General features: G+C 60.8%; 52 protein-coding genes and 1 pseudogene (1 of these 53 running past the window's edge). 30 read left to right on the forward strand and 23 right to left on the reverse strand.

Annotated features, from left to right (window positions below):
- Positions 1 to 1358: formimidoylglutamate deiminase (locus HU727_RS11605; RefSeq protein ID WP_217847130.1), on the reverse strand; the 1358-nt coding region annotated here is incomplete at its 3' end.
- A gap of 146 nt (positions 1359 to 1504) precedes the next feature.
- On the opposite strand from HU727_RS11605, the gene hutC reads away from it, so the two are divergent.
- From hutC to HU727_RS11695, 18 genes are all read left to right on the forward strand, one after another.
- On the forward strand, positions 1505 to 2215 hold the full coding sequence (gene hutC, locus HU727_RS11610; protein WP_163013658.1) for a histidine utilization transcriptional repressor HutC: 711 nt from the start codon (positions 1505 to 1507) through the stop codon (positions 2213 to 2215).
- Between the two features lie 9 nt (positions 2216 to 2224).
- The gene (locus HU727_RS11615) at positions 2225 to 2794 is read left to right on the forward strand and encodes a HutD/Ves family protein (RefSeq protein WP_186531949.1); all 570 of its coding nucleotides are present in this window, start codon (positions 2225 to 2227) and stop codon (positions 2792 to 2794) included.
- Between the two features lie 478 nt (positions 2795 to 3272).
- The gene (hutU, locus tag HU727_RS11620; protein ID WP_186531948.1) at positions 3273 to 4970 is read left to right on the forward strand and encodes a urocanate hydratase; all 1698 of its coding nucleotides are present in this window, start codon (positions 3273 to 3275) and stop codon (positions 4968 to 4970) included.
- 166 nt (positions 4971 to 5136) lie between these two features.
- Positions 5137 to 6609: a purine-cytosine permease family protein gene (locus HU727_RS11625; RefSeq protein ID WP_186531947.1), complete on the forward strand. Its 1473-nt coding sequence runs from the start codon at positions 5137 to 5139 to the stop codon at positions 6607 to 6609.
- Positions 6610 to 6680: 71 nt separating this feature from the next.
- The gene (locus HU727_RS11630) at positions 6681 to 7649 is read left to right on the forward strand and encodes an ABC transporter substrate-binding protein (RefSeq protein ID WP_186531946.1); all 969 of its coding nucleotides are present in this window, start codon (positions 6681 to 6683) and stop codon (positions 7647 to 7649) included.
- Between the two features lie 70 nt (positions 7650 to 7719).
- Positions 7720 to 8571 carry an ABC transporter permease gene (locus tag HU727_RS11635; RefSeq protein WP_158956696.1) on the forward strand — a complete coding sequence of 284 codons (852 nt, stop codon included), beginning with the start codon at positions 7720 to 7722 and terminating at the stop codon, positions 8569 to 8571.
- Positions 8568 to 9398, forward strand: coding sequence for a quaternary amine ABC transporter ATP-binding protein (locus tag HU727_RS11640; RefSeq protein ID WP_186531945.1), 831 nt, complete (start codon positions 8568 to 8570; stop codon positions 9396 to 9398). The genes HU727_RS11635 and HU727_RS11640 overlap by 4 nt, the downstream gene beginning before the upstream one ends.
- Positions 9399 to 9540: 142 nt before the next feature.
- Positions 9541 to 11064: an HAL/PAL/TAL family ammonia-lyase gene (locus HU727_RS11645; protein WP_186531944.1), complete on the forward strand. Its 1524-nt coding sequence runs from the start codon at positions 9541 to 9543 to the stop codon at positions 11062 to 11064.
- Between the two features lie 117 nt (positions 11065 to 11181).
- A complete protein-coding gene (gene hutH, locus HU727_RS11650; protein ID WP_186531942.1) occupies positions 11182 to 12714 on the forward strand; it encodes a histidine ammonia-lyase in 1533 nt (510 codons plus the stop codon).
- Between the two features lie 100 nt (positions 12715 to 12814).
- On the forward strand, positions 12815 to 14020 hold the full coding sequence (gene hutI / locus HU727_RS11655; RefSeq protein WP_186531940.1) for an imidazolonepropionase: 1206 nt from the start codon (positions 12815 to 12817) through the stop codon (positions 14018 to 14020).
- Between the two features lie 10 nt (positions 14021 to 14030).
- The gene (gene hutG / locus HU727_RS11660) at positions 14031 to 14834 is read left to right on the forward strand and encodes an N-formylglutamate deformylase (RefSeq protein ID WP_186531938.1); all 804 of its coding nucleotides are present in this window, start codon (positions 14031 to 14033) and stop codon (positions 14832 to 14834) included.
- A gap of 241 nt (positions 14835 to 15075) precedes the next feature.
- Positions 15076 to 16047, forward strand: coding sequence for a prolyl aminopeptidase (gene pip, locus HU727_RS11665; RefSeq protein ID WP_186531937.1), 972 nt, complete (start codon positions 15076 to 15078; stop codon positions 16045 to 16047).
- A complete protein-coding gene (dtd, locus tag HU727_RS11670; RefSeq protein ID WP_186531936.1) occupies positions 16044 to 16481 on the forward strand; it encodes a D-aminoacyl-tRNA deacylase in 438 nt (145 codons plus the stop codon). The genes pip and dtd overlap by 4 nt, the downstream gene beginning before the upstream one ends.
- 351 nt (positions 16482 to 16832) lie before the next feature.
- On the forward strand, positions 16833 to 18617 hold the full coding sequence (locus tag HU727_RS11675) for a glucan biosynthesis protein G (RefSeq protein ID WP_186531935.1): 1785 nt from the start codon (positions 16833 to 16835) through the stop codon (positions 18615 to 18617).
- Positions 18610 to 21180, forward strand: coding sequence for a glucans biosynthesis glucosyltransferase MdoH (gene mdoH, locus HU727_RS11680; protein ID WP_186531934.1), 2571 nt, complete (start codon positions 18610 to 18612; stop codon positions 21178 to 21180). Before HU727_RS11675 ends, mdoH begins: the two co-directional genes overlap by 8 nt.
- A 190-nt stretch (positions 21181 to 21370) precedes the next feature.
- On the forward strand, positions 21371 to 22168 hold the full coding sequence (locus HU727_RS11685) for a transporter substrate-binding domain-containing protein (RefSeq protein WP_186531933.1): 798 nt from the start codon (positions 21371 to 21373) through the stop codon (positions 22166 to 22168).
- 51 nt (positions 22169 to 22219) lie between these two features.
- Positions 22220 to 23179, forward strand: a complete 960-nt coding sequence (locus HU727_RS11690) for an amino acid ABC transporter permease (protein WP_186531932.1) — start codon at positions 22220 to 22222, stop codon at positions 23177 to 23179.
- Entirely contained in the window at positions 23172 to 23906 is a 735-nt protein-coding gene (locus HU727_RS11695; protein WP_186531931.1) for an amino acid ABC transporter ATP-binding protein, read from the forward strand. Before HU727_RS11690 ends, HU727_RS11695 begins: the two co-directional genes overlap by 8 nt.
- Positions 23907 to 23967: 61 nt before the next feature.
- Here HU727_RS11695 and HU727_RS26085 read toward each other — a convergent pair whose 3' ends face one another.
- The 11 genes and pseudogenes from HU727_RS26085 to ubiE form a co-directional block, all read right to left on the reverse strand.
- Entirely contained in the window at positions 23968 to 24840 is an 873-nt protein-coding gene (locus HU727_RS26085) for a methyl-accepting chemotaxis protein (RefSeq protein ID WP_437180407.1), read from the reverse strand.
- Positions 24823 to 26052: pseudogene (locus HU727_RS26090) on the reverse strand (methyl-accepting chemotaxis protein); the annotation flags it as partial. The pseudogene HU727_RS26090 and the gene HU727_RS26085, both read right to left, overlap by 18 nt.
- 67 nt (positions 26053 to 26119) lie before the next feature.
- On the reverse strand, positions 26120 to 26827 hold the full coding sequence (locus HU727_RS11705; protein ID WP_186531928.1) for a 16S rRNA (uracil(1498)-N(3))-methyltransferase: 708 nt from the start codon (positions 26825 to 26827) through the stop codon (positions 26120 to 26122).
- Positions 26824 to 27615: a twin-arginine translocase subunit TatC gene (gene tatC / locus HU727_RS11710; protein WP_186531927.1), complete on the reverse strand. Its 792-nt coding sequence runs from the start codon at positions 27613 to 27615 to the stop codon at positions 26824 to 26826. The genes HU727_RS11705 and tatC overlap by 4 nt, the downstream gene beginning before the upstream one ends.
- Positions 27612 to 28058 carry a Sec-independent protein translocase protein TatB gene (gene tatB / locus HU727_RS11715; RefSeq protein WP_186531926.1) on the reverse strand — a complete coding sequence of 149 codons (447 nt, stop codon included), beginning with the start codon at positions 28056 to 28058 and terminating at the stop codon, positions 27612 to 27614. The genes tatC and tatB overlap by 4 nt, the downstream gene beginning before the upstream one ends.
- A 10-nt stretch (positions 28059 to 28068) precedes the next feature.
- Entirely contained in the window at positions 28069 to 28350 is a 282-nt protein-coding gene (locus HU727_RS11720) for a twin-arginine translocase TatA/TatE family subunit (RefSeq protein WP_186531925.1), read from the reverse strand.
- Between the two features lie 25 nt (positions 28351 to 28375).
- Entirely contained in the window at positions 28376 to 28708 is a 333-nt protein-coding gene (locus HU727_RS11725; protein WP_003220849.1) for a phosphoribosyl-ATP diphosphatase, read from the reverse strand.
- Complete coding sequence (gene hisI / locus HU727_RS11730; protein WP_007899278.1) at positions 28701 to 29102, reverse strand: phosphoribosyl-AMP cyclohydrolase; 402 nt, start codon at positions 29100 to 29102, stop codon at positions 28701 to 28703. Before hisI ends, HU727_RS11725 begins: the two co-directional genes overlap by 8 nt.
- A gap of 138 nt (positions 29103 to 29240) precedes the next feature.
- Positions 29241 to 30845, reverse strand: a complete 1605-nt coding sequence (gene ubiB / locus HU727_RS11735; RefSeq protein ID WP_186531924.1) for a ubiquinone biosynthesis regulatory protein kinase UbiB — start codon at positions 30843 to 30845, stop codon at positions 29241 to 29243.
- Positions 30842 to 31465, reverse strand: coding sequence for a ubiquinone biosynthesis accessory factor UbiJ (locus HU727_RS11740; protein ID WP_186531923.1), 624 nt, complete (start codon positions 31463 to 31465; stop codon positions 30842 to 30844). The genes ubiB and HU727_RS11740 overlap by 4 nt, the downstream gene beginning before the upstream one ends.
- Positions 31465 to 32235 (reverse strand): bifunctional demethylmenaquinone methyltransferase/2-methoxy-6-polyprenyl-1,4-benzoquinol methylase UbiE, encoded by a 771-nt coding sequence (ubiE, locus tag HU727_RS11745; RefSeq protein ID WP_186531921.1) that lies wholly within the window; start codon positions 32233 to 32235, stop codon positions 31465 to 31467. Before ubiE ends, HU727_RS11740 begins: the two co-directional genes overlap by 1 nt.
- Before the next feature lie 154 nt (positions 32236 to 32389).
- Here ubiE and HU727_RS11750 point away from each other — a divergent pair, with 154 nt between their 5' ends.
- From HU727_RS11750 to HU727_RS11760, 3 genes are all read left to right on the forward strand, one after another.
- On the forward strand, positions 32390 to 32665 hold the full coding sequence (locus HU727_RS11750) for a polyhydroxyalkanoic acid system family protein (protein WP_186531920.1): 276 nt from the start codon (positions 32390 to 32392) through the stop codon (positions 32663 to 32665).
- Between the two features lie 235 nt (positions 32666 to 32900).
- The gene (locus HU727_RS11755; protein WP_186531919.1) at positions 32901 to 33323 is read left to right on the forward strand and encodes a phasin family protein; all 423 of its coding nucleotides are present in this window, start codon (positions 32901 to 32903) and stop codon (positions 33321 to 33323) included.
- Between the two features lie 10 nt (positions 33324 to 33333).
- Positions 33334 to 34227, forward strand: a complete 894-nt coding sequence (locus HU727_RS11760) for a phasin family protein (protein WP_186531918.1) — start codon at positions 33334 to 33336, stop codon at positions 34225 to 34227.
- Between the two features lie 68 nt (positions 34228 to 34295).
- Here the strand turns inward: HU727_RS11760 and HU727_RS11765 are convergent, their stop codons facing one another.
- The 9 genes from HU727_RS11765 to argS form a co-directional block, all read right to left on the reverse strand.
- Positions 34296 to 34916, reverse strand: a complete 621-nt coding sequence (locus HU727_RS11765) for a TetR/AcrR family transcriptional regulator (RefSeq protein WP_186531917.1) — start codon at positions 34914 to 34916, stop codon at positions 34296 to 34298.
- A 30-nt stretch (positions 34917 to 34946) separates the two neighbouring features.
- Positions 34947 to 36629 (reverse strand): class II poly(R)-hydroxyalkanoic acid synthase, encoded by a 1683-nt coding sequence (phaC, locus tag HU727_RS11770; RefSeq protein ID WP_186531916.1) that lies wholly within the window; start codon positions 36627 to 36629, stop codon positions 34947 to 34949.
- Between the two features lie 140 nt (positions 36630 to 36769).
- Positions 36770 to 37624 carry a poly(3-hydroxyalkanoate) depolymerase gene (gene phaZ / locus HU727_RS11775; RefSeq protein ID WP_186531915.1) on the reverse strand — a complete coding sequence of 285 codons (855 nt, stop codon included), beginning with the start codon at positions 37622 to 37624 and terminating at the stop codon, positions 36770 to 36772.
- Between the two features lie 144 nt (positions 37625 to 37768).
- Positions 37769 to 39448, reverse strand: coding sequence for a class II poly(R)-hydroxyalkanoic acid synthase (gene phaC, locus HU727_RS11780; protein ID WP_186531913.1), 1680 nt, complete (start codon positions 39446 to 39448; stop codon positions 37769 to 37771).
- Between the two features lie 257 nt (positions 39449 to 39705).
- Complete coding sequence (locus HU727_RS11785) at positions 39706 to 40083, reverse strand: gamma-butyrobetaine hydroxylase family protein (RefSeq protein ID WP_186531912.1); 378 nt, start codon at positions 40081 to 40083, stop codon at positions 39706 to 39708.
- 153 nt (positions 40084 to 40236) lie between these two features.
- The gene (gene hslU, locus HU727_RS11790; protein ID WP_186531911.1) at positions 40237 to 41574 is read right to left on the reverse strand and encodes an ATP-dependent protease ATPase subunit HslU; all 1338 of its coding nucleotides are present in this window, start codon (positions 41572 to 41574) and stop codon (positions 40237 to 40239) included.
- Between the two features lie 55 nt (positions 41575 to 41629).
- The gene (gene hslV, locus HU727_RS11795; protein ID WP_003186641.1) at positions 41630 to 42160 is read right to left on the reverse strand and encodes an ATP-dependent protease subunit HslV; all 531 of its coding nucleotides are present in this window, start codon (positions 42158 to 42160) and stop codon (positions 41630 to 41632) included.
- 264 nt (positions 42161 to 42424) lie between these two features.
- Positions 42425 to 43135, reverse strand: a complete 711-nt coding sequence (locus tag HU727_RS11800) for an SPOR domain-containing protein (protein WP_186531910.1) — start codon at positions 43133 to 43135, stop codon at positions 42425 to 42427.
- Between the two features lies 1 nt (position 43136).
- Complete coding sequence (gene argS / locus HU727_RS11805; protein ID WP_186531909.1) at positions 43137 to 44873, reverse strand: arginine--tRNA ligase; 1737 nt, start codon at positions 44871 to 44873, stop codon at positions 43137 to 43139.
- Here argS and HU727_RS25865 point away from each other — a divergent pair.
- Complete coding sequence (locus HU727_RS25865; RefSeq protein ID WP_264081982.1) at positions 44872 to 44994, forward strand: hypothetical protein; 123 nt, start codon at positions 44872 to 44874, stop codon at positions 44992 to 44994. The two genes, argS and HU727_RS25865, sit on opposite strands and share 2 nt — an antisense overlap.
- A gap of 94 nt (positions 44995 to 45088) precedes the next feature.
- Here the strand turns inward: HU727_RS25865 and HU727_RS11810 are convergent, their stop codons facing one another.
- On the reverse strand, positions 45089 to 47308 hold the full coding sequence (locus tag HU727_RS11810) for a primosomal protein N' (RefSeq protein WP_186531908.1): 2220 nt from the start codon (positions 47306 to 47308) through the stop codon (positions 45089 to 45091).
- A gap of 288 nt (positions 47309 to 47596) precedes the next feature.
- Between HU727_RS11810 and rpmE the strand changes: the two genes are divergently transcribed.
- The 3 genes from rpmE (at position 47597) to HU727_RS11825 (ending at position 50094) form a co-directional block, all read left to right on the forward strand.
- Positions 47597 to 47827: a 50S ribosomal protein L31 gene (rpmE, locus tag HU727_RS11815; protein ID WP_186531907.1), complete on the forward strand. Its 231-nt coding sequence runs from the start codon at positions 47597 to 47599 to the stop codon at positions 47825 to 47827.
- Between the two features lie 14 nt (positions 47828 to 47841).
- Positions 47842 to 48642: a thermonuclease family protein gene (locus HU727_RS11820; protein WP_186531905.1), complete on the forward strand. Its 801-nt coding sequence runs from the start codon at positions 47842 to 47844 to the stop codon at positions 48640 to 48642.
- Between the two features lie 183 nt (positions 48643 to 48825).
- Complete coding sequence (locus tag HU727_RS11825; RefSeq protein WP_186531903.1) at positions 48826 to 50094, forward strand: malic enzyme-like NAD(P)-binding protein; 1269 nt, start codon at positions 48826 to 48828, stop codon at positions 50092 to 50094.
- 220 nt (positions 50095 to 50314) lie between these two features.
- On the opposite strand, the gene HU727_RS11830 is transcribed toward HU727_RS11825, so the two are convergent.
- Positions 50315 to 52759, reverse strand: a complete 2445-nt coding sequence (locus tag HU727_RS11830; RefSeq protein ID WP_437180408.1) for a penicillin-binding protein 1A — start codon at positions 52757 to 52759, stop codon at positions 50315 to 50317.
- Between the two features lie 219 nt (positions 52760 to 52978).
- Between HU727_RS11830 and HU727_RS11835 the strand changes: the two genes are divergently transcribed.
- The 5 genes in view from HU727_RS11835 to HU727_RS11855 are tightly spaced (at most 13 nt apart) and all read left to right on the forward strand, a layout consistent with a single transcriptional unit that may run on beyond the window.
- Positions 52979 to 54043, forward strand: a complete 1065-nt coding sequence (locus tag HU727_RS11835; RefSeq protein ID WP_186531899.1) for a pilus assembly protein PilM — start codon at positions 52979 to 52981, stop codon at positions 54041 to 54043.
- Positions 54043 to 54609, forward strand: a complete 567-nt coding sequence (locus HU727_RS11840) for a PilN domain-containing protein (protein WP_186531897.1) — start codon at positions 54043 to 54045, stop codon at positions 54607 to 54609. Before HU727_RS11835 ends, HU727_RS11840 begins: the two co-directional genes overlap by 1 nt.
- Positions 54606 to 55229 carry a type 4a pilus biogenesis protein PilO gene (gene pilO, locus HU727_RS11845; RefSeq protein ID WP_186531895.1) on the forward strand — a complete coding sequence of 208 codons (624 nt, stop codon included), beginning with the start codon at positions 54606 to 54608 and terminating at the stop codon, positions 55227 to 55229. Before HU727_RS11840 ends, pilO begins: the two co-directional genes overlap by 4 nt.
- Complete coding sequence (locus HU727_RS11850; protein WP_186531893.1) at positions 55226 to 55750, forward strand: pilus assembly protein PilP; 525 nt, start codon at positions 55226 to 55228, stop codon at positions 55748 to 55750. The genes pilO and HU727_RS11850 overlap by 4 nt, the downstream gene beginning before the upstream one ends.
- Positions 55751 to 55763: 13 nt before the next feature.
- A protein-coding gene (locus HU727_RS11855; RefSeq protein ID WP_186531891.1) for a type IV pilus secretin PilQ crosses the window boundary here: on the forward strand, positions 55764 to 57671 show its 5' portion. The gene runs 171 nt beyond the window's last position; the window shows 1908 of its 2079 coding nt (coding positions 1-1908); it begins with the start codon at positions 55764 to 55766; its stop codon lies beyond the right edge, outside the window.

Below are 57671 nucleotides of genomic sequence, written 5' to 3' on the forward strand. Positions count from 1 at the left end.
AAAAGATCGCGCAGAACCTGGGTGAAGGCCCGTGCGCTTTCTCCTTCCGCTGCATGGCGCCGCTCACGCACTACCCACTGACCGTTCACCATCACATCGCGTACCTGCCGATCCCCGCCGGCAAACAACCAGCGATTCAGAATCCCGTCACCGCTGGCCGTCGCCAGATACGGATCGGTGCCATCGAGCACAATCCAGTCCGCGCGCTTGCCGACCTCCAACGCACCAATCGGCTGCCCCAGCGCCTGCGCGCCGCCGTCCAGCGCGGCGTCATACAGCGTGCGCCCGACCATCGGCTGATCCGCGCCATACAACCGATTTCGCCGCTGATCACGCAGGCGCTGACCGTATTCCAGCCAACGCAATTCTTCCACCACGCTCAGCGATACATGGCTGTCCGAGCCGATGCCCATGCGCCCGCCCTGAGCGAGAAAATCCACCGCCGGAAAAATCCCGTCGCCCAGATTTGCTTCAGTGGTCAGACACAGCCCGGCGATGGCGCGACTCTTGGCCATCAGCGTGACTTCTTCCGGGTTGGCGTGGGTGGCGTGCACCAGGCACCAGCGCTGGTCGACTTCAACGTGTTCGTAAAGCCATTGCAATGGACGGCGACCGCTCCAGCTCAGGCAGTCGTCGACCTCTTTCTGCTGTTCAGCGATGTGAATGTGCACCGGGCATTGCTTGTCGCTGGCAGCCAGGACGTCACTGATCTGCTGCGGCGTGACCGCGCGCAACGAGTGGAAGCACAGACCCAGCGACTGCGCTTTGTGCTGCGCCAGAAATGGCTGCAGGCGTGATTGCAGATTCAGGTAGTTTTCAGTGCTGTTGATGAACCGGCGCTGGCCATCGTTGGGCGTCTGACCACCGAAACCGGAATGGCTATAAAGCACAGGCAGCAGGGTCAGGCCGATGCCGCTCTCGCTGGCGGCCTGGCTGATACGCAACGCCAACTCGGCGGGGTCGGCGTAGGGCTGACCATCGGGGTCGTGGTGCACGTAGTGGAATTCGGCCAATGAGGTGTAACCGGCCTTGAGCATTTCGATGTACAGCTGTCGGGCGATGATGCCGAGCTGCTCGGGGCTGATTTTTCCGACGAGCCGGTACATCAGATCGCGCCAGGTCCAGAAACTGTCATTGGGATTGCCGGCCACTTCGGCCAACCCGGCCATCGCGCGCTGGAACGCGTGCGAGTGCAGATTCGGCATCCCCGGCAGCAACGGGCCGCTTAACCGCTCGGCACCATCTGCAATGGAATCGGCCTGGATCCGGGTCAGCACGCCCTCGGCGCTGACCTCGAGACGTACATTGTTGGCCCATCCGTTAGGCAGCAGCGCGCGTTCGGCAAAGAAGGCGGACATGGTTCAGCACCCCATCGTGTGTTATTTGTATATACATATACAGACGTTTGCCTGCCCGGTAAACTCCGGCAAGCTAGTCACTTTCATCCAATGAACAGGGATCAACCGTGCCGACTCCGCCTCCAGTCTCTCCGTTGGCCGCGAACATGGGCGACAGTCCGGCGCCCTTGTACGCCCGCGTCAAACAGATGATCACCCAGCAGATCGACAGCGGTAACTGGCCGCCGCACTACCGCGTGCCGTCCGAGAGCGAACTGGTCAACCAGCTCGGCTTCAGCCGCATGACCATCAACCGCGCGTTGCGCGAAATGACCGCCGACGGTTTGCTGGTGCGCATGCAGGGCGTCGGCACGTTTGTCGCCGAACCGAAGAGCCAGTCCGCGCTGTTCGAAGTGCACAACATCGCTGATGAAATCGCCTCCCGTGGCCATCGCCACACTTGCCAGGTCATCACCCTCGAAGAAGAGGCCGCCGGCTCCGAGCGCGCGCTGGCGCTGGACATGCGCGAAGGGCAGAAAGTCTTCCACTCGTTGATCGTGCATTACGAAAACGACATTCCGGTGCAAATCGAAGACCGTTTCGTCAATGCACTGGTCGCTCCGGAATACCTCAAGCAGGACTTCACCCTGCAAACGCCATACGCGTATCTGAACCAGGTCGCGCCGCTGACCGAAGGTGAGCACGTAGTCGAGGCGATTCTGGCCGAGCCGTCCGAGTGCAAGTTGCTGCAGATTGAAAAAGGCGAGCCGTGCCTGCTGATCCGTCGCCGCACCTGGTCGGGGCGCCAGCCTGTGACCGCTGCGCGCTTGATCCATCCGGGCTCGCGCCATCGTCTGGAAGGGCGTTTCCATAAGTAGAGAACATAAATGAATGGCTTGAAGGTTTTACGCGCCAGAGATTACCCGCGCATGCCATGGAAAAATGGCGGTGGCAGCACTGAAGAAATCACTCGCGATGCAGGCGTCGGGCTGGAGGGCTTTGGCTGGCGCCTGTCGATCGCCGACATCGCTGAATCCGGCGGTTTTTCGACATTTGCTGGTTACCAACGAGTGATTACCGTGTTGCAGGGTGATGGCATGACCCTGTGCGTGGACGGTGACGATACCCGACCACTGTTACCGCTCGACCCGTTTGCCTTCAGCGGCGAAAGTCAGGTGTCGTGCACGTTGCTCGGCGGCGCGATCCGTGACTTCAACCTGATCTATTCACCTCAACGTTACAGCGCCCGTTTGCAGTGGCTCGACGGCGAGCAGCGTTTTTTCACCTCGGCGGGAACAGTGCTGGTGTTCAGCGTCAGTGAGCGGCTGGACGTGCGGGTTGGTGAAAACACTGAACATCTCGGTTGCCATGACTGCCTGCAACTGGATGGTAATGGCGGGTTGGTGGAAATCTCCGTCAACGCCGCCTGCTGTGTGATCGAACTCATCCAAAACTGAAAAATACACCTGTGGCGAGGGAGCTTGCTCCCGCTGGAGTCCGAAGCACTCCCATTACGGTTCAAGCGTATTCTGGGGCCGTTTCGCAGCCCAGCGGGAGCAAGCTCCCTCGCCACAATTGCATTGCAGTCCCGTTTCCGTTTGCGCACCAACTTGTTACCGAACGCCCCAGTGTGGCGCAACACCACGCTCATCTGGCTGCCCCTCAGCCGCGCAAGAAACGCCCCGCGATAAATTTCTCCCGCAGCGAAACCCTTGATCCAGCCGCTTTCCAGCTGCGCCCGTGATTTTTCTTTGGCAGCCATAAAGCAAGTTGGCCGCCTGATTGCATATGCTTGTATGTACAAGTAAAGACGTATGCGTATGAGTCCCTCGTACCTCTGCGTAACGTCCACTGATTCGCTTGTCGCGCAGCGAAGCGCGCAGGCTGCTGCCCACTGCCAGGGTTGGTTGAATTGATCGCTGAGGAGTCTTTTTCGTGACTGACAATAAGCCTGCTGCACCTTCCTTTACCAAGCATCGCGATGTCGAAATCCGTGCTGCACGCGGTAACAAGCTGACCGCCAAGAGCTGGCTGACCGAAGCGCCGCTGCGCATGCTGATGAACAACCTCGACCCGGAAGTTGCCGAGAACCCCAAAGAACTGGTGGTTTACGGTGGCATCGGTCGTGCTGCGCGTAACTGGGAGTGCTACGACAAGATCGTCGAGAGCCTGACAAACCTCAACGAAGACGAAACGCTGCTGGTGCAGTCCGGCAAGCCGGTCGGCGTGTTCAAGACCCACACCAACGCCCCGCGCGTGCTGATCGCCAACTCCAACCTCGTGCCGCACTGGGCGAGCTGGGAGCACTTCAACGAACTCGACGCCAAGGGCCTGGCCATGTACGGCCAGATGACCGCCGGCAGCTGGATCTACATCGGCAGCCAAGGCATCGTCCAGGGCACTTATGAAACCTTCGTCGAAGCCGGTCGCCAACATTACAACTCCGAGCTCAAGGGCCGCTGGGTCCTGACCGCGGGTCTGGGTGGCATGGGCGGCGCCCAGCCTCTGGCCGCAACCCTGGCCGGCGCTTGTTCGCTGAACATCGAATGCCAGCAAGTGAGCATCGATTTCCGTCTGAAAAGCCGTTACGTCGACGAGCAAGCCAAGGACCTTGATGATGCTCTGGCGCGCATCGACAAATACACCAAGGAAGGCAAGGCTATCTCCATTGCGCTGCTGGGCAACGCGGCAGAAATCCTGCCGGAACTGGTCAAGCGCGGCGTGCGCCCTGACATGGTCACCGACCAGACCAGCGCCCACGACCCGCTCAATGGCTACCTGCCAGCCGGCTGGAGCTGGGACGAATACCGCGCCCGCGCCAAGACCGAACCGGCCGCTGTAATCAAAGCCGCCAAGCAATCGATGGCCGTGCACGTGAAGGCGATGCTGGAATTCCAGAAGCAGGGCATTCCGACCTTTGATTACGGCAACAACATTCGCCAGATGGCCCAGGAAGTGGGCGTCGAAAATGCGTTCGACTTCCCCGGCTTCGTACCCGCCTACATCCGCCCGCTGTTCTGCCGTGGCATCGGCCCGTTCCGTTGGGCGGCGCTGTCGGGGGATCCGCAGGACATCTACAAAACCGACGCCAAGGTCAAAGAACTGATCCCGGACGACGCGCACCTGCACAATTGGCTGGACATGGCCCGCGAGCGCATCAGTTTTCAGGGTTTGCCGGCACGTATCTGCTGGGTTGGCCTGGGCCTGCGTGCCAAGCTCGGTCTGGCGTTCAACGAAATGGTTCGCAGCGGTGAATTATCCGCGCCGATCGTGATCGGTCGCGACCACCTCGACTCCGGCTCGGTCGCCAGCCCCAACCGTGAAACCGAATCGATGCAGGACGGTTCCGACGCCGTGTCCGACTGGCCGTTGCTCAATGCACTGCTGAACACGGCGAGCGGCGCGACCTGGGTGTCCCTGCACCACGGCGGCGGCGTTGGCATGGGCTTTTCGCAACACTCGGGCATGGTGATTGTCTGCGACGGTACCGATGAAGCGGCCGAGCGCATCGCGCGGGTGCTGCACAACGACCCGGCCACCGGCGTCATGCGCCACGCCGATGCCGGTTACCAGATCGCTATCGATTGCGCCAATGAACAAGGCCTGAACCTGCCGATGATTACCGGTAAATAAACCCAAGACTCCTGTAGGAGCTGCCGCAGGCTGCGATCTGTTGATCTTGATCTTCTGAAAAAGCAAAAGATCGCAGCCTCGTTTCACTCGACAGCTCCTACAAGGTGTACGGCAGGCCGATCCGGCATCTACCAGGCGACGTATAACAATCCACAGAGGTTGAATCATGGCGGTTAACAACGAACGTGCAGGCAGTACTCCGTTGATCGAAAGGCGTTCGATCGACTACATCCCGGAAGCGGAAAGACACGGTCGTCTGTTCAGCCAGTTCACCCTGTGGATGGGGGCGAATCTGCAGATCACCGCAATCGTCACCGGGGCGTTGGCCGTGGTGTTGGGCGGCGATGTGTTCTGGTCGTTGATCGGTCTTCTGATCGGTCAGTTGATCGGCGGCGGGGTGATGGCGCTGCATGCTGCGCAAGGGCCGAAACTGGGTTTGCCGCAGATGATCTCCAGTCGCGTGCAATTCGGCGTTTATGGCGCGGCGATACCGATCGTGCTGGTGTGCCTGATGTACCTGGGCTTCACCGCCACCGGCACTGTGCTTTCCGGTCAGGCGCTGGGTCAGTTGTTCGGTGTCAGCGACAGTGTCGGCATTCTGATTTTCGCCAGCGTTATCGTGCTGGTGACGGTGCTTGGTTATCGGGTGATCCATTGGATCGGCCGCGTTGCCAGCGTCATTGGCGTGATTGCCTTCGTGTTCCTGTTTTGGCGCCTGATGAGCCAGACCGACGTCGGCGCGCTCCTGCAGATTCGTCATTTCAGCTGGAGCAGTTTCCTGCTCGCGGTATCGCTCGCGGCCTCCTGGCAGATCGCGTTCGGTCCTTACGTAGCGGACTATTCGCGCTATTTGCCGAGCAACACCTCGTCGATGAAAACCTTTTTCGCGGCGGGCGCAGGTTCGGTGATTGGCGCGCAAGTGGCCATGGTGCTTGGCGTGTTCGCTGCTGCCTCGGCCAACGGTCAGTTTGCCGGGCACGAAGTGGCCTACATCGTCGGCCTCGGCGGAGCCGGTACCACCGCCGCGTTGCTGTACTTCAGCATCGCGTTCGGCAAGGTCACCATTTCCACGCTCAATTCCTACGGCAGCTTCATGTGCATCGCGACCATTATCAGTGGGTTTCGTGGGCACTTGCAGGTGTCGCGTCTGCAACGTCTGGTCTTTGTGTTGTTCATCGTCGGCGCGGCGACACTGATCGCGTTGCTCGGGCAGCACTCGTTCCTCGGGGCGTTCAAGTCTTTCATCCTGTTTCTGCTGGCGTTCTTCACACCGTGGAGTGCGATCAATCTGGTGGACTACTACTGCATCACTCGCGAGCGCTATGACGTGCCGGCGCTGGCCGACCCGAACGGTCGCTACGGTCGCTGGAACCTGCTCGGCATCGGCGTGTATGTGTTCGGTGTACTGGTGCAGCTGCCGTTCATTTCGACCAAGTTCTATACCGGTCCGCTGGTGGCCGCCCTCGGTGACGTGGATATTTCCTGGATCATCGGTCTGGTGCTGCCGGCTGCGGTGTATTACGTCTGCGCAAAAAAATGGCACAGCGCAGTGCCTGACCGGCTGATTCTGCCGGCCGAGCAGAACAGCGTTGAACAATCTGAAATCGGTGGGGCCGGGCGCGCTGCGGCGCAGGCCTGATCTGGACGTGGACAGGGCTGGATGCCTCTTGAACTGCCGTAAGCCAATTCATGATTAGGAGCGTCACGACAATGAAATCGAACAAGACCCTGCTGACCACTTTGCTGTCCATGGGCCTGTTGGCCAGTGCCGGCGCGACACAAGCCGCCGGCTGGTGCGAATCGGGCAAACCGGTGAAATTCGCCGGCCTGAACTGGGAAAGCGGCATGCTGCTGACCGACGTCCTGCAAGTGGTGCTGGAGAAAGGTTACGACTGCAAGACCGACAGCCTGCCGGGCAATTCCATCACCATGGAAAACGCCCTGAGCAGCAACGACATTCAAGTGTTTGCCGAAGAGTGGGTCGGCCGCAGTGAGGTGTGGAACAAGGCCGAGAAGGCCGGCAAGGTCGTCGGCGTCGGCGCGCCCGTGGTGGGCGCGGTCGAGGGCTGGTATGTGCCGCGCTACGTGATCGAAGGCGACGCCAAGCGCAAGCTGGAACCGAAAGCCCCGGATCTGAAAAACATCGCCGACCTGAGCAAATACGCCGCCGTGTTCAAGGACGCCGAAGAGCCCTCCAAGGGCCGCTTCTACAACTGCCCGGCCGGCTGGACCTGCGAACTCGACAACAGCGAAATGCTGAAGAGCTATGGTCTGGAAAACACCTACACCAACTTCCGTCCGGGCACCGGGCCGGCGCTGGACGCGGCGGTGCTGTCGAGCTACAAGCGTGGCGAGCCGATCCTGTTCTACTACTGGTCGCCAACCCCGCTGATGGGCCAGATCGACGCGGTCAAGCTGGAAGAAAAACCCGGTGTCGACAAGACCGTAAGCATCAAGGTCGGCCTGTCGAAAACCTTCCACGACCAGGCCCCGGAACTGGTGGCCGTGCTGGAAAAGGTCAACCTGCCCATCGACCTGCTCAACCAGAATCTGGGACGCATGGCCAAGGAGCGTATCGAGTCGCCAAAACTGGCGAAAATCTTTCTCAAGGAACATCCTGAAGTCTGGCACGCCTGGGTGAGTGAAGACGCCGCCAGAAAAATCGACGCGGCCCTGTAGGTCGAGTTTCTCCGGCTGCCGCCAACGGCAGCCGGACGCTTGATCGCAACCCCTTGATTGAGAGTCCCTTATGTTTCCCGAAAGCTTTACCTTTTCCATCGCCGACTGGGTCAACGGTTGGGTCGATTCGCTGGTCACCAACTACGGCGATGTGTTCCGCCATATCTCTGACACCCTGCTGTGGGCCATCGTCAATCTCGAAGGTTTGCTGCGTGCAGCGCCGTGGTGGCTGATGCTGGCAATCGTCGGTGTCATCGCCTGGCATGCGACGCGCAAAGTGGTGACCACGGCGGTCATCGTCGGTCTGCTGTTCCTCGTCGGCGCCGTCGGCCTGTGGGACAAGCTCATGCAGACCCTGGCGCTGATGATGGTCGCGACGATCATTTCGGTACTGATCGGCATTCCGCTGGGGATTCTCTCGGCGCGCAGCAACCGCCTGCGTTCTGTGCTGATGCCGCTGCTCGACATCATGCAGACCATGCCGAGTTTCGTGTACCTGATCCCGGTGTTGATGCTGTTCGGTCTGGGCAAGGTCCCGGCGATTTTCGCCACCGTGATCTACGCCGCGCCACCGCTGATTCGCCTGACCGATCTGGGCATTCGCCAGGTGGATGGCGAAGTGATGGAAGCCATCAACGCATTCGGTGCCAACCGCTGGCAGCAACTATTCGGCGTGCAACTGCCATTGGCCCTGCCGAGCATCATGGCCGGGATCAACCAGACCACCATGATGGCCCTGTCGATGGTGGTGATCGCCTCGATGATCGGCGCCCGTGGACTGGGTGAGGATGTGCTGGTAGGCATTCAGACCCTTAACGTCGGGCGCGGGCTGGAAGCCGGTCTGGCGATCGTGATTCTCGCAGTGGTCATCGACCGCATCACTCAGGCGTACGGTCGGCCACGGCACGAGGTGAGCAAATGAGCAACGCAACCGTGAGCAAGATTGAAGTCAAAAACGTCTTCAAGATTTTCGGCAACCGCGCCAAGGATGCGCTGGCGATGGTCGGCCAGGGCAAGACCAAGGATCAGGTGCTGAACGAAACTGGTTGCGTGGTCGGGGTCAACGACCTGTCGCTGAGCATCGGCACCGGCGAAATCTTCGTGATCATGGGCTTGTCCGGTTCGGGCAAGTCGACGCTGGTGCGTCACTTCAATCGTCTGATCGACCCCACCAGCGGCGCGATTCTGGTCGATGGCGTGGACATCCTGCAGTACGACATGGACGCCTTGCGCGAATTTCGTCGGCACAAGATCAGTATGGTGTTCCAGAGCTTCGGTTTGCTGCCGCACAAGACCGTACTCGACAACGTCGCCTACGGCCTGAAAGTGCGCGGCGAGAGCAAGCAAATGTGCGCGGAACGCGCGTTGCACTGGATCAACACCGTGGGCCTGAAGGGCTACGAAAACAAATATCCGCATCAGCTGTCTGGCGGCATGCGTCAGCGTGTCGGCCTGGCCCGAGCATTGGCTGCGGATACCGACATCATCCTGATGGACGAAGCGTTCAGCGCCCTCGACCCGCTGATCCGCGCCGAGATGCAGGACCAGTTGCTGGAGCTGCAAAAGACTCTGCACAAAACCATCGTCTTCATCACCCACGACCTCGACGAGGCCGTGCGCATCGGCAACCGCATCGCGATCCTCAAGGATGGCCGGCTGATTCAAGTCGGTACGCCGCGAGAGATTCTGCATTCGCCGGCGGATGAGTATGTCGACCGGTTTGTGCAGCGGCGGGCGGCAGTAGTCTGACGCTCGTTCCCACGCTCTGCGTGGGAATGCATCCCGTGACGCTCCGCGTCACCTTGCACAGAGCAGAAGTCGGGACGCGGAGCGTCCCAGGCGGCATTCCCACGCAGAGCGTGGGAACGATCTTGTTCAAGAGGTTTTTTAGATGTCCCAGGCTGAAAAGATCATCATCACCGGCGCCCCTCTGCATTGGCAGGATGTGGTCGCCGTCGCACGTCACGGTGCAGTGCTCGAACTGTCGAACGATGCCTGGGCGCGCATCGATAATGCCCAGGCCATCGTTCAGCGCATCGTCGCCAGCGGCGAGCGCGCCTATGGCGTCAACACCGGTCTGGGCGGTTTGTCCAACGTTTCGCTGCAAGACGAACAGCTCAGCCAGCTCTCGCGCAATACCTTGCTCAGCCATGCCTGTGGCGTCGGACCGGTGCTCGCCGACGAGCAGACTCGCGCGATCATCTGCGCAGCCATTCACAATTACAGTCATGGCAAATCCGGCCTCCATCGCCGGGTGGTCGAAGGGCTGCTGGCCCTGCTCAACCGTGGCATTACCCCACAGGTGCCGTCGCAAGGCTCGGTGGGCTATCTCACGCACATGGCGCACGTCGGCATCGCGCTGCTCGGCGTCGGCAATGTCAGCTATCGCGGGCAAATCACCTCTGCGCAACAGGCGCTGGCCGAAGAAGGTCTGCAACCGGTTCAGCTCGGTGCAAAGGACGGTTTGTGCCTGGTCAACGGTACGCCGTGCATGACCGGCCTAAGCTGTTTGGCGATTGCCGACGTCACGCGCCTGTTGCGGTGGGCCGACGTGATCGGCGCGATGAGTTTCGAGGCCCAGCGCGGGCAGATCGAGGCGTTCGATGCCGAGATCATCGCGCTCAAACCGCATCCAGGCATGCAGCAGGTTGGCGTCAATTTGCGTGGATTGCTTGAGGGCAGTGAAGTGATCGCGTCGAGCAAAGGCATTCGCACGCAGGACGCCTTGAGCATTCGTTCGATTCCGCAAGTGCACGGCGCTGCGCGTGACCAGCTCGAGCATGCGATCAGGCAGGTCGAAGCCGAACTCAACGGCTGCACGGATAACCCGTTGCTGCTCGGCACCCCGGACAATTTCCGCGTCATGTCGCAAGCCAATCCTCACGGCCAATCGGTGGCGATGGCGGCGGATCTGCTGGCAATCGCCATGGCGGAGATCGGCTCGATTGCCGAGCGGCGCCTCGACCGGCTGGTAAACCCGCACGTCAGCGGTCTGCCGGCGTTTTTGGTGGCCAATCCGGGGGTGAACTCCGGGATGATGATCGTGCAATACGTCGCCGCGTCGCTGTGCGCGGAAAACCGCCAACTGGCGCAACCGGCCGTGCTCGACAACTACATCACCTCGGGCCTGCAGGAAGACCATTTGAGCATGGGCACCAACGCCGCGCTGAAGCTGCACCGGGCGCTGGAGAACTGCACACAGATCCTCGCGATTGAATATCTGCTGGCGGCGCAGGCGTTTGAATTTATCAAGGAGCAGCGCTTCGGCGCGGGCACCGATGTGGCGTGGCGACTGCTGCGTGAAAAGGTCCCGGCCTATGATCAGGATCGCTGGCTGGCGCCGGATATTGCCGCTGCGGCGAGTGTGCTGAAAGACCCGAAACTGCCGCATGACGTACTACCGGATTTGCACTGATTTCTTAAACGCCAGCGTGCCAAGGCGCGGATCGCCCAAAAGGCGAAATGCGACGGATAACGGAATGCTCCGGAGCGACTGGCGAGCCAATAACAATCTCTCAAAAGGAGCATTTTGATGACTGCGCTGAACCTGATTCCCGGCCAACTGAGCCTGTCCCAACTGCGTGACGTCTACCAGCATCCGGTCAAACTGACCCTCGACGACAGCGCCAGTGCGCAGATCGAAGCCAGCGTCGCCTGCGTCGAGCAGATTCTCGCCGAGAATCGTACCGCGTACGGCATCAACACCGGTTTCGGTCTGCTGGCCTCGACGCGTATCGCCAGCGAAGACCTGGAAAACCTGCAGCGTTCGCTGGTGTTGTCCCACGCGGCCGGCGTCGGCCAGCCGATCAGCGATGACCTGGTGCGACTGATCATGGTGCTCAAGGTCAACAGCCTGAGCCGTGGTTTTTCCGGGATTCGTCGGCAGGTAATCGATGCACTGATCGCGTTGATAAATGCCGAGGTATATCCGCACATTCCGCTGAAAGGGTCGGTCGGTGCTTCGGGCGACCTCGCGCCGCTGGCGCACATGTCGCTGGTGCTGCTGGGCGAGGGCAAGGCGCGCTACAAGGGCGAATGGATGGAGGCCACCGAGGCACTGAAAGTGGCTGGCCTGACGCCGCTGACCCTGGCCGCGAAAGAAGGGCTGGCACTGCTCAACGGCACCCAGGTATCCACGGCGTTTGCCCTGCGCGGACTGTTTGAAGGCGAAGACCTGTTTGCCGGGGCGCTGGCGCTGGGCAGCCTGACGGTTGAGGCGGTGCTCGGTTCGCGCTCGCCGTTCGACGCACGCATCCACGCGGCCCGTGGGCAGAAAGGTCAGATCGATGCCGCTGCGGCTTATCGCGATCTGCTCGGTGAACGCAGCGAAGTGTCGGCTTCGCACCAGAACTGCGACAAGGTGCAGGACCCGTACTCGCTGCGCTGCCAGCCGCAAGTCATGGGCGCGTGCCTGACCCAGTTCCGTCAGGCGGCCGAAGTGCTGGCCGTCGAAGCCAACGCCGTTTCCGATAACCCGCTGGTGTTCGCTGCCGAAGGCGACGTGATCTCCGGCGGCAACTTCCACGCCGAACCGGTGGCGATGGCTGCAGACAACATGGCGCTGGCGATCGCCGAAATCGGCTCGCTGAGCGAGCGTCGTATCTCGCTGATGATGGACAAACACATGTCGCAGTTGCCGCCGTTCCTGGTGGCCAATGGCGGGGTCAATTCCGGTTTCATGATTGCGCAAGTGACTGCGGCGGCATTGGCCAGTGAAAACAAGGCGCTGTCCCACCCGCATTCGGTGGACAGCCTGCCGACCTCGGCCAACCAGGAAGACCACGTTTCGATGGCCCCGGCGGCCGGCAAGCGGCTGTGGGAAATGGCCGAAAACACGCGCGGGATTCTCGCAGTGGAATGGCTGGCAGCCGTGCAGGGCCTGGATTTGCGCAATGGTCTGAAGACATCGCCGAAACTCGAACAGGCGCGGGCGATCCTGCGCAAGGAAGTGCCGTTCTACGAGAAGGACCGGTTCTTTGCGCCAGACATCAATGCGGCGACTGAGCTGCTGGCTTCGCGGTGTTTGAGCGAACTGGTCCCGACGAAGCTTTTGCCAAGCCTGTGACGGCCTCTTCGCGAGCAGGCTCGCTCCCACAGGGGAATGCTATTCAACTGTGGGAGCGAGCCTGCTCGCAAATCGATTTTGAATAAGACGAGGATTTGGGATGAAAACCCTCTGGCAACACTGCCATGTCGCAACCATGGCGCAGGGCGTCTATTCGATCATCGAAGATGCGGCCATCGTGACGTCTGGCGCACTCATCGAGTGGATCGGCCCGCGCAGTCAGCTCCCCACCGGCGAATACCCGGTGATCAATGACCTGCAAGGTGCGTGGGTCACCCCCGGCCTGATCGACTGCCACACCCACACCGTGTTCGGCGGCAACCGCAGCGGCGAGTTCGAGAAGCGCCTGCAAGGCGTCAGCTACGCCGACATCGCCGCGCAGGGCGGTGGCATCGCCAGCACCGTTCGCGCCACCCGCGAAGCCAGCGAAGACGAGTTGTTCGCCAGCGCCGCCAAACGCCTGAAAAGCCTGATGCGCGACGGCGTGACGACGGTAGAAATGAAGTCCGGCTACGGCCTCGATCTGGCCAATGAACGCAAAATCCTGCGCGTCATTCGTCGTCTGTCCCAAGAACTGCCCATCAGCGTTCGCAGCACCTGCCTGGCGGCGCACGCGTTACCGCCGGAGTACAAGGACCGCGCCGACGATTACATCAATCTGGTCTGCAACGAAATGCTCCCCGCGCTGGCGGCCGAAGGTCTGGTCGATGCCGTGGATGCTTTCTGTGAATACCTGGCGTTCTCGCCGGAGCAGGTCGAGCGTGTGTTCGTCGCCGCGCAGAAGCTTGGCCTGCCGGTGAAGCTTCACGCCGAGCAATTATCCTCGCTGCACGGCTCCAGCCTCGCAGCGCGCTATAAAGCGTTGTCCGCCGATCACCTTGAGTTCATGGACGAAGCTGACGCCATTGCCATGGCCGCAGCCGACACCGTCGCGGTTTTGTTGCCAGGCGCGTTCTACTTCCTGCGCGAAACGCAGCTGCCGCCGATGGACGCCCTGCGCAAACACAAAGTCAAAATCGCCATCGCCAGCGACCTCAACCCCGGCACCTCACCGGCGTTGTCCCTGCGCTTGATGTTGAACATGGCCTGCACCTGTTTTCGCATGACGCCGGAAGAAGCCCTCGCTGGCGCGACGATTCATGCCGCGCAGGCGCTGGGCATGGCCGACACCCACGGTTCGCTGGAAGTCGGCAAGGTCGCCGACTTCGTCGCCTGGGACATCGACCGGCCGGCGGACCTTGCCTATTGGCTTGGCGGTGACCTGGACAAGCGCGTCGTGCGCCACGGCGTTGAATCAAATCTGTAGGAGAGCGGTTGTGGACAAGGTTCTGAATTTCAAACAAGGCCGCGTGCCGCTGCTGATCAGCATGCCGCACGCGGGTCTGCGCCTGACGCCAGCGGTCGAGGCCGGGTTGATCGCGAATGCGAAAAGCCTGCCGGACACGGATTGGCATATCCCGCAGCTCTATGACTTCGCCGAAGATCTGGGTGCGAGCACTCTGTCCGCCGAGTATTCACGCTTCGTCATCGACCTGAACCGGCCGTCCGACGACAAGCCGTTGTACGCCGGGGCGACGACCGGGTTATATCCGGCAACGCTGTTTGATGGCATTCCTTTGTTCCGCGAAGGGCTCGAGCCGTCGAAGGACGAGCGCGCGAGTTATCTGGAACAGATCTGGATGCCGTATCACCGCACCCTGCGAGAAGAGCTGGCGCGGTTGAAGGCTGAGTTTGGCTACGCGCTGCTGTTCGACGCGCATTCGATCCGCTCGATCATCCCGCACCTGTTCGACGGCAAGTTGCCGGACTTCAACCTCGGCACGTTCAGCGGCGCCAGTTGCGATCCGCAGTTGGCCTCCCAACTGGAAGCAATCTGCGCCCGCTATGATCGGTTCAGCCACGTACTGAACGGTCGCTTCAAGGGCGGTCACATCACCCGCCATTACGGCGATCCCGCGCAGAACATCCACGCCGTGCAGCTGGAGCTGTGCCAGTCCACCTACATGGAGGAGTTCGAACCGTTCCGCTATCGCGCCGACCTGGCCGAGCCGACGCGGGTGGTCCTCAGGGAATTGCTGCAAGGTTTGTTGGGCTGGGGACAATCAAACTACAACGCATAACCCTTGTGGGAGCGAGCTTGCTCGCGAAGGCGTCCGTTCGGTCAACACCGCGACCGAACGGCACATCGCTTTCGCGAGCAGGCTCGCTCCCACAGAATCGCGTTCGGCCTGTGAGGTCGATGGCTGACAAACGGTGACTGCGCACAGGCATGCTCTCTGACGCAAATCGGGTTTATGATGCCCAACGGCAGAATAATAGAAGTCCCCTCAGGGATGACCTCGACCCCTTACGGAGCGCGCAATGCAGACTTTGTTTCCGCAGATCAAACCTCACGCCCGGCACGATCTGGCTGTCGATGACGCCCACACGCTTTACGTCGATGAAAGCGGTTCACCGGACGGCTTGCCGGTGGTGTTCATCCACGGGGGGCCTGGCGCCGGTTGCGACGCCCAGAGCCGTCGCTACTTCGATCCGAACCTGTATCGCATCGTCACCTTCGACCAGCGCGGCTGCGGTCGCTCCACGCCGCACGCCAGCCTGGAAAACAACACCACCTGGGATCTGGTCGAAGACCTTGAGCGTATCCGCAAGCATCTGGGCATCGAAAAATGGGTGCTGTTCGGTGGTTCGTGGGGCTCGACCCTCGCCCTGGCCTACGCGCAGACCCACCCGGAGCGCGTACACGGTCTGATTCTGCGCGGGATCTTTCTCTGCCGCCCGCAGGAAATCGAATGGTTCTATCAGGCCGGCGCCAGCCGTCTGTTTCCCGATTACTGGCAGGATTACATCGCACCGATTCCGCTGGACGAGCGCGACGACTTGCTCGGCGCCTTCCACAAGCGTCTCATCGGCAATGATCAAATCGCCCAGATGCATGCGGCCAAGGCCTGGTCGACCTGGGAAGGGCGCACCGCAACCCTGCGGCCGAACCCGCTGGTGGTTGATCGGTTCTCCGAGCCGCAGCGTGCGTTGTCGATCGCACGCATCGAGTGTCATTACTTCACCAACAACGCTTTCCTCGAGCCGAATCAACTGATCCGCGACATGGGCAAGATCGCCCATCTGCCCGGCGTGATCATTCACGGGCGTTACGACGTGATCTGCCCGCTCGACAACGCCTGGGAATTGCATCAGGCGTGGCCGAACAGCGAATTGCAGGTGATTCGCGACGCAGGCCATGCTGCCTCCGAGCCGGGCATCACTGATGCGCTGGTGCGTGCGGCGAGCAAAATGGCTCAGCGCTTGCTCGACCTGCCGCTCGAAGAAGCATGAAGGGGCTTTTGCAGCGCGTCAGTGCGGCGCGGGTTGAAGTCGCGGGAGAGGTGGTTGGCGCGGTCAATCAGGGCCTGCTGGTGCTGGTGGCGGTCGAACCCGACGACACGCGTGCCAGCGCCGACAAACTTCTGCATAAGCTGCTTAACTATCGGGTGTTCAGTGATGATGAGGGCAAGATGAATCTGTCCCTCGCAGACGTCGGTGGCGGGCTGCTGCTGGTCTCGCAGTTCACCCTTGCGGCGGATACCCGGAGCGGGTTGCGTCCTGGTTTTTCGACGGCTGCGCCGCCGGCTCTGGGCGAGGAATTGTTCGACTATCTATTGGGCAAAGCGAAACAGATGCATGGCACTGTGGCATCAGGTAGATTCGGCGCGGATATGCAGGTGCATCTGGTCAATGATGGCCCGGTAACCTTCCTGTTACAGACGTGAAAGCGCTTGAAACATCTTTTTATGGCGTTTTCGACTGAAAACAGGGTTTTTTCGCGATAAATACTTTGTTACCCCTGATGCGTTGTCATGCGGGCTACTAGATAATCGCGCGCTGCGGGGATCGGCATTCGTTGGTCCGTTTTGGCTTAGGTAGAGACTTGTCTGGATCCGATTGGGGAATCATTTTGCCCCGGCGGAGTCGGAACAATGCTCGCCAACTTGGCAAGGGTGTTCTGGAAGGTCGGCTTTTATTAGCCCAAAACCCCATAGGCACTTCATCTGGCCGTTGGTTTATTGATCTGTTTTCGGCGAGGGTTGCTCGTGATTGTTAGTCCCTGTAATGCAGCAAAAATGTCTGCCAAACGCATGCGAAGTGCTCTGGTAGCGGGTTCGGCGCTCCTGTGCCTGCTCAGCGCCGGTCAGCTTTGGGCGTTCAATCTTGACGATGTATCGGCCAAGGCTAAAGAGCTGGCCGGGCAGAAGTTCGAAGCCCCGCGCAGCAACCTGCCGAACGAATTCCGCGAAATGAAGTTCGCGGATTACCAGAAGATCCGCTTCCTCACCGAAAAGGCTGAGTGGGCTGATCAGAAGACGCCGTTCAAACTTTCTTTCTATCACCAGGGTATGCACTTCGATACGCCGGTGAAAATCAACGAAATCACCGCGAGCACCGTCAAAGAGATCAAATACGATCCGACCCGCTTCGATTTCGGCGACCTGAAATTCGATCCTAAAGCTACCGAGCAACTAGGCTACGCCGGTTTCCGTGTGCTGTACCCGATCAACAAGGCCGACAAGCAAGACGAAATCATGACCATGCTCGGCGCGAGCTACTTCCGCGTCGTCGGCAAGGGCCACACCTACGGCCTCTCGGCCCGTGGCCTGGCGATCGATACCGCGCTGCCATCGGGTGAGGAATTCCCGCGTTTTCGCGAGTTCTGGATTCAACAGCCGAAGCCGGGCGACAAGCATCTGGTGATCTTCGCGCTGCTGGATTCGCCGCGTGCGACCGGGGCCTACCGCCTGACCCTGCGTCCTGGCAGCGACACCATTGTCGACGTCAAGGCGCAGATGTTCCTGCGTGACAGAGTCGGCAAACTGGGCATCGCGCCGTTGACCAGCATGTTCCTGTTCGGCGCGAACCAGCCGTCCAAGGTGCTCAACTACCGTCGTGAACTGCACGACTCCAGTGGTCTGTCGATCCATGCCGGCAACGGCGAGTGGATCTGGCGTCCTCTGAACAACCCGAAACACCTGGCTGTGAGCAATTTCAGCGTCGAAAATCTGCGTGGTTTCGGCTTGCTGCAACGTGGCCGTGATTTCAGCCACTACGAAGACCTCGACGACCGCTACGACAAGCGCCCAAGCGCCTGGATCGAGCCGAAGGGCGACTGGGGCAAAGGCACCGTCGATCTGGTCGAGATTCCGACCGCCGACGAAACCAACGACAACATCGTTGCCTTCTGGAGCCCGGAAAAGCTGCCGGAGCCAGGTCAGCCGCTGGACTTCGCCTATCGCATGCACTGGACCATGGACGAAGCGGCAATTCACGCGCCGGACAGCGCATGGGTCGCGCAGACTTTGCGTTCGACCGGTGACGTCAAGCAGTCGAACCTGATCCGTCAGCCGGACGGCAGCGTTGCCTACCTGGTCGACTTCGAAGGCCCGTCGCTCGCCGCTCTGGCCCCGGATGCCGATGTGCGCAGTCAGGTCAGCGTCGGCGACAACGCCGAACTGGTCGAAAACAGCGTGCGCTACAACCCGGAAACCAAAGGCTGGCGCCTGACCCTGCGGATGAAGATCAAGGACCCGAGCAAGGCGACGGAAATGCGCGCTGCGCTGGTGCAGCCGATCGTCACCGCTGATCTGGCCAAGTCGTCGCTGCCGGTATCCAACTCCTCGGTTGCCAAGGCAGACAAGGTTGCCGCCAAGCAACAGGAAAAACTCGACAAGGAAGCCAAGGCCACCGAAGCCAAACAGGCTGAAGCCAAGCCTGTAGCCGACGCCAAGGACAAGGCCAACAAAGACGCCCAGCAGCCAGTCGCTGCCGACGCGGCCCCAGCCACACCGGAATCGGCACCGACTGAAGAAGTCCTGACCGAGACCTGGAGCTATCAGTTGCCTGCCGATGAGTAACTCTCAAGTACAGCCAGAGACTCTGTCCGAGTATCTGGCGCATCTGCCGATGACCGACGAGCAACGCGCGGAACTCGCGGGTTGCCAGTCGTTCAGCGAGCTGCATGAACGCCTGTCCTCCTCGACGTTCGACGCCCCTGCCGAAGCCGCCCAGGCTTCGGTGGGCAAGCGCCTGACCCTGAGCACCGCCGAAGAGCTTGAAGAAGCGGAAATGCTGGTGCTCGATGCCAGCGGTCGGGTCAGCCTCAAGGCAACCCCGCCGATCCGTCGGACCAAGGTCGTGCCGGAGCCGTGGCGCACCAACATTCTGGTGCGCGGCTGGCGCCGTCTGACCGGTCGCACCAACCCGCCGCAACCGCCCAAGGACGAGAACGTGCTGCCGGCCGCGCGCTGGCGCACCGTCGGCTCGATCCGCCGCTACATTCTGTTGTTGCTGATGCTCGGCCAGACCATCGTCGCCGGCTGGTACATGAAAGGCATCATGCCGTACCAAGGCTGGTCGTTCGTCGACCTGGAAGAAGTCCTGCATCAACCGCTGCTGCAAACTGCCACGCAAGTGCTGCCGTATGCGCTGCAGACCAGCATCCTGATCCTGTTCGGCATTCTGTTCTGCTGGGTTTCGGCCGGTTTCTGGACGGCGCTGATGGGCTTCCTCGAGTTGCTCACTGGTCACGATAAATATCGGATCTCCGGTAAAAGCGCCGGCAACGAGCCGATCCCGAAAGATGCACGCACCGCGCTGGTGATGCCGATCTGCAACGAAGACGTGCCGCGTGTTTTCGCAGGTCTGCGTGCAACGTTCGAATCGGTCGCCGCCACCGGTGACCTGGATCGCTTTGACTTTTTCGTCCTCAGCGACAGTAACGACACCGATATCTGCGTGGCCGAGCAACAGGCCTGGCTGGATGTGTGTCGCGAAGCCAAAGGCTTCGGCAAGATCTTCTATCGCCGTCGTCGTCGTCGCGTGAAGCGCAAGAGCGGCAACCTCGACGACTTCTGCCGTCGCTGGGGCGGTGACTACAAGTACATGGTCGTTCTCGACGCCGACTCGGTGATGAGCGGCGAGTGCCTGACCAGTCTGGTGCGCCTGATGGAAGCCACGCCGGACGCCGGGATCATCCAGACCGCGCCGCGTGCGTCGGGCATGGACACCCTGTATGCGCGCATGCAGCAGTTCGCCACGCGCGTTTACGGCCCGCTGTTCACGGCCGGTCTGCACTTCTGGCAGTTGGGTGAATCCCACTACTGGGGTCACAACGCGATCATCCGCATGAAGCCGTTTATCGACCACTGCGCCCTCGCGCCGTTGCCGGGTAAAGGCGCCTTCTCCGGTGCGATTCTGTCCCACGACTTCGTTGAAGCCGCGTTGATGCGTCGTGCCGGCTGGGGCGTGTGGATTGCCTACGACTTGCCGGGCAGTTACGAAGAGTTGCCGCCGAACCTGCTCGACGAACTCAAGCGTGACCGTCGCTGGTGTCACGGCAACCTGATGAACTTCCGCCTGTTCCTGGTCAAGGGCATGCACCCGGTGCATCGCGCGGTGTTCCTGACCGGGGTGATGTCCTACCTGTCGGCGCCGTTGTGGTTCTTCTTCCTGGTGTTGTCGACCGCGTTGCTGGCGGTGAACACTTTGATGGAGCCGCAATACTTCCTCGAGCCGCGTCAGCTGTATCCGTTGTGGCCGCAATGGCACCCGGAAAAAGCCATCGCGCTGTTCTCGACGACGATTGTGCTGCTGTTCCTGCCCAAACTGCTCAGCATCATTCTGATCTGGGCCAAGGGCGCGAAAGAGTTCGGGGGCAAGTTCAAAGTGACCCTGTCGATGCTGCTGGAGATGCTGTTCTCCATGTTGCTGGCGCCGGTGCGGATGATTTTCCACACCCGCTTCGTACTGGCAGCGTTCCTCGGCTGGGCCGCCACCTGGAATTCGCCGCAGCGTGACGACGACTCGACGCCGTGGAGTGAAGCGGTCAAGCGCCACGGTCCGCAGACCTTGCTGGGCTTCTTCTGGGCGCTGCTGGTGATCTGGCTGAACCCGAGCTTCCTTTGGTGGCTGGTGCCGATCGTTGGTTCGCTGATGCTGTCGATTCCTGTGTCGGTGATTTCCAGTCGCGTCGGGCTGGGCCTCAAGTCCCGTGACGAGAGCCTGTTCCTGATCCCCGAGGAATACAATCCGCCACAGGCGCTGCTGGCGACTGACCAGTACACCCACGAGAATCGTTACCACGCGCTCAACGACGGATTCGTCCGCGCCGTGGTCGATCCTCAGCAGAACGCTTTGGCGTGCTCACTGGCGACCTCGCGTCACGGTCAGGCCGAACCGATCGAATGGCTGCGTCAGGAACGCGTGCGGCACGCGATCAAGGTAGGCCCTGCCGGGCTGAACAACCATGATCGCCTGCAACTGCTGAGCGACCCGGTCGCCCTGGCACGTCTGCATGAACAGGTCTGGGCCGAAGGCCACGCCGAGTGGCTGGACGCCTGGCGCGCTTCGGTCAAAGCCGATCCGCATGCGCCGCTGCTGCCGCTGCGACCGGTAAACCTGCAGGCTCAACCGGCCTGATAAAAAAGCCCCGCGAAAGCGGGGTTTTTTTTGCCTCCACCAACGCAAGCATCCATCTGCAATCCAGCAAAAAACCTTGTGCAAAAGAACGAGTGCGTTAGCATCCGTCCCCGAATTGGCGCGCCCGGGCCTGTTGGCCCATCTCTGTCGGTTTTCGCGCCGCAAACGCAATGGTTTTGGGGACTTGAAGATGAAGAAGTATCTGTCGATGCTGCTGGTCGGCGTCACGGCACTGGTTGCAGTCAATGCGGCGCAGGCCGGCGCCATCGATGACGCGGTCAAGCGCGGCTCGCTGAAAGTCGGCATGGACCCGACCTACATGCCTTTCGAAATGACCAACAAACGCGGCGAAATCATCGGCTTCGAAGTCGATATCCTCAAAGCCATGACCAAGGCCATGGGCGTCAAGCTGGAGCTGGTTTCGACCGGCTACGATGGCATCATCCCGGCGTTGATGACCGACAAGTTCGACATGATCGGCAGCGGCATGACCCTGACCCAGGAGCGCAACCTGCGCCTGAACTTCAGCGATCCCTTTATCGTCGTCGGCCAGACCCTGCTGATCCGCAAGGAGCTGGAAGGCACCATCAAGTCCTACAAAGACCTGAACACTGCCGAATACCGCATCACTTCCAAGCTCGGTACCACCGGCGAAATGGTCGCTAAAAAGCTGATCTCCAAAGCCAAGTACCACGGCTACGACAACGAGCAGGAAGCCGTGCTCGACGTGGTCAACGGCAAGGCCGACGCCTTCATCTACGACGCGCCGTACAACGTTGTCGCGGTCAATAAGGTCGGCGCCGGCAAACTGGTGTTCCTCGACAAGCCGTTCACCTACGAGCCGCTGGCGTTCGGTCTGAAGAAGGGCGACCACGACAGCCTGAACTTCATCAATAACTTCCTGCACCAGATCCATGAAGACGGCACCTACGATCGCATCCATGACAAGTGGTTCAAGAGCACCGACTGGCTCAAGGACATGGAATAACGCCCGGCCTTGTGGCGAGGGAGCACCCTGATCGTTATGGATTTAGCCTTAATGAAACAGAAAAAAGCCCAATGGCCCTGGCACGTCCTGACCTTGCTGGTGCTGGTCGGTCTGGCGGGCGCGTTGTATTACGCGACGTCGCTGATGTCCTACGAATGGCGCTGGAATCGTGTGCCGCAATACTTCGCCTACCAGGCTGAGGAAACCCAGCGCGCCACGGATATATCGACCGTCATCGAACTTGTGCGCAACGGCGACAGCGCACAGGTCACCCTGCGCAACGACGCCGGCGATGAGCAGCACCTGACTGTTGACGAGAACAGCCTGCAATTCGCTCAGGGCGACGATGTGGCTGAAGGCGACGTCGTGGGCGTGACTCGGCATTGGGCGGCAGGGCCTTTGCTGTGGGGGCTCTGGACGACGCTTTGGCTGTCGGTGGTGTCTGGCGTTCTGGGTTTGCTGATCGGCTTGGTCACTGGCCTCTGCCGGCTCTCGAGCAACCCGACCTTGCGCGACCTTTCGACGATTTACGTCGAACTGGTGCGCGGCACGCCGTTGCTGGTGCAGATCTTCATTTTCTACTTCTTCATCGGCACAGTGATGAACCTGTCTCGCGAGTTCGCCGGGATCGCCGCGTTGTCGCTGTTCACTGGCGCCTATGTGGCGGAGATCATCCGTTCCGGCGTGCAATCGATTGCCCGTGGCCAGAATGAAGCGGCGCGCTCGCTCGGTCTTAGTGCCGGCCAGTCGATGCGCCACGTGGTCTTGCCGCAAGCGTTCAAACGCGTGTTGCCACCGCTGGCTGGTCAGTTCATCAGTCTGGTCAAGGACACTTCGCTGGTGTCGGTGATAGCCATTACCGAGCTGCTGAAAAGCGGTCGGGAAGTCATCACCACGTCGTTCTCGCCGTTCGAAATCCTGTTCTGCGTCGCCGGTCTGTACCTGTTGATCAACCTGCCGCTGTCGAAAATCGCCAGCCGGCTTGAGCGGAGGCTCGCGCAAAGTGATTGAAGTCCGCGACCTGGTAAAAGTCTTCGACACCCGAGGGCAAGTGGTGCGCGCTGTGGATCACGTCAGCACCACCGTCGCCAAGGGCGAAGTGCTGGTGGTGATCGGCCCGTCCGGCTCCGGCAAATCGACCTTCCTGCGGTGTCTGAATGGTCTGGAAGAGTTCGATTCCGGCTCGGTGAGCATCGACGGCCTGCAACTGGCCGACGCGAAAACCGACGTCAACGCCTACCGCCGTGAAGTCGGCATGGTTTTTCAGCATTTCAACCTGTTCCCGCACATGACTGTGCTTGAAAACCTTTGTCTGGCGCAAAAAGTGGTGCGCAAGCGCGGCAAGAAAGAGCGCGAGGCCAAGGCCATGGCGCTGCTGGAAAAGGTGGGTATCGCGCAGAAGGCCAACGAGTTTCCGTCACGCCTGTCCGGCGGTCAGCAACAGCGCGTGGCGATCGCCCGGGCGCTGGCGATGGAGCCCAAGGTCATGTTGTTCGATGAGCCAACGTCGGCGCTTGATCCGGAGATGGTTGGCGAAGTGCTGGACGTGATGAAGAACCTGGCCGTGGAAGGCATGACCATGGTCTGCGTCACGCACGAAATGGGCTTTGCCCGGGAAGTGGCGGATCGCGTGCTGTTCTTCGATCACGGCAAACTGCTCGAAGATGCCGCGCCGGCGGATTTCTTTGCGGCGCCAAAGGACCCTCGGGCGCAGGCCTTTCTGCGTCAGGTCCTCTAACCTCACACCTTTCTGTGGCGAGGGAGCTTGCTCCCTCGCCACGGTAGTTTTGCAGTGATGTTTAAACCTTGAAGCGCCCCACCAGCATCTGCAGATGCGTGCCCAGTCGTGCCAGCTCCATACTCGACGCTGCGGTCTCTTCGCTCGCCGCCGAGGTTTGATCTGACACGTCACGCACATTCAGCACGCTTCGGTTGATCTCTTCGGCCACGGCGCTCTGCTGCTCGGCGGCTGCGGCGATCTGCTGGTTCATCGCCTGAATCGCCGACACGGTGCGGGTGATGCTTTCCAGCGAGCCACCGGCACGGCGGGTCAGCTCGACGCTGCTGTCGGTGAGGCTGCGGCTGTTGTCCATGATCGTCGCCACTTGCTGGGTGCCGTTTTGCAGGCCGACGATCAGTTCTTCAATTTCTTCGGTGGACTTCTGGGTGCGTTGCGCGAGGCTGCGCACTTCGTCGGCCACCACGGCGAAGCCTCGACCGGCCTCACCGGCGCGGGCCGCTTCGATGGCCGCGTTGAGCGCCAGCAGATTGGTTTGCTGGGCCACGGACTTGATCACATCAAGGACGCTGCCGATCTTGTCGCTCTCGCGCTTGAGCTCGCCCATGGCTTCGGTGGAGTGGCCGACTTCGATAGCCAGGCGCTCGATCTGGGCGATGGCCTCGCCAACGACCTTGTCACCCTCGCGAGCCTGTTGGTCGGCAGCAACAGCGGCTTCAGAAGCCTCTTCAGCGTTGCGCGCAACTTCCTGCACGGTGGCGGCCATTTCGTTCATGGCGGTGGCGACCTGGTCGGTTTCAATCTTTTGATTGTTGACCCCGGCACTGGTCTGCTCGGTCACGGCCGACAGCTCTTCAGCGGCACTGGCGATTTGTGTCACGCCGTCGCTGATGCCACCGATCAACTCGCGCAAGCCCTGGGTCATGCTCTGCATCGAGCGTTGCAACTGACCGAGTTCATCGCGACGCAGAGAGACCAGATTGTGAGTCAGGTCACCGGCCGCCACGCGTTCGGCGACTTTCAGGGTCTGGGTCAGCGGGATGATGATCTGCCGGGTAATCGCCCACGCGGCAATCAGACCGAAGGCCAACGCCAGCGCAGTGGCGATCAACAGCAGGTTCTTGGCGCGTGCGGCATCGGTGTCGCGCACCACGGTTTGCGATTCGGTGAGTTTCTTGCTGACCGCGATCAGGATGTCGCCCTGAGCGGACATATGGGCCAGCGCAGCAGCGTTTTTCACTTGTGAATCACGGAACTGGGCAACGGCCGCGCGATAGGCTTTGAGCGAATCGGTGGCTTGCTGCAGATTGGCGATGTGCTGCTCTGGCACACGAGTCGGCAGGCTCTCGAGGTTTTTCAGAGCGTTGTCGATGGCCGTCAGCGCCGGTTGCTCGGCATCGGCCTTGCCGCTGTAGGTGTAGCCGCGCACCTGATAACGCGCTTGCTGCAGCAGTTTGCTCAGCTCGATCACCGCGTTGTATTGCGCAACACTGTCGCCTTGCAACAGTGCGGCCTCGACTTCGCCGACCCTGGCCACGGCGTTGTCGGCATTGGCGCCAAGCTTGCTGCGCGCGTCTTCACGCTGCACGGTGGCCTGGGTCATTTCGCCGAAGGCGCGTTTGTATTCCGCCACGGCCGCCAGTTGCTGGTCGACCATCGCCACATCCGACGGCTGCTCGATCATCCCGCGTGCCGATTGCAGGCCGCTTTCGAGTTTGCTAAGGAATTCATTGACCACGCCCGGACCTTGTTCGCCACGGCGCATGTCGTAATCCATGCGCGCCAGGCGCAGGTCCTTGGTCCGCTCGTTGAGGCCGGAAATGAAACCGAGCTTGTCGCCGCGGCTGATGATGCCGCTCATGCCGGTCCAGCCGGTGAAGGTGATCAACAGCGTCAGCAACAGCACCAGGCCGAAACCGATGCCCAGCTTGCGTTTGACGCTGACGTTTCCGAGACTCTCGGCTAACCAACGGTACATGCGACCACTCCCTTCGGACCATTCATTTGGACTTATAGGGGCTGTATCGGCTGGATGATGGCAATCTGTAACGCCACTTGTCTGGCGTCGATAGCAATTCTGTGGCGAGGGAGCTTGCTCCCGCTTGGGCGCCAAGCGGCCATCGCTCTTTCTCCAACGAGCACGCATCCGCCTGCTTTACGACGGCTGCGCCGCCGAGCGGGAGCAAGCTCCCTCGCCACAGTGGTTGGTGGTTTCAGAACAGGCGTGCGAGCAGGGCGGTGACGGCGGTTTCGACGCGCAGGATGCGCTCGCCCAGTTGCACCGGTTGCAGGCCGGACTTGGCCAGCAGGTCTATTTCGTAGGGAATCCAGCCACCCTCGGGGCCGATGGCCAGGGTCACCGGTTCGCTCAGGGCGCGTGGGCAGGGCGGAAAATTGCCGGGATGGCCGACCAGGCCCAGAGTGCCTTCGGTAATGGCCGGCAATCGATCCTCAACGAAAGGCTTGAAGCGTTTTTCGATGATGATCTGCGGCAGTACGGTATCCCGAGCCTGCTCCAGACCTAGAACCAACTGTTCACGAATCGCATGCGGCTCAAGAAAGGGCGTTTGCCAGAAACTCTTCTCGACGCGGTAGCTGTTAACCAGAATCACCTTCGCCACGCCCATGGTAGCGACGGTCTGAAAGACCCGGCGGAGCATCTTCGGCCGGGGCAGGGCCAGCACCAGTGTCAGCGGCAGTTTGGCTGGAGGTGGCTGATCGAGGCTCACACGCAGCTCCGCTTCCTCCGCGTCCAGGCGCAGCAACTCGGCTGAGCCCATCAGCCCGTTGATGCGTCCGACGCGCAGGGTGTCACCGACTTGCGAGCGGTGGACTTCCTGCATATGGGTCAAGCGGCGATCACGCAGCACCACGCGGTCGGCCGCAATGAAGTCGGCCTCTTCGAGCAACAGCAGGTTCATGCCTGGGTCGCTGGCGGCTGGTCGTTATGATCGTCGGCCGGGGTTTCGTCCGGGCGTTCGCGTTTGCTGATCAGCCCGCTGAACAGAATGCCGATTTCAAACAGCATCCACATCGGCACGGCCAGCAGGGTCTGCGAGAAAATGTCCGGCGGGGTCAGGATCATGCCGACCACGAAGCAGCCGATGATCACGTACGGGCGAATCTTCTTCAGGTATTTGACGTCGACCACACCGATCCACACGAGAAGAACCACGGCCACCGGAATTTCGAACGCCACGCCGAAGGCGAAAAACAGTGTCATGACGAAATCAAGATAGCTGGCGATGTCGGTCATCATTTCCACGCCGGCCGGGGTGGCGGCGGCGAAGAATTTGAAGATCAGCGGGAATACGAAGTAATAGGCGAACGCCATGCCGGTGTAGAACAGCAGAATGCTCGATATCAGCAGCGGCACCGCGACACGCTTTTCATGCTTGTACAGGCCCGGCGCGATAAAGCCCCAGATCTGGTGCAGGATCACCGGGATCGCGAGAAACAGCGAAACCATCATCGTCAGCTTCAGCGGCGTCAGGAACGGCGACGACACATCAGTGGCGATCATCGTCGCACCGACCGGCAGGTACTGGCGCAGCGGCGTCGAGACGAAGGTATAGATCTGCTGGGTGAACGCGAACAGCCCGGCAAAGATAACGAAGATCGCCGCCACGCAACGCAGCAGACGGGTGCGCAACTCGGTGAGGTGCGAAACCAGCGGCATGTGCTGGTCGTTTTCGGGGAGATCGCTCATGGGGCTCGCGGCGGCAGAGTGGTGTCGTGAGGCGCTGGTGTGACCGGCGCGGCGGCTGGAGCTACATGTTCAACTGAATGTTCTGCAGCAGCGGGAGCCGGTTTTGTCGGCGCTGCGACGGAACTAGCGGCTGGAGGCGCAACAGACGCATGAATCGTCGGCTCGGCCACTGGCTGCACCGGCGTCGGCTCCTGCTGGGTCGGATTGAAAATCTTCCGCGCCTCCTGCTCCAGCGACAGAATATGTTCGTTGTGCAGTTGCCGACGGATCTCGTCGGCACCGATTTCACGTTCAACTTCCTGTTTGATCGCGTTGAAGCTGCGCTTCAGGCGGCCGATCCACAGGCCGGCGGTACGCGCAGCGCCCGGCAGGCGCTCGGGACCCAGCACCAGCAGGGCGACGAGGCCGACGAGCAGCAGTTCAGAGAAGCTGATACCAAACATTAGTCAGTGCTCACACGTCTTTGCGGATCGGCTCTTCGACTTTCTGCGCCTGCACGTCGATGGTGTGCGGCGGGTTGGCCTGAGCGGTGGCTTGCGGCTGCACCGGTGGCACTGGTTGCGCCGGTGGGGTGACGCCCGGTTCGGCCGGTTTTTCGTCGTCGTTCATGGCTTTGCGAAAGCCCTTGATCGACTCGCCGACGTCGGTGCCGAGATTTTTCAGTTTCTTGGTGCCGAACACCAGCACCACGACGATCAGAATGACGACCCAGTGTTTCCAGTCAAAAATGCCCATGTGGTTATTCCTCTCTTAAAGTTGTTCAGGCGGACGGACGCGAGGCTTTCTCGACGTGTCCGGACAGACCGAAGCGACGGTCCAGTTCATCCAGCACGGCCTGCGGATGCTGCCCCAGTTGGGCGAGCATCACCATGCTGTGGAACCACAGGTCGGCGGTCTCGTAGATCACATCGCTGCAATCGCCACTGATCGCGGCGTCCTTGGCGGCAATGATGGTTTCGACCGACTCTTCGCCGACCTTTTCCAGAATCTTGTTCAGCCCCTTGTGATACAGGCTGGCGACATACGAACTGTCGGCGGCTGCGCCCTTGCGCTCCTCAAGAACTTGAGCGAGGCGGGTGAGTGTGTCACTCATGCGTGTGTCCTGCGGAATAAATGGCGTGCGGGTCTTTGAGTACCGGGTCGACCGTTTTCCAGTCGCCGTTTTCAAAGACACGGTAAAAGCAGCTTTGACGGCCGGTATGGCAAGCGATGTCGCCAATCTGTTCAACCATCAGGATGATCACGTCGGCATCACAGTCCAGACGCATTTCATGCAGCGTCTGCACATGGCCGGACTCTTCGCCCTTGCGCCACAGCTTGCCACGCGAACGTGACCAGTAGATTGCACGATTCTCTGCGGCAGTCAGTTCGAGCGCTTCGCGGTTCATCCAGGCCATCATCAGTACGCGCCCGGTCTTGTGATCCTGGGCAATCGCCGGCACCAGGCCGTCAGCGTCCCACTTGATCTCGTCCAGCCAGTTTTTCATCATCGGTTCCTGAAGCAGCTGCAAGCTACGAGCTTCAAGCTGCAAGTAAGGGCAGAGTCGCGTTTTTGCCTGTCGGGCGGTTCAAGTCGCCACCCCGTCGCTTGAGCCTCGCAGCTTATAACTTGCAGCTCAATCGTGCTATCGGCGAACGACCAGATACAGACCGACCGCCACCATGATTCCTGCGGGCCAATACGCCCACACGGTCAACGGACCACCCGCCGCGAGGACCGCGCCGCCCGCCAGATGAGCGCAGCCGAGCAGGCGCAGGAACCAGTCGTCCCTGCGGTTGCGCCAGGGTGGCGGAGGGTCTTTGGCGTGAGGCTGCGACATGCGCTCGAGGAGATCGCGGGCCATGTTTGCCAGGTGCGGCAGCTGTTCAAACTGGCTGTGGACGTTGCCGATCAAGGTTTTCGGGCTCATGCGCTCGCGCATCCAGCGCTCAAGGAACGGCTGTGCGGTGTTCCACAGATCCAGGTCCGGGTACAACTGACGCCCCAGGCCCTCGATGTTCAGCAGGGTTTTTTGCAAAAGTACCAACTGCGGCTGCACTTCCATATTGAAACGCCGCGCGGTCTGGAACAGGCGCATCAGCACCTGGCCGAATGAAATATCTTTTAACGGTTTTTCGAAGATCGGCTCGCAGACAGTGCGGATCGCCGCTTCGAATTCGTTGAGCTTGGTCTCCGCCGGCACCCAGCCCGAATCGATGTGCAACTGCGCCACACGGCGATAGTCACGCTTGAAAAAGGCGAAGAGGTTGCGCGCCAGATAATCCTGATCTTCAGGGGTCAGGCTGCCGACGATGCCGCAGTCGATCGCGATGTATTGCGGGCTCCATGGGTTGACGGTGCTGACGAAAATGTTGCCCGGGTGCATGTCGGCATGGAAGAAGCTGTCGCGGAACACCTGGGTGAAGAAGATCTCCACGCCGCGCTCGGCGAGCATTTTCATGTCGGTGCGCTGGTCGGCTAGGGTGGCGAGGTCAGTGACCTGAACCCCGTAGATGCGTTCCATCACCAACACTTTCGGCCGGCACCAGTCCCAGTAGACTTGCGGCACGTACAGCAGCTGCGAACCTTCAAAATTACGTCGCAACTGGCTGGCGTTGGCTGCCTCGCGCAACAGATCGAGTTCGTCGTAGATGGTTTTTTCGTAGTCCTGCACCACATCGACCGGATGCAGGAGACGCGCATCGGCGGAGAATCTTTCGGCGGCGCGGGCAAGGATGAACAGCCATGCCAGATCCTGCGCAATCACCTGTTTCAGGCCGGGGCGGATGACCTTGACCACGACTTCTTCACCGCTTTTCAGCTGCGCGGCGTGCACCTGCGCGACCGAGGCCGAGGCCAGTGGCTCGACGTCGAACCGGCTGAATACTTCGCTGATTTTCTTGCCCAGCTGTTCTTCGATCAGCTTGATCGACAACTGCGAATCGAACGGCGGCACGCGATCCTGCAGGAGCATCAGCTCGTCGGCTATGTCTTCGGGCAGCAGGTCGCGGCGCGTCGAGAGAATCTGCCCGAACTTGATGAAAATCGGCCCCAGATCCTGCAAGGCCAGACGCAGGCAGGCGCCACGGCTCAGCTCCAGCGGCCTGCGCGGCAGCCAGCGCCAAGGCAATGCGAAGCGCAATGCCTTGAGAAACCAGGGCAGCGGCAGGTCGAACAGCAGGTCATCGAGGCGGTAACGAATCACGACGCGCTGGATGCGAAACAGACGGCGGACGGCGAGCAGCTTCATGCGTTATCGCTTGGGTCGAGGGATCGGGAAAGGCGCTCGAAACGCGCCTCGAGACGTTCCAGATCAAGTTTGATCCGGTCCAGTTCGCTGAACCGCGCTTCGGCTTCGCGCTGCCCGACGAGGGTGCGCGATTCTTCGGCGAGGTATTCGGCGAGATTCTGGTTGAGGCTGGCAAATCCTTGTTGATACCAGCGCGCGCGGCTGCGCAAATGGCCACCGAGCAATTGCGTGGCGACCGGGCCGAGCCAGCGGGAAAGTTCGTATTCCCAGTCCAGCTCAAGATCCTGCAGTACGCCAGCCAGCTCGAGCAGCACGCCGCTGTCACCGTCGAGCTCGACTTCCGGCGCGTGCAACACGGCGGTCTTGTCTTTGCTCAAGGCCAGTTTCAGCAGGCTGGAGGCGGGCGCACGCAACGTGCAATCCACACCGGTTTCCCAGTGCGAAGCGAGCATCAGGCCTTCGTCATTCGGCAGAATGAACAGTTGCAGCGCCGGGCTGCGGCAGTCGACGGCGATGACCTTGCCGGACAAATGCGCCAGCCGCGGCAGCGCCGTGCTGTCGAGGCGCAGCACCCGGTTGATGCCGAGTTCGACGCTGGCGAGCAGCCCGGTGAGCAGCATCAGGGTTTGATGCCGCGGTGCAGGGCAACGATGCCTGCGGTCATGTTGTGATAGGTCACGCGATCAAAACCGGCATCGACCATCATCGACTTCAGGGTTTCCTGATTCGGGTGCATGCGGATCGACTCAGCCAGGTAGCGATAGCTCTCGGAGTCGTTGGTGATCAGCTTGCCCATCAACGGCATGAAGGCGAACGAGTAGGCATCGTAGGCTTTGGACATCAGCGCGTTGGTCGGCTTGGAGAATTCCAGCACCAACAGGCGTCCGCCGGGCTTGAGCACGCGCAGCATCGAGCGCAGGGCGTCTTCTTTATGCGTCACGTTGCGCAGGCCGAAGGCGATGGTCACGCAGTCGAAATGGTTGTCGGGAAACGGCAGTTTCTCGGCATCCGCCTGAACGAACTCGACGTTGCCGGCGACACCCAGATCCAGCAGGCGATCACGCCCGACCTTGAGCATCGATTCGTTGATGTCGGCCAGCACCACCTGGCCGGTCGGGCCGACGAGGTGCGAGAATTTGCGGGTCAGATCGCCCGTGCCGCCCGCGATGTCGAGCACGCGGTTGCCACTGCGCACGCCCGAAAGCTCGATCGCGAAACGCTTCCACAAACGGTGCATGCCGCCCGACAGAAGGTCGTTCATCAGGTCGTATTTAGCGGCTACGGAATGAAAAACCTCAGCGACTTTTTCCGCTTTCTGGCTTTCCGGAACGTTTTTGAAGCCGAAGTGAGTGGTGGGTTCGGCATCGCTGCCTTTGCGCTGATCAGTCATATCGCTGTCACCAAAAGAGAATGCGCGACATTCTAATCCCCAAGCCATGCTTTGTCTTGGAGTGGCTGACGGTAAGATGGGCAACCTTCGGGACGATTTGCCGCATTGGCGGTCAAGATTTCCCGTCACTTATTCATGTATCAGGAGTTCTGCAATGGCCAAAATCAGTGTTGAGCGTGCCCACACCCTGGGCAAGGAAGCCGCCCGCGAGAAGGCCGAAAAACTCGCCGCAAAACTGGAAGAAAAATATGGCCTGGAGCCGCAGTGGTCGGGCGATACGCTGCACCTCAAGCGCTCGGGCGTGAAAGGTCAGGTGCATGTGGCGGACGACTCGATCAAGGTCGATGTAGAGCTGGGCCTGATGATGTCGGCCATGAGCGGCATGATCAAGGCCGAGATCGAGAAGGCCTTGGATAAAGCCCTGGTCTGACCGCGATTTCAATAACCGAAACTCCCTGTGGGAGCGAGCCTGCTCGCGAATGCGGTATGGCAGATGTCTTATGCGTTGGCTGACACACCGCATTCGCGAGCAGGCTCGCTCCCACATTTGTTTTGTAATACGCGCGCTTGGTTAGGGTGCCGTTTCTAATTTTTCTGCCTACTTTGTGCCTCAGCCCGACACTTTCGCGGGCAGTTCCTCAAACCTTCTGCGCGTGAGGTGCACCATGGCCAAAGTTATTCTGAAGAAAAAAATCGACGCTCCGACTTCCACTCTGAGCGACGTCAAATCCTATGCCCGCAAGATCTGGCTGGCGGGTCTTGGGGCCTACGCCAAGGTCGGTCAGGAGGGCAGCGAGTACTTTCAAGAGCTGATCGCCGCCGGTCAAACCGTTGAAACGAAAGGCAAAAAAGCCGTCACCGAGAAGCTCGTCGCGGCCAACGCCGAAATCGATGAAGCCGCCACTCAGGTCAGCTCGTTCAAGGGTCGCGTTGAAGTTCAGCTCGACAAGGTCGAGAAGGCCTTCGACAACCGTGTGGCCAGCGCCTTGAATCGTATCGGCATTCCGTCTAAACATGACGTTGAGGCACTCTCTGCTAAGCTCGATGAGCTGACGGCATTGCTCGAACGCGTCGCGCGAAAATCTTAAGGAGAACGGGATGGCTGGCAAAAAGAACACCGATAAAGAAAGCAGCTCGTGGGTCGGGAAGGTCGAGTCTTACTCCCGCAAAATCTGGCTGGCTGGTTTAGGCGTGTACTCGAAGATCGACACTGACGGCAGCAAACTCTTCGATGCATTGGTCAAAGACGGCGAGAAAGCCGAGAAACTCACGAAAACTGCCGTCGGCAAGAAAGTCGAAGACTCGACCTCTTCGGCCAAGTCGCGCATCAGCGGCGTGAAAGACCGTGCACTGGGCAAGTGGGACGAGCTCGAAGGAGCTTTCGACAAGCGCCTCAACAGCGCGATTTCACGTCTCGGCGTGCCGAGCCGCAATGAGGTCAAGGCGCTCAACGCCAAGGTCGATACGCTGACCAGACAGATCGAAAAACTCACCGGTCTGAAAGCTCAGCCTGTGGCGGCGAAAACCGTTGCGGCGAAACCGGCGCCTAAAACTGCAGCGGCAAAACCTGCGACTAAAACCGCAGCCAAGCCTTTGGCTAAAGCGGCGGTTAAACCTGCCGCGAAAGCTGTGGTCACACCGGCAGCGAAAGTTGCCGCCGCCAAGCCTGCCGCCAAAGCAGCCGCCAAATCGGTTGCCGCCAAAGCCGTTGCCAAGCCGGCGGCAAAAACCGTGGCTAAAACTGCAGCGAAACCTGCGGCCAAGCCAGCCGCGAAAACCGCTGCCGCCAAGCCTGCGGCCAAACCGGCTGCGGCGAAGAAGCCTGCAGTGAAAAAACCGGCTGCACCGAAAGCGGCAACGCCGAAACCGGCCGCCACACCATCGGCTACTCCGGTTGCTCCGGCCAGCGCGGCGAACTCCGCTACTGCACCCACAGCAACAGCTGTCCCGACTGCAGCATCGACTCCGTCGACGCCAACCAGTCAGTCCTGATTTTCAGGGCAAAAACAAAACGCCCGGCCTGTGAAGGTCGGGCGTTTTTTTGTTTGAAGGTCAAAAGATCAGTCGTGATCCTCGAGGTATTGCAGCGCCATGCGCTCCGTCGCCACCTTCACCGGCGGCAATAAATGCGGCGCCACCAGCATCATGATCTGGTAAACCACCAGCCTGACTTCCCCCGCACGGTCAAGAATCCTCTGGTAGTCCAGCGAGAACAGCAGCGTCAGGGTGATCTGCTCGACCAACTGCCCCAAGGCCTGCGTATCACTGACCAGTTGCCCCGAAGCCTTCAGCCTCGCCAACAGCGATGCCAGCGTCCTCTTCAGCGCATTGAGCAGATTGCGAATACCCTTGGCCAGCTTCGGCAACCGTCCCGCCAGGTTCGACAGGTCCTGAAACAGGAACCGGTATTGCGCCAGACGCTCGACGATCAAATGCAAAAACAGCCAGTAATCCTCCGGCGCCAATTCCACCTCTGGCGGCGGATCGAGCAGCGGCGCGAGCTCGTGCTGGAAGCGTTCGAACAAACCGAGAATCAGCGGTTCCTTGCCATGAAAGTGGTAGTAGAGGTTGCCGGGGCTGATCCCCATTTCGTTGGCCACCTCCATGGTGGAGACGTTCGGCTCGCCCTTTTCGTTGAACAGTTGCAGTGCACATTCGAGAATCCGGTCGCGGGTTTTCATCCAGTCTTCTTAGAAAAGTTCGGTTTAGCGTCAGCGCACGCGCACGTAGGTGCCCGGCGCGGCTTCCATCGGCGGGTAGTTCGGGTTGCCGAGTGTCATGCTGGTTTCGTTGAGGGCGCCCGAGCGTTGCTGGACCCAGTCCAGCCACTGCGGCCACCAACTGCCCTCGACGGTCGTGGCGTCGTAGTACCAGGCGCGCGGGTCGCTGCTCAGTCTGGCGTTCTCGACGTACGCGGCTTTCGGGTTGCTCGGCGGGTTGAGAATGCTCTGCACGTGGCCGCTGTTGGACAGCACGAAGCGCCGCTCGCCGCCGAGCAGCAGGGTCGAGCGATACACCGCGTCCCACGGCGTGATGTGGTCGTTCATGCCGGCGACGCTGAAGCTGTCGACATTGACTTTCTGCAAGTCGATCGGCGTGCCACAGACCTCGAGCCCACCGGCGCGGGTCAGCGGGTTGTGCTTGAAGAAATCCAGCAAGTCGCCGTGCAGCGCCGCCGGCAAGCGAGTGTTGTCGTTGTTCCAGTACAGAATGTCGAACGCCGGCGGCTCTTTGCCCAACAGGTAATTGTTAACGAAGTAGCTCCAGATCAGATCGTTGGGGCGCATCCAGGCGAAGACCTTGGCCATGTCGCGACCGTCGAGCACGCCTTTCTGATACGAGCGTCGCTTGGCCGCTTCCAGAGTCTGCTCATCGGCGAACAGCGTGGCCGGGGTTTCGATCTGGCTGTCGAGCAGGCTGACCAGATACGTGGCGCTGGCGACACGGCGCAATTGCCGTTTGGCCTGCAAATGCCCTTGCAGCGCGGCGATGGTGAGCCCGCCCGCACAGGCGCCCATCAGGTTGATCTCACGGGCACCGGTGATCGCCCGGCAGATGTTCATCGCCTCTTCCACCGCTTCGACGTAACTCGACAGGCCCCACTCCCGGTGGCGCACATCGGGATTGCGCCAGCTGATCATGAAGGTCTGCAACCCGTTCTTCAGCGCGTACTGGACGAAGCTGTTCTGCGGGCTGAGGTCGAAAATGTAGTATTTGTTGATTTGCGGCGGCACCACCAGCAAAGGCTTGGCGTACTGCTTTTCGCTCATTGATTTGTACTGGATCAGTTCGAGCATTTCATTGCGAAAGACCACGGCCCCGGGGGTGGTGGCGACGGTTCTGCCGACCTCGAACGCTTGCTTCGTCACTTGCCGTGGCAAGCCGTCGTTGTGCAACAGGTCGTCGAACAGATGGCTGAGGCCGCGCACCAGGCTATGTCCGCCTGAGTTGAAGAGTTCCTTGACCGCCAACGGATTGAGCAGGGTATTGGACGGCGCCACGGCATCATTGAGCAGGGTAAAAGCGAAGTGCGCGCGGGCGCGGTCTTCGGGGTTCATATCGCTTTCATCGATCCAGCTTTTGACCTGCTTCTGCCAGGTCAGATACGCCTGCAGGCTGCGCCGGTAAAACGGGTTGAGGCTCCACGCCGGATCGGCGAAGCGGCTGTCTTGCGGGTTGGACGGGTGCAAGGTTTCCCCGAGCAGTACGCGGCCCAGTTGCCCGCCCAGTTTCAAGGCGTGTTTCGCACTGTGCAGCGGATTGCGCAGGCCATGGGCAGCCACGCTGCGCAGCGTCGAGAGCAGATCCCGGCCACGCAGGCCGGTGATTGCACTTTGTGCGTTGATAAACACGGCGGGGCTGGCCACCGGGGCCGTCGCTGGTTTTTCGCGCATGACTCAACACTCCTTCGTCTTCAGGGCAAAAACACACTCGCCGAACCAGAACACCATAGACGCTGTTGGGGGTTGCTGCCTGCGCGGCGTCCTGCCGCGCGCCTTCAATCGAAAGTGCTGCATAAAGCCTGCCGCAGCGATCAGCCGCCCAGCGGGGTCGGATGCGGGTGCATCACCGCGCGCAGACGTTCCTCCTGGAGAAACTTCATGATGATCGGCGCCACGGCTTCTGCCCGGGTAATCAGGAACAAATGGCCGTCATCGATGACGTGTAACTGTGCATTGGGAATGCGCCAGGCGAGCACGCGCATGTTGATCAGCGGAATCAACGGATCGTCATCCCCGGCCAGTACCAGCGTCGGCTGATGAATCTTGTGCAGCCAGTGAATGCTGGTCCAGCCAAGCCCGGCAAACAGTTGCCAGTAATAACCGAGCTTGCCCGCCGAACGCACTTTCGCGGCATGGCTGGCGGCCAGCGTCGGGTCGCGGCGGAACGAACCGCCATAGATCATCGGCGCGATGCGAATCACGTGGGACGGTTGAATGTAGCGCCGGGGACTGGCCATCATCCACAGCACTTTCGGTTTGCCCGGGACCATCACCGCCCCGGCCGCCGTCGCCGCCAGCACAAGTTTTTTGCAGCGCTCGGGATAGTCATAGGCAAACTGCTGCGCGAGTGCGCCGCCCCACGACACGCCGATCACGTTGACCTGACCGTAATCGAGATAATCGAGCATCCGCGCCGTCAATTTGGCCAGACCGGGAAAGCGATACGGCCGGTTCGGCGTGGAAGAACCGCCGACACCGGGCACGTCGAAGGCGATCACTTCCAGGTCCGGGTCCAACGCCGCGACGAATGGAAATACCAGCTCCAGGTTGGCGCCGATGCCGTTGAAAATCAGCAAGGGCGTCAAGTGCGGCTTGCCGGGACGAACCGCTGTGCGGAGGGTCTGGCCATCCAGGTCGACGGTGCGGAAAATGAACGGTTGCGGCATGGGTGAGGCCCTGTAGATTTCAAGTCCACCGCTCCGCTGTAGGAGCTGACGAGTGAAACGAGGCTGCGATCTTTTGATCTTCAACGACAACATCAAGAGATCGCAGCCTTCGGCAGCTCCTACAGTGGGATTTCGGTGGGTCAGTTACCGCTCATGGACGTATGTCCCCGGTGCGCCTTCGCCCGCCGGATACGCCTTGTTGCCCAGTTTCGTCGGGGCTTTTTTCAGGTTGCCCGAACGTTGGGCCAGCCATGCCTGCCAGTGCAGCCACCAGGAGTCGGTGTGTTTGGTGGAGTTCTCTTGCCAGTCATCGGCCGTCGCGGCCATTTCTTCACCGGTCATGTAGCGCGACTTCGGGTTGCCCGGCGGGTTGAGGATGCTCTGGATATGGCCGCTGCTCGACAGCACAAATTCAACTTTGCCGCCGAACAGCTGCGCCGACTTGTAGCAGGACTTCCATGGGGTGATATGGTCGTTGGTGCCGGCCAGCGAGAAAATGTCAGCGGTAACCTGTTTCAGGTCGATCGGCGTGCCGCACACTTCGAGTGCATTGGGGCGGATCAGTGGATTGTTTTTGAACATCTCGATCAGGTCGCCGTGGAACGCGGCCGGCAGGCGAGTGGTGTCGTTGTTCCAGAACAGAATGTCGAAAACCGGTGGCTCGTTGCCCAGCAGGTAATTGTTGACCCAGTAATTCCAGATCAGGTCGTTGGGGCGCATCCAGGCGAAGACCTTGGCCATGTCTTTGCCCTCAAGCACTCCGGCCTGGTACGAGTGACGCTTGGCGGTCTCCAGGGTCTGTTCGTCGACGAACAGGGCAACGTCGCTGTCGAGCGTGGTGTCGAGCACGCTGACCAGCAGCGTGAGGGAGTTGACCTTGTGTTCGCCAATCGCCGCGTAGTGGCCGAGCAGCGCCGTGCAGGTGATCCCGCCGGAGCAGGCGCCGAGCATGTTGACGTCCTTGCTGCCAGTGATCGCGGTGACGACATTGACGGCTTCTTTCAGCGCCTCGATGTAAGTAGACAGGCCCCATTCGCGCTGGGCCTTGGTCGGGTTGCGCCAACTGACAATGAAGGTCGGCACGTTATTGCGCAGGCAAAAGCGCGCCAGGCTCTTGTCCGGGCTCAAGTCGAATACGTAAAACTTGTTGATCTGCGGCGGCACCACCAGCAATGGGCGCTCGTGGATTTGCTCGGTGATCGGCTTGTACTGGATCAGTTCCAGCACATCATTGCGAAACACCACCGCGCCTTCGGTCACGCCCAGGCTCTTGCCGACCTCGAACGCGCCCATGTTGACCTGGCTTGGCATGCCGCCGTTGTGCACCAGATCTTTCGCCAGATGGGAGAGCCCGTCGAGCAGGCTTTTGCCACCGGTTTCGAAGAAGCGTTTTACTGCTGCCGGGTTGGCTGCCGTGTTGGTCGGCGCCATGGCTTCGGTCATGAGATTGATGACGAAGTGCCCGCGGGCAATGTCTTTGGGTGACAGGCTGCTGTCGTCGATCCAGGAATGGAGCTCCTTGCGCCATGCCAGGTAGGTTTGCAGATAACGTTTGTAGAGCGGGTTCTGGCTCCATGCCGGATCGGCAAAACGACGGTCATCGCCGGCCGGCTGCAGGGCGGATTTGCCAAGCAGCACGTTCTTCAGCTCAAGGCCGAAATGGGTCACATGCTTGACGCTATGAATCGGTTGTCTGATGGCCTGTTTGAGCACCATACGAGCAGAGGCCAGCAGATCCTTTCCGCGCAGCCCGACGACGGGGTTAAGCCCCAGGGTGTTCTCCGAGGCTTGGTACTTCAGGTCATCGTTATTCTTGTTACTCATCTACGACGCTCCATTGTCCTGAGACGAGTACCCGGTTTCTGCTGTGCAGTTCCACAGCCAACGCCAGGTACTACTGCTCGGGTGACCGTTGATTCTGCATGGCTGCCTTACAGTCATAGAGCACTGCAGAGAACTTGCCAGCTCCATTGGTTACCCGAGTTTAATTTTTTTCGCAAGCAGCCGATCCTGGGCCGCACACGCGGAGCATTCAAACAGATGAAGTTAGAAAATGCCTTCTAAAGAGCGAGACGCGCGGCCTAGAGCATCAGCTTGACGAAGGACTCGTTCGGGTCACGGCTTTTCCCGGCGGCACGCAGCTCGGCCAGATAATCGTCCCACAGTTCAGTCTGGCGTTTGCCCAGCTCGTAGAGATAGTCCCAGGTGAACAGGCCGCTGTCGTGGCCGTCATCGAAGGTCAGTTTCAGTGCGTAATGTCCGGCCGGTTCCAGCTTGGTCAGGCCGACATTGAGCTTGCCGAATTGCAGGATCGGTTTGCCGTGGCCCTGGACCTCGGCGGAGGGGGAGTGCACGCGCAGAAATTCCGCGGGCAGGGTGAATTCCTCGCCGGACGCGTAGGTGAGCGTCAGGGTTTTCGAGGCTTTGTGCAGTTTGATGTCGGTGGGGATTCGATTCATGGGCTGGCGTCCGATGTGTGGGCGACCCTAGATCAAATGTGAGAGCGAGCCTGCTCGCGAAAGCGCTGTGTCAGAAAACACTAATGTCAACTGACACGGCCTCTTCGCGAGCAGGCTCGCTCCCACAGGGTCCGCTACCGCTGTAAGTATGGCTTACAGGATATAACGGGACAGATCTTCGTTCTGCGCCAATTCGCCCAGATGGCTGTTGACGTATTCGGCGTCGATCAGGATCGCCTTGTCATCATGGGCGCTGGCCAGATCGCCGGCACTGAACGACACCTCTTCGAGCAAGCGCTCAAGCAGGGTGTGCAGGCGACGGGCGCCGATATTCTCGGTCTTTTCGTTGACCTGCCAGGCAATCTCGGCGATGCGCTTGATGCCCTCTGGCTGGAACTGGATGTTCAGGCCTTCGGTTTTCAACAGGGCGCAGTATTGCTCGGTGAGCGAGGCGTGCGGTTCGCTGAGGATGCGTTCGAAGTCTTGCGGGCTCAGCGCCTTGAGTTCGACGCGGATCGGCAAACGGCCTTGCAGCTCCGGCACCAGATCGCTCGGCTTGCTCAGGTGGAACGCACCGGAGGCGATGAATAGAATGTGGTCGGTCTTGACCATACCCAGCTTGGTGTTGACGGTGCAGCCTTCGATCAGCGGCAGCAGGTCACGCTGCACACCTTCACGGGACACATCGGCGCCGCCGACATTGCCACGCTTGGCGACTTTGTCGATTTCGTCGATGAACACGATGCCGTGCTGCTCGACCGCTTCCAGTGCCTTGGCCTTCAACTCTTCTTCGTTGACCAGGCGCCCGGCTTCTTCGTCGCGTACCAGCTTGAACGCTTCCTTGACCTTGAGCTTGCGCGACTTCTTCTTGCCCTTGCCCATGTTGGCGAACAGGGACTGGAGCTGGTTGGTCATTTCTTCCATGCCTGGCGGCGTGGCGATCTCGATGCCGGATACTTCGGCGACTTCGATCTCGATTTCCTTGTCGTCCAGCTGACCTTCGCGCAGGCGCTTGCGGAACAGCTGACGGGTGTTGGAATCGGAGCTCGGCGCTTCTTCATTGCTGAAGCCCATGCGTGCCGGCGGCAGCAGCGCGTCGAGGATGCGATCCTCGGCAGCGTCTTCGGCGCGGTGGCGCACGCGGGTCATTTCCTGCTCGCGGAGCATCTTGATAGCGGCGTCGGCCAGATCCCGGATGATCGACTCGACGTCACGGCCAACGTAGCCGACCTCGGTGAATTTGGTCGCTTCGACCTTGATGAACGGCGCGTTGGCCAGTTTCGCCAGGCGACGGGCGATTTCGGTTTTACCGACACCAGTCGGGCCGATCATCAGGATGTTCTTCGGCGTCACTTCAACGCGCAGTTCTTCGGGCAGTTGCATGCGGCGCCAGCGGTTGCGCAGGGCAATCGCGACGGCGCGCTTGGCATCGTCCTGGCCGATGATGTGGCGGTTGAGTTCGTGGACGATTTCGCGGGGAGTCATTGACATAATAATTGGCGGTCCTCAAGCAGAAACAAGCCGTGGCACAGTGGCCGCAACAGGCTTATTCAGCGAGGTCCTGCTCCTCAATGGTCTGGGTGTGGTTGGTGAATACACAGATGTCGCCGGCGATGCCAAGGGCGGTTTCGACGATTTCGCGGGCCGACAGGTCGGTCTTTTTCAGCAGTGCGCTGGCCGCAGCTTGCGCGTAGGCGCCGCCGGAACCCATGGCGATCAGGCCGTCTTCGGGTTCGACCACATCACCGTTACCGGTAATGATCAGGGACGCATCCTTGTTGGCGACCGCGAGCATGGCTTCGAGGCGGCTCAGGGAACGGTCGGTGCGCCATTCTTTGGCGAGTTCGACAGCGGCGCGGACCAGGTGGCCTTGATGTTTTTCGAGCTGGCCTTCGAAGCGTTCGAAGAGGGTGAAGGCGTCGGCGGTGGCACCGGCGAAACCGGCGATGACCTGGCCGTGGTACAGGCGACGAACCTTTTTGGCGTTGCCTTTCATCACGGTATTGCCAAGAGAAACCTGGCCGTCGCCGCCCATGACGACTTTGCCGTGGCGGCGGACTGAAACGATGGTGGTCAAGGGAAGAGTCTCCACGCAGCGGGGCGAAAATGCCTTATGCCCATTCATATGGGGGTGCTGGGGAGGATTTCAACCATGGCGCGGGAGAGGGGACGAGCGGTGATCAACTGTAGGAGCTGCCGAAGGCTGCGATCTTTTGATTTGATCGTTCCCACGCTCCACGTGGGAATGCAGCCCGGGACGCTCCGCGTTCCCTTCGTCGCTGGGACGTCGCGCGTCCGTAGAGGCATTCCCACGCAGAGCGTGGGAACGATCATCGCGGGATCAGCGGCTCTGGCGTTGTTGTAACAACAGGTTGCTAAAGCCGCTGCCAGCCAGTTGTTTCTGCGCTGTAGTCAGTTGTTCGCGGTTGCTGAACGGACCGACCAGCACGCGGTACCAGGTTTCGTCCTTGACCGTGCCGGACTCAACCGACACCGCCTGACCGAGCAGAATGATCTGCGCACGGACCTTGTCGGCGTCCGCCTCTTTGCGGAACGAACCCGCCTGAAGGAAGAATTTGGTCACTGGCGCCGCTTTGCTCACCGGTGGCGCTGGGGGCGGCGTAATGCCGGCCAGCGCCGCCTGAGCGCGCGCGGTGTCGATCTTCGCCGCTTCCGCCGGTGTGACCGGCGTGGTCGGGATGGCCGGTACCTGTGGCGTCGGCAGCGTCTTCTCCGGCACTGCGTCAGGCGGCACGATCACTTCCGATTCCGGCAGCAGCGTGTAGAAGTCGTACTTCGGCTTGACCGGTTGCGTCGGGCTCGGCGGGGTCTTGTTGGCCTCGGCGATCTTCGACGCTTTCTGCTGTTGCTCGACTTTTTCGCGCTTGACCGTGTCGCTGCCCTTGCCCGGCTCCAGTTTCATCAGGAATACGATGAAGGCGCCGACTGTCAGGCCGATGGCCATCCACAGCCAGCCCGGAATCGGTTGTTTAGCAGGTGCCTGGTAGCGGCTGGCGCCACGTTTGGGTGCAGGTTTTTTCTTGGCGGCCAACTTACATGCGCTCCAGAGTTTCCAGACCCAACAGCTCCAGGCCTTGCTTGAGGGTGCGCCCGGTCAGCGCGGCCAGACGCAGACGGCTCTGCATTTGCGCCGGGGTATCGGCAGCGAGGATCGGGCAGTTCTCGTAAAAACTGGAGAACAGGCCAGCGACGTCGTACAGGTAGGTGCAGAGGATGTGAGGCGTGCCCTTGTCGGCGACGCTGTTGAGCACTTCGCCCAATTGCGCCAGTTTCGCCGCCAGCTCTTGCTCGTGCGCCGCTTCGAGGACGATCTGGCCGTCGACTTCGCTGAAATCCTTGCCGAGTTTGCGGAACACACCGGCCACACGAGTGTAGGCGTACAGCAGATACGGCGCGGTGTTGCCTTCGAAGTTGAGCATCAGGTCGAAGTTGAAGCTGTAGTCGCTGGTGCGATGCTTGGACAGGTCGGCGTATTTCACCGCGCCGATGCCAACGACTCTGGCGATGTTGCGCAATTCGTCTTCGGCCAGCGTCGGATTCTTTTCTTTCACCAGGCTGTAGGCGCGTTCCTGCGCTTCGGTGAGCAGATCGATCAGCTTCACGGTGCCGCCGTCACGGGTCTTGAACGGACGCCCATCGGCGCCGTTCATGGTGCCGAAACCCATGTGCTCCATTTGCATTGGATGCGTGACGAAACCGGCCTTGCGCGCCACCGCGAACACTTGCTGGAAGTGCAGGGCCTGACGCTGATCGACGAAATACAGCGCGCGATCAGCTTGCAGTTTGCCGCTGCGATAGCGCACGGCCGCCAGGTCAGTGGTGGCGTACAGATAACCGCCGTCAGCCTTGACGATGATCACCGGCAGCGGGTCGCCGTCGGCGTTCTTGAACTCATCGAGGAACACACATTGCGCGCCGTTGCTCTCGACCAGCATGCCAGCTGCCTTCAGGTCGTTGACCACGTTGATCAGGTCGTCGTTGTAGGCGCTTTCGCCCATCACGTCGGCCATGGTCAGTTTGACGTTGAGCAACTCGTAGATCTTCTGGCAGTGCGACAGCGAGATGTCCTTGAATCGGGTCCACAGCGCCAGGCACTCGGCATCGCCAGCCTGCAGCTTTACCACCAGACCCCGGGCGCGGTCGGCGAATTCTTCGGATTCGTCGAAGCGCTTCTTGGCGGCGCGGTAGAAGTTTTCCAGGTCCGAGAGCTCGTCGCTGGTGATCGGGTTTTCCTGCAGATACGCCATCAACATGCCGAACTGGGTGCCCCAGTCGCCCACATGGTTCTGACGGATCACTTCGTCGCCGAGAAATTCCAGTACCCGTGCCACACCGTCGCCAATGATGGTCGAACGCAGGTGGCCCACGTGCATCTCTTTGGCCAGGTTGGGTGCGGACAGGTCGACCACGGTGCGCTGCGCCGGGCCAGCCTTACGCACGCCAACGTGGGCGTCGGCCAGGGCGGCGTCGAGGCGCGAGGCCAGCGCCTGAGTATTCTGGAAAAAATTGATGAACCCCGGGCCGGCGATTTCGGCCTTGGTGACGTTCTCGTCAGCGGGCAGCGCAGCGATGATTTTTTCCGCCAGGTCGCGCGGCTTCATGCCGGCAGGCTTGGCCAGCATCATGGCGATGTTGCTGGCGAAGTCGCCGTGGGTCTTGTCCCGGGCGTTCTCCACCTGAATCGCCGGCGACAGGCCTTCAGGCAACACACCTTCGTTGACGAGTTGGGCGAGGGCTTGCTGGATCAGCTGGCGAATGGTGTCTTTCATGGTCTTCTCTTTCGACCGCAAGCGCGGCGGGCGCATCGGTGCGCGGGTGGAAAAACTGGGCATTATCCGTTGCGAAGACGGGCTTGCCAACCTTAGCAGGCAGGATGTGGATATGTGGTGACAAAAAGTCCGCTTTCGCGAGCAGGCTCGCTCCCACAGGGTTCTGTGCGTGACACACAGTGGGAGCGAGCCTGCTCGCGAAGGCAATCTTCAGCTCAATACAAATCCACAGGATCAACATCCAGCGACCAGCGCACCGCCCGCCCGCTCGGCATCTGCTCCAGCGCCAGCAGCCAGTTGGCCATCAGCTTGTGCAGTGGCGCCCGCGCCGTCGCCTGCAGCAAAAGTTGCGCGCGATAGCGCCCGGCTCGCCGCTCCATCGGCGCTGGCACCGGCCCGAGCAATTCAATCCCGCTCAGATGCTGCTCGGCCAGCAAGCGTTCGGCCTCGCTGCACGCCTCATCAAGAAACCCTTCCGCCTGCCCCGATTTATGCGCTTCGGCGCGCAACAGCGCCAGGTGCGCAAACGGCGGCAGCCCTGCGGCACGGCGCTCGCTCAAGGCCTGTTCGGCAAAGGCGAAGTAACCCTGCTCTGTCAGTTGCACCAACAAAGGATGGTCGGCCAGATGGGTCTGGATGATCACTTTGCCGGGCTCTTCCGCACGGCCGGCTCGTCCGGCGACCTGGACGATCAATTGCGCCATGCGCTCGCTGGCGCGGAAGTCGCCGGAAAACAGCCCGCCGTCGGCATCCAGAATCGACACCAGCGTCACCCGTGGAAAGTGGTGCCCTTTGGCCAACATCTGCGTGCCGACCAGAATGCACGGCTGGCCTTTCTGGATCGTGGCAAACAGTTGATTCATCGCGTCCTTGCGCGAGGTGCTGTCGCGGTCGACGCGCAGTACCGGGTAATCGGGGAACAGAATCGCCAGTCGCTCCTCGGCGCGCTCGGTGCCAGCGCCAACCGGGCGCAGATCGACTTTGCTGCACTTCGGGCACTGGCGCGGGGTTCGTTCGACGTTGCCGCAATGGTGGCAGCGCAATTCGCCGTAGCGCTGGTGCACGGTCATGCGCGCATCGCAACGCGAACACTCCGACATCCAGCCGCAATCGTGGCACAGCAGGGTTGGGGCAAATCCGCGCCGGTTGAGGAACACCAGCACCTGCTGGCCGTTGGCGAGGGTCTGGCCGATGGCTTGCTGCATCGGCCCGGAAATACCGCTGTCCAGCGGACGACTCTTCACATCCAGACGCAGGAAGCGCGGTTGCTTGGCGCCGCCGGCGCGCTCGTTCAGGCGCAACAGTCCGTAGCGGCCGGTGTAGGCGTTGTGCAGGCTTTCCAGCGATGGCGTGGCGGAACCGAGCACGATCGGGATGTTTTCCTGCCGCGCGCGCACCAGCGCCAGGTCGCGGGCGTGATAGCGCAGACCTTCCTGCTGTTTATAAGAGCCGTCGTGCTCTTCGTCGATGATGATCAACCCAGGGTTTTTCATCGGAGTGAACAGCGCCGAACGGGTGCCGATAATGATGTCGGCCTCGCCATCACGAGCGGCAAGCCAGGCCTCCAGGCGCTCGCGATCATTGACCGCCGAATGCACCAGGGCGATGCGTGCATTGAAGCGCTGTTCGAAGCGCGCCAGCGTCTGCGGGCCGAGGTTGATCTCCGGGATCAGCACCAATGCCTGCTTGCCGGCTTCGAGGGTTTCGCGAATCAGCTGCAGGTAGACTTCGGTCTTGCCGCTGCCGGTGACACCCGCCAGTAGAAAGGCGTGATAACTGTCGAACCCGGCGCGAATCGCCTCATAGGCTGCGCGCTGTTCGGTATTGAGGGGGAGTTCGGGTTGCGCCAGCCAGTGCTCGTGACGCAGGCCCGGTGCATGACGGCGGATGTCCACCTGCACCAGACCTTTGGCCAGCAGCAGATCGAGGCTGTCCTTGCTCAGCATCAGTTTGCTCAGCAACTGATGTGCGACGCCGTGGGGGTGCTGGGCCAATGTCGCCAATGCTTCGCGCTGGCGGGGCGCGCGAGCGATACGCGGGTCGTCAAGGCTGGCACCGGGCGCGGCTGACCAGAACCGCTCCTGCCGCGCCTCGGCCGGTTCACCCTGGCGCAACAGCACCGGCAGCGCCCAGCTCAAGGTATCGCCGAGGCTGTGCTGATAATACTGTGACGTCCACAGGCACAGCTTGAACAGTGCCGGTGGCAACGGCGGCGTGGCGTCGAGCAACGCCAGCGCCGGTTTGAGTTTTTCCACCGGCACTTCGCTGGTGTCGGCGATCTCCACCAGAATACCGATCATCTCCCGTCGGCCAAACGGCACCCGCAGGCGCATGCCTGGTTGCAATTGCTCGCGCCGCACCCCGGCCGGCGCCCGGTAATCGAACAGGCGGCGCAAAGGCGAAGGCAGGGCAAGGCGCAGAATGGCGTCGGGCACGCGGGGGGATCTCGATCAACAGAGTATTAATAGGGCTGGGTACATAACCTGTGGGGGCGAGCCTGCTCGCGAAAGCGCTGTGTCAGGCGACTGAAATGCTGGCTGACGGAATGCTTTCGCGAGCAGGCTCGCTCCCACAAGGATCGCGTATTGGGCCGGGAGCCTAGCAGACGGTCGGTCTCGGTGACAGCTTGCGTGATTGAAAAGGTCTGGTAGAATCCGCGGCCTAATTACGTGCGGTATTCAACAATCGTGTTGGGTGGCGGCACGCTAGCTGAGGAAGACACCATGAAAGCTGATATCCACCCGAATTACCCAGAAATCGCTGTTACCTGCAGCTGTGGCAACAAGTTCGAAACCCGTTCGACCTTCGGCAAAGCCCTGTCGATCGACGTTTGCAACGAATGCCACCCGTTCTACACCGGCAAGCAAAAGACTCTGGACACTGGCGGCCGCGTTCAGCGCTTCGCCGACCGTTTCGGTGCTTTCGGCAAGAAACCTGCTCCAGCAGCAGAGTAAGGTTGGGAAGCCCGGTGGGCTTTTCCTCGTTGCTGAAAAAGGCGTCCCTTGGGGGCGCCTTTTTTGTGTCCGCGATTTGGCTGTCCACTGCCCAGGCTTTTTGTCCCGCGCCTTCGGGGCTGACGACGGTGGCAGTGCAGCGCGTGGTTGATGGCGACACGGTGCGCCTGAGTGATGGCCGCAGCGTGCGCATGATCGGCCTCAATACGCCTGAACTCGGTAAGCAGGGGCGCAGCGATGAACCCTTCGCGGTCGCGGCGCGCAAACGCCTTGAAGCGTTGGTGGCCGAGAGCGACGGACGGGTCGGTTTGCGTCCCGGCAAGCAGGCGAAAGACCATTACGGGCGCACGCTTGCGCACCTCTATGGTGTCAGTGGCGCTAATCTCGAGGCGCAAATGCTCGCCGATGGCTTCGGGTTCCATGTCGCGGTGGCGCCAAATGTCGACCTTGTAGCCTGTCAGCAAGCGGCCGAGCGCAGTGCGCGGCAGGCCGGGCGGGGCATCTGGCGGCAATCGCCAGTGCTCAATGCGGAGCATATCCAGCGTTCCGGCTTCACCGTGGTCAGCGGTCGTGTGAGCAAGGTTCAGCGCAATCGTGGCGGAATCTGGATCGAGTTACAGAACGCGCTTGTATTGCGTGTTGCACCCAATCAGGTCGGCCAATTCGACGTCTCTCGCTTGCAGGCGCTGAAAGGCCAGCAAGTCGAGGCGCGGGGCTGGGTTGTTGATCGCTCGCGGCGTGGCGGCTTGCAACCGGACCAGCCACGCTGGATGTTGCCACTCACCGATCCTTCGATGCTGCAAAGCGCTCGCTGAACAAAAATTGTAGACATTTTTCAAGCTGATTGTGAACAGTCCAGCCCTTGCACGCCGTGGCTCTTGGCCCAAAGTCGTAGGGCAGGGCGCTTGACAGCGGTGACTGCCCAGTCTTGTGGGGACTTTGCGAGGCGCGTATCCTCGCTGACCAGTCTGTCCAACAGTAAAAAGCGGAATGCCAAAATGTCTGATCTGAAAACTGCCGCTCTCGAATATCATGCCAATCCTCGTCCAGGGAAGCTGAGTGTCGAGCTCACCAAGGCCACTGCTACCGCCCGCGACCTGTCGCTGGCCTACAGCCCCGGCGTAGCTGAACCAGTGCGCGAGATCGCTCGCGATCCTGAACTGGCCTACAAATACACCGGCAAGGGCAACCTGGTTGCAGTCATTTCCGATGGCACCGCGATTCTGGGCCTGGGCAACCTCGGCCCGCTGGCTTCCAAGCCAGTGATGGAAGGTAAAGGCGTGCTGTTCAAGCGCTTTGCCGGCATCGACGTTTTTGACATCGAAGTCGACTCCGAAAGCCCGCAAGCCTTCATCGACACCGTAAAGCGTATCTCCATCACCTTCGGTGGCATCAACCTGGAAGACATCAAGGCGCCAGAGTGCTTTGAGATCGAGCGTGCTCTGATCGAGCAGTGCGACATTCCGGTGTTCCACGATGACCAGCACGGCACCGCGATCGTGACCGCTGCGGGCATGATCAACGCTCTGGAAATCGCCGGCAAAACCCTGCCGGAAGCCAAGATCGTCTGCCTCGGCGCCGGCGCTGCCGCCATCTCCTGCATGAAACTGCTGGTGAGCATGGGCGCGCGCATTGAAAACATCTTCATGGTTGACCGTACCGGCGTGATCCACTCTGGCCGTGACGACCTGAACCAGTACAAAGCCGTGTTCGCCCACGCTACCGACAAGCGCACCCTGGCTGACGCCTTGCAGGGCGCTGACGTGTTCGTTGGTCTGTCCGGCCCGAACCTGCTGAGCGCTGAAGGCCTGCTGTCAATGGCTGCCAACCCGATCGTGTTCGCCTGCTCGAACCCGGACCCGGAAATCTCCCCGGAACTGGCGCACGCCACCCGCAGCGACGTGATCATGGCCACCGGCCGTTCGGACTACCCGAACCAGGTCAACAACGTACTGGGCTTCCCGTTCATCTTCCGTGGTGCCCTGGACGTTCGCGCCAAGCGCATCAACGAAGAGATGAAAGTAGCTGCCGCCAACGCCCTGCGTGAACTGGCCAAGCTGCCGGTTCCTCAGGACGTGTGCGATGCCTACGGCGGTGCCCCGCTGGAATTCGGCCGTGAGTACATCATTCCGAAGCCAATGGACAAGCGCCTGATCACCCTGATCTCCGACGCTGTGGCCAAGGCTGCTATCGAGACTGGTGTGGCAACCCTGCCGTATCCGAAGAACTACCCGCTGAAAAGCGTGGATGACGTGTTCAACGGCTAAGTCGTTGTAACGCTTCAAGCAAAAGCCCCGGTTCGTGAGAGCCGGGGCTTTTTGTTTGTTCGGATCAAAAGATCGCAGCCTTCGGCAGCGCCTACTATTTATCGCGGGATCGGCAGCGATCTCGTAGAAGCTGCCGAAGGCTGCGATCTTTTGATTTTGCTTCAAGGCATAAAAAAACCCCGCGCTTCTCACGAAGGCGGGGCTTTTCAATGCTTCAGGATCAGAACAGATCGATCGGCGCCTGCTCGTCTGCCGGCAGTGGGCTGCCTGGTACTGCACCGTTGCCCAGCTCGTTGACCGATGGCGGTGTGTCCTCGGCCTTGAACAGCTCGAAGTAAGCGCCCGGCGTGCTCGGCGTTGCAGCGCGGCCGCTCACCGGATCCACCCGCAGACTCAGCAGGCCTTCCGGTTCAGGCTGGACGTGCGGCGGCTTGTCCTTGAGCGCAGCGGCCATGTAGTTCATCCAGATCGGCAGCGCCACGGTGCCGCCGAACTCGCGGCGACCCAAGCTTTCGGGTTGATCGAAACCGGTCCAGACCGTGGTCACGTAATCGGCGTTGTAACCGGAGAACCACGCGTCTTTCGATTCGTTGGTGGTACCCGTTTTGCCGGCGATATCGCTGCGACCCAGCGCGAGCGCACGTCGACCGGTGCCGAGCTTGATCACATCCTGCAGCATGCTGTTGAGGATGTACGTGGTGCGGCCATCGACAATGCGCTCGGCCACGGCCGGTGCCTGCGGTGCGGCAGCGTTGCTTGGAGTTTCACCGGCAATCGGGGTCTGACCGACGGTGAACGACTCCGGCGTTGGTGCTGCGATGCCGTCTGTCGCCGTGCCACCCTGCGGCACGGTCGGCGGGTTGGCGACGAACAGCGTGTCGCCGTTGCGGCTTTCGATCTTGTCGATGATATACGGCGTGATCTTGTAGCCGCCGTTGGCGAAGGTGCTCCAGCCGGTGGCGATCTCCATGGGCGTCAGCGTCGCCGTACCCAGCGCCAGCGACAGGTTCGGCGGCAGATCCTGCTTGTTGAAGCCGAAACGGGTGATGTAGTCGATGGTCTTGCCCACGCCCATCGCCTGCAGCAGGCGGATCGAGACGAGGTTGCGCGACTTGTAGAGCGCTTCGCGCAGGCGGATCGGGCCGAGGAAGGTGTTGGTGTCGTTCTTTGGCCGCCAGACCTTGTCCAGGTACTCGTCGACAAACACGATCGGCGCATCGTTGACCAGGGTGGCCGCGGTGTAGCCGTTGTCCAGCGCAGCGCTGTAGACGAACGGCTTGAAGCTCGAGCCCGGCTGACGCTTGGCCTGCATGGCGCGGTTGTAATTGCTTTGTTCAAAGGCGAAACCACCGACCAGCGAGCGGATCGCACCGTTCTGCGGGTCCAGCGACACCAGTGCGCCCTGGGCCTGTGGGATCTGGCTGAATTTGAGCGAATTGTCTTTCTGGCGCTGCACGCGAACCAGATCGCCAACCTGCGCAACATCCGACGGCTGGCGCGGGTTGGCGCCCATGCTGTTGGTGTTGAGGAACGGCCGCGCCCACTTCATGGTTTCCCAGGCGACATGTTCCTCGCCGGTGCGCGTCAGCACTTGCAGGCCGGTCTTGTCGACCTGGGTGACGATGGCGGGTTCCAGGCTGCTGATCGTGCGCTGCTTGGTCAGTTCGCTGGCCCAGGCTTCGCGGGTCTTGCCCGGCAGACGCGATTCCGGGCCACGGTAGCCGTGACGCTGATCGTAGGTCATCAAGCCTTCGTGCAGCGCGGTGTTGGCCATTTCCTGGAGGTTGCTCGGCACCGTGGTGGTGACGCGGAAACCTTCGGTATAGGCGTCGCTGCCATAACGGCCGACCATTTCGGCCCGGGCCATTTCGGCGATGTACGGTGCGTTCACTTCCGGGGTCGGCACGTGATAGCTGGCGTTCAGCGGCTCGTTGACCGCAGCGGTGTAGTCGGCTTCGGTGATCTTGCCGAGCTTGTACATGCGCCCGAGGATCCAGTCACGACGTTCCTTGCTGCGCGCTGGATTGGCCAGCGGGTTGAAGCGCGACGGGGCTTTAGGCAGACCGGCGATCATCGCCATCTGTGCCAGCGTGACGTCGCGGATCGACTTGCCGTAATACACCTGCGCCGCCGCCTCAATGCCATAGGCGCGGTTGCCCAGATAGATCTTGTTGACGTACAGCTCAAGGATTTCGTCCTTGGTCAGCTGTCGTTCGATCTGCAGGGCGAGAAGAATTTCGGTGGTTTTGCGCGAGAAGCTGCGCTCACTGGTGAGGAAGAAATTCTTCGCCACCTGCATGGTGATGGTGCTGCCGCCGGACTGAATGTGACCGCTTTTGACCAGTTGGGTCGCGGCGCGCATCAGGCTGCTCGGATCGACGCCATAGTGGTTGGCAAAATTGTCGTCTTCAGCACTTAGTAACGCATTAATGAAATTGGGGGGAATGTCGGCGAAACGGATCGGCGTGCGGCGCATTTCGCCAAACTCTGCGATCAACTTGTCGTCGCTGCTGTACACGCGCAGAGGAATCTGCAACTGAATGCTTCTCAGCGCCTCCACAGACGGCAAACCCGGACTAAGGTAAAGAAACGCGCCGCTGAGACCTAACAACAGTCCGCAGAAAACGGCGACGATGGACCAACCGAAAAATTTCAGCAGACGAATCAAGGCTTTTGGACACCCAGGGCAAAGAATGAATTTGGCACGGGGCTCCGGCGACACACAGAGCCATCCGCGCTGGCAATAAAAAGCGGAAAAAAACGCTGGGCATTATAAGCACTTTTCCGTCGGGGGCGTCATTGGCGCTTCTGTCAAGACGGGGGTGAAGGAACGCAATGCGTATTACAGAGTCCGTAACTCACGGAAAGTCATAGGGAATTGGTAGTGCTGGGACTCTTCAATAAAAAGACCAATACGTTACTGGGGATCGACATCAGCTCCACGTCGGTGAAGCTGCTGGAACTGAGCCGTCAGGGCGAACGCTACCGGGTCGAGGCCTATGCGGTCGAGCCGTTGCCGGCCAATGCCGTGGTCGAGAAAAACATCGCCGAGCTGGAAGGTGTCGGTCAGGCGCTTAGTCGGCTGCTGGTCAAGGCCCGTACCGGAACCCGGAGCGTGGCGGTGGCGGTGGCCGGCTCCGCGGTGATCACCAAGGTCATCGAAATGGACGCCGGGCTTTCCGATGACGAACTGGAAAACCAGCTGAAGATCGAGGCCGACCAGTACATTCCCTATCCGCTGGATGAGGTTGCCATCGACTTCGAAGTCCAGGGCGTATCGCCGCGCAACCCGGAACGGGTCAACGTGCTGCTCGCAGCCTGTCGCAAGGAAAATGTCGAAGTCCGTGAAGCGGCGCTTGCGCTCGCCGGGCTGACGGCCCGGGTGGTGGACGTTGAAGCCTACGCACTGGAGCGCTCGTTCGGCCTGCTGGCGACGCAGCTGGCGGCTTCTCAGGAGCGCTTGACCGTGGCAGTGGTCGACATTGGCGCCACCATGACCACCCTTAGCGTCCTGCACAACGGCAAGATCATCTATACCCGCGAGCAGTTGTTCGGCGGGCGCCAGCTCACCGAAGAGATCCAGCGTCGCTACGGCCTGACGGTCGAGCAGGCGGGGCTGGCGAAAAAGCAGGGCGGCCTTCCCGATGATTACGTCAGCGAAGTCCTGCAGCCGTTTCGCGAGGCGCTGGTGCAGCAGGTTTCACGCTCTCTGCAGTTTTTCTTCGCCTCTGGCCAGTACAACGCGGTCGATCACATTCTGCTTGCCGGAGGTACAGCCTCGGTGCCGGGGCTGGATCGCCTGATCGAGCAGCGCCTGAACACCCCGACCCAGGTGGCCAACCCGTTTGCCGACATGGCCCTCGGGAGCAAGGTCAACGCCGGTGCCCTGGCCAGTGACGCGCCGGCGCTGATGATTGCCTGCGGGCTCGCGCTCAGGAGTTTCAACTGATGGCGCGGATCAACCTTTTACCGTGGCGCGAAGAGCGCCGTGAAGAGCGGCGCAAACGCTTTCTGCTGGTATTGATCGGCGTACTGGCCGGTTCGATCGGCGCGGTGCTCATTGCCGAGCAGATCATCAGCGCTGCCATTGAGCGACAAATGGCGCGCAACGATTACATCGGCAAACAGATCGCCGTGGTCGACGAGCGCATCAGGCAGATCAGCGAACTCAAGGCGCGCCGCCAGCAACTGGTCGAGCGCATGCGCATCATCCAGGACCTGCAGGGCAACCGGCAGATCAGCGGGCGGATTTTCGATCAGCTGGCGCGTACGTTGCCGGACGGCGTCTATTTCACCGACGTCAAAATGGCCGGCAAGACCCTCTCCATCACTGGCGCGGCGGAGTCCAACAACCGGGTCTCCGAGTTGATGCGTAACCTTGATGCGTCCGACTGGTTCGACGCGCCGAGCCTGAATGAAGTCAAGGCGACCAGCGCTGATCAGGTCGAACAGGCCAATGTCTTTCAACTGACCGTTCGTCAGACCCAGCCCAAAGTCACGGAGGACGAGCAATGAAAGCGTCCGAGTGGCTGGCCAGCCTGCGCAATATCGATTTCAACGACCTGGACACCAGCAATATCGGTTCCTGGCCGCCTGCGGTGAAAACGCTTTGCGGTGCGCTGGTGATGGTGCTGGTATTGGCGCTGGGCTATAACTTTTTCCTCAGTGACATGGAGAATCAGCTCGACCTTACGCGTGAAGAAGAAACCACGCTCAAGGAGCAGTTCGCCAGCAAGGCGCGCCTTTCCGCCAACCTCGAGCTCTACACCCAGCAGATGAAGGAGATGGAAAACACCTTTGGCGTTTTGCTGCGGCAGTTGCCCAGCGACACTGAAGTGCCGGGCTTGCTCGAAGACATTACCCGTACCGGCCTGGGCAGCGGCCTGGAGTTTGAAGAGATCAAGCTGCTGCCGGAAGTGACCCAGCCGTTCTACATCGAACTGCCGATCCAGATCACTGTGACCGGTGCCTATCACGACCTCGCCACCTTCGTCAGCGGCGTCGCCGGACTACCACGCATTGTCACCCTGCACGACTTCGAGCTGGCGCCCGCCAATCCCGAAGAGGGGCCGAAGCTGCGCATGAGCATCCTCGCCAAGACGTATCGCTATAACGACAAGGGGCTGGAAAAATGACCCTGCTTCGTTATGTCGTACTTCCCGTTTTGCTGGCGTTGAGCGGCTGCGGTGGGGGCGACGACTTCAGCGACCTGGACGCCTACCTTAATGAAGTGCGACTGCGCCCACCGGGCAAGATTGAACCAACGCCGACATTCCGGTCTTACCCCACGTTCACCTACAGCGCCGCCAACCTGCGCAGTCCGTTTTCGCGCCAGGCGCGGGTCGATCTGGCTGGGCAGAAGCACGGCTCGCGCAACGTCAAACCCGACCCCGGCCGCGTCAAGCAATACCTCGAAGGCTTCAATATCGAGCAGTTTGAAATGGTCGGCACGATCGCGAACGCCTCGGGCTCCTTTGCGCTGTTACGCGGCGCGGGCGGGGTCCATCGTCTGAAGGTCGGCGATTATCTGGGCCGCAACGACGGCCGCATCGTCGCCATCAGCGCCACCCAGGTCGATGTCGTGGAGATCGTGCCCGACGGCGCCGGCGCCTGGCTGGAGCGGCCGCGCACCATTCCTTTGAAAGAGCACTCATAGTGGAAGTCGAATAATGAACAGGATTTTCTCCACCCTCGGTTTTTCGCTATGGATAGCGCTGGTGTCACCGATGGTATTTGCGGCCAATCTGAAAGCGCTGGATGTCGCGGCGCTGCCTGGTGACCGCGTCGAACTGAAGCTGTCATTCGACGGTCCGCCGCCGTCACCCAAGGGTTACACCACTGAATCTCCAGCGCGCATTGCGCTGGATTTGCCCGGTGTTACGAGTCAGTTGGCCAACAGAAATCTTGATCTGGGCAGCGGCAATGCCCGCACGGCCACGGTGGCCGAAGCCAAGGATCGTACGCGGCTGATTGTCAGCCTGACGCAGCTGGCGCCTTACAGCACCCGGATCGAGGGGAATAATCTGTTTGTGGTGGTCGGTCAGGGCGCCTCCGCAGCGGCGCCTCGCCCGGCCGCTGCTGCACCGCGCGGCGCCACTGCCACTGCGGCGCCTGCCAAATCCTTCGTGCCGCGAAACCGGTCGATTCGCGGCGTCGATTTTCAGCGCGGCACTGAGGGCGAGGGCAACGTGGTCATCGACCTGTCCGATCCGACCATCGCCCCGGACATCCAGGAGCATGACGGCAAAATCATCCTAGGCTTTGCTCGCACGCAGCTGCCGGAAAAACTGCGCGTGCGCCTCGATGTCAAGGATTTCGCCACGCCGGTGCAATTCGTCAACGCTGCGGTCATCGGCGATCGCACGGTGATCAGCGTCGAGCCCAGTGGCACTTTCGACTATTCAACGTTCCAGACCGACAACAAGCTCACCGTCAGCATCCGCCCGATGAGCGTTGACGACCTGCAAAAGCGTAATGCCGACCGCCAGGCTTACGTTGGCGACAAGCTCTCACTGAATTTTCAGGACATCGACGTACGCTCGGTGCTGCAGCTGATCGCGGATTTCACCAATCTCAACCTGGTGGCCAGTGACACGGTGCAGGGCGGCATCACCTTGCGCCTGCAAAACGTGCCGTGGGATCAGGCGCTGGACCTGGTGCTCAAAACCAAAGGCTTGGATAAACGCAAGATCGGCAACGTGCTGCTGGTCGCGCCGGCCGATGAAATCGCCGCTCGTGAGCGTCAGGAACTGGAGTCGCAGAAGCAGATCGCCGAGCTGGCGCCGTTGCGTCGCGAGCTGCTGCAAGTGAATTACGCCAAGGCAGCCGACATCGCCAAGTTGTTCCAGTCCGTCACCAGCGCCGAAGCGAAAATCGATGAACGCGGCTCTATCACCGTCGATGAACGGACCAACAACATCATTGCCTACCAGACCCAGGATCGCCTCGACGAATTACGGCGGATCGTCGCGCAACTGGATATTCCGGTGCGTCAGGTAATGATCGAGGCGCGCATCGTCGAAGCCAACGTCGATTACGACAAGAGCCTGGGGGTGCGTTGGGGCGGCTCGGTGCAGAACAAAGGGAACTGGAACGCCTCAGGGGTCAACGGTTCATCGACGACCATCGGGACGCCGGGCAGCACCAGCACCAACTCGCCGTTCGTCGACATGGGTACGGTCAACAATACGTCGGGGATCGGCATCGCCTTCATCACCGACAACGTGTTGCTTGATCTGGAATTGACGGCCATGGAGAAGACCGGCAACGGCGAGATTGTCTCGCAACCGAAAGTCGTCACCTCGGACAAGGAAACCGCAAAGATCCTCAAAGGCACCGAGATTCCGTATCAGGAAGCCAGTTCCAGCGGCGCTACGTCGGTATCGTTCAAAGAGGCCTCGCTGTCGCTTGAAGTCACGCCGCAAATCACACCCGACAACCGCATCATCATGGAGGTCAAGGTCACCAAGGATGAACCGGACTATCTGAACAAGGTGCAGGATGTGCCGCCGATCAAGAAGAACGAGGTCAACGCCAAGGTGCTGGTGAATGACGGCGAGACCATCGTAATCGGCGGT

Origin of the sequence: Pseudomonas khorasanensis (genome assembly GCF_014268505.2) — a bacterium.
Lineage (GTDB): Bacteria > Pseudomonadota > Gammaproteobacteria > Pseudomonadales > Pseudomonadaceae > Aquipseudomonas > Aquipseudomonas khorasanensis.

Coding starts and splice junctions, on each gene's coding strand:
- hutC (WP_163013658.1), top strand. CDS start 1,505: ATGGGCGACAGTCCGGCGCCCTTGTACGCCCGCGTCAAACAGATGATC.
- HU727_RS11615 (WP_186531949.1), top strand. CDS start 2,225: ATGAATGGCTTGAAGGTTTTACGCGCCAGAGATTACCCGCGCATGCCA.
- HU727_RS11625 (WP_186531947.1), top strand. CDS start 5,137: ATGGCGGTTAACAACGAACGTGCAGGCAGTACTCCGTTGATCGAAAGG.
- HU727_RS11630 (WP_186531946.1), top strand. CDS start 6,681: ATGAAATCGAACAAGACCCTGCTGACCACTTTGCTGTCCATGGGCCTG.
- HU727_RS11635 (WP_158956696.1), top strand. CDS start 7,720: ATGTTTCCCGAAAGCTTTACCTTTTCCATCGCCGACTGGGTCAACGGT.
- HU727_RS11640 (WP_186531945.1), top strand. CDS start 8,568: ATGAGCAACGCAACCGTGAGCAAGATTGAAGTCAAAAACGTCTTCAAG.
- HU727_RS11645 (WP_186531944.1), top strand. CDS start 9,541: ATGTCCCAGGCTGAAAAGATCATCATCACCGGCGCCCCTCTGCATTGG.
- hutH (WP_186531942.1), top strand. CDS start 11,182: ATGACTGCGCTGAACCTGATTCCCGGCCAACTGAGCCTGTCCCAACTG.
- hutI (WP_186531940.1), top strand. CDS start 12,815: ATGAAAACCCTCTGGCAACACTGCCATGTCGCAACCATGGCGCAGGGC.
- pip (WP_186531937.1), top strand. CDS start 15,076: ATGCAGACTTTGTTTCCGCAGATCAAACCTCACGCCCGGCACGATCTG.
- dtd (WP_186531936.1), top strand. CDS start 16,044: ATGAAGGGGCTTTTGCAGCGCGTCAGTGCGGCGCGGGTTGAAGTCGCG.
- HU727_RS11675 (WP_186531935.1), top strand. CDS start 16,833: ATGTCTGCCAAACGCATGCGAAGTGCTCTGGTAGCGGGTTCGGCGCTC.
- mdoH (WP_186531934.1), top strand. CDS start 18,610: ATGAGTAACTCTCAAGTACAGCCAGAGACTCTGTCCGAGTATCTGGCG.
- HU727_RS11685 (WP_186531933.1), top strand. CDS start 21,371: ATGAAGAAGTATCTGTCGATGCTGCTGGTCGGCGTCACGGCACTGGTT.
- HU727_RS11690 (WP_186531932.1), top strand. CDS start 22,220: ATGAAACAGAAAAAAGCCCAATGGCCCTGGCACGTCCTGACCTTGCTG.
- HU727_RS26085 (WP_437180407.1), bottom strand. CDS start 24,840: ATGCAGAGCATGACCCAGGGCTTGCGCGAGTTGATCGGTGGCATCAGC.
- HU727_RS11705 (WP_186531928.1), bottom strand. CDS start 26,827: ATGAACCTGCTGTTGCTCGAAGAGGCCGACTTCATTGCGGCCGACCGC.
- tatC (WP_186531927.1), bottom strand. CDS start 27,615: ATGAGCGATCTCCCCGAAAACGACCAGCACATGCCGCTGGTTTCGCAC.
- tatB (WP_186531926.1), bottom strand. CDS start 28,058: ATGTTTGGTATCAGCTTCTCTGAACTGCTGCTCGTCGGCCTCGTCGCC.
- HU727_RS11720 (WP_186531925.1), bottom strand. CDS start 28,350: ATGGGCATTTTTGACTGGAAACACTGGGTCGTCATTCTGATCGTCGTG.
- HU727_RS11725 (WP_003220849.1), bottom strand. CDS start 28,708: ATGAGTGACACACTCACCCGCCTCGCTCAAGTTCTTGAGGAGCGCAAG.
- hisI (WP_007899278.1), bottom strand. CDS start 29,102: ATGAAAAACTGGCTGGACGAGATCAAGTGGGACGCTGACGGCCTGGTG.
- ubiB (WP_186531924.1), bottom strand. CDS start 30,845: ATGAAGCTGCTCGCCGTCCGCCGTCTGTTTCGCATCCAGCGCGTCGTG.
- HU727_RS11740 (WP_186531923.1), bottom strand. CDS start 31,465: ATGCTGCTCACCGGGCTGCTCGCCAGCGTCGAACTCGGCATCAACCGG.
- ubiE (WP_186531921.1), bottom strand. CDS start 32,235: ATGACTGATCAGCGCAAAGGCAGCGATGCCGAACCCACCACTCACTTC.
- HU727_RS11750 (WP_186531920.1), top strand. CDS start 32,390: ATGGCCAAAATCAGTGTTGAGCGTGCCCACACCCTGGGCAAGGAAGCC.
- HU727_RS11755 (WP_186531919.1), top strand. CDS start 32,901: ATGGCCAAAGTTATTCTGAAGAAAAAAATCGACGCTCCGACTTCCACT.
- HU727_RS11760 (WP_186531918.1), top strand. CDS start 33,334: ATGGCTGGCAAAAAGAACACCGATAAAGAAAGCAGCTCGTGGGTCGGG.
- HU727_RS11765 (WP_186531917.1), bottom strand. CDS start 34,916: ATGAAAACCCGCGACCGGATTCTCGAATGTGCACTGCAACTGTTCAAC.
- phaC (WP_186531916.1), bottom strand. CDS start 36,629: ATGCGCGAAAAACCAGCGACGGCCCCGGTGGCCAGCCCCGCCGTGTTT.
- phaZ (WP_186531915.1), bottom strand. CDS start 37,624: ATGCCGCAACCGTTCATTTTCCGCACCGTCGACCTGGATGGCCAGACC.
- phaC (WP_186531913.1), bottom strand. CDS start 39,448: ATGAGTAACAAGAATAACGATGACCTGAAGTACCAAGCCTCGGAGAAC.
- HU727_RS11785 (WP_186531912.1), bottom strand. CDS start 40,083: ATGAATCGAATCCCCACCGACATCAAACTGCACAAAGCCTCGAAAACC.
- hslU (WP_186531911.1), bottom strand. CDS start 41,574: ATGTCAATGACTCCCCGCGAAATCGTCCACGAACTCAACCGCCACATC.
- HU727_RS25865 (WP_264081982.1), top strand. CDS start 44,872: ATGGTCTTCTCTTTCGACCGCAAGCGCGGCGGGCGCATCGGTGCGCGG.
- argS (WP_186531909.1), bottom strand. CDS start 44,873: ATGAAAGACACCATTCGCCAGCTGATCCAGCAAGCCCTCGCCCAACTC.
- rpmE (WP_186531907.1), top strand. CDS start 47,597: ATGAAAGCTGATATCCACCCGAATTACCCAGAAATCGCTGTTACCTGC.
- HU727_RS11825 (WP_186531903.1), top strand. CDS start 48,826: ATGTCTGATCTGAAAACTGCCGCTCTCGAATATCATGCCAATCCTCGT.
- HU727_RS11840 (WP_186531897.1), top strand. CDS start 54,043: ATGGCGCGGATCAACCTTTTACCGTGGCGCGAAGAGCGCCGTGAAGAG.
- pilO (WP_186531895.1), top strand. CDS start 54,606: ATGAAAGCGTCCGAGTGGCTGGCCAGCCTGCGCAATATCGATTTCAAC.
- HU727_RS11850 (WP_186531893.1), top strand. CDS start 55,226: ATGACCCTGCTTCGTTATGTCGTACTTCCCGTTTTGCTGGCGTTGAGC.